The 54,994-nt window shown below is 68.5% G+C and carries 56 protein-coding genes and 1 rRNA gene (1 of these 57 cut by a window edge); 19 read left to right on the top strand and 38 right to left on the bottom strand.

Features of this window, described 5'->3' with window-relative positions; genetic code table 11:
* Positions 1–187, bottom strand: partial view of a YeiH family protein gene (locus tag BLQ50_RS16495; protein WP_093186088.1) — the 5' end (the start) only. The gene continues 887 nt to the left of window position 1, outside the view; the window shows 187 of its 1,074 coding nt (coding positions 1–187); it begins with the start codon at positions 185–187; the stop codon falls past the left edge of the window.
* Positions 188–256: 69 nt separating this feature from the next.
* On the opposite strand from BLQ50_RS16495, the gene BLQ50_RS16490 reads away from it, so the two are divergent.
* On the top strand, positions 257–1,192 hold the full coding sequence (locus tag BLQ50_RS16490; protein ID WP_093186085.1) for a LysR family transcriptional regulator: 936 nt from the start codon (positions 257–259) through the stop codon (positions 1,190–1,192).
* Between the two features lie 37 nt (positions 1,193–1,229).
* Here the strand turns inward: BLQ50_RS16490 and BLQ50_RS16485 are convergent, their stop codons facing one another.
* From BLQ50_RS16485 to BLQ50_RS16470, 4 genes are all read right to left on the bottom strand, one after another.
* A complete protein-coding gene (locus BLQ50_RS16485) occupies positions 1,230–1,979 on the bottom strand; it encodes an HAD family hydrolase (protein WP_175559178.1) in 750 nt (249 codons plus the stop codon).
* A gap of 5 nt (positions 1,980–1,984) precedes the next feature.
* Positions 1,985–3,514, bottom strand: a complete 1,530-nt coding sequence (gltX, locus tag BLQ50_RS16480) for a glutamate--tRNA ligase (RefSeq protein ID WP_245701326.1) — start codon at positions 3,512–3,514, stop codon at positions 1,985–1,987.
* 82 nt (positions 3,515–3,596) lie between these two features.
* Entirely contained in the window at positions 3,597–4,391 is a 795-nt protein-coding gene (locus BLQ50_RS16475; RefSeq protein WP_093186077.1) for a fumarylacetoacetate hydrolase family protein, read from the bottom strand.
* Between the two features lie 37 nt (positions 4,392–4,428).
* Positions 4,429–5,325: a methyltransferase domain-containing protein gene (locus BLQ50_RS16470; protein WP_093186074.1), complete on the bottom strand. Its 897-nt coding sequence runs from the start codon at positions 5,323–5,325 to the stop codon at positions 4,429–4,431.
* A gap of 143 nt (positions 5,326–5,468) precedes the next feature.
* Between BLQ50_RS16470 and BLQ50_RS16465 the strand changes: the two genes are divergently transcribed.
* The 6 genes from BLQ50_RS16465 to BLQ50_RS16440 all read left to right on the top strand — a co-directional run bounded on the left by BLQ50_RS16465 (position 5,469) and on the right by BLQ50_RS16440 (position 9,279).
* A complete protein-coding gene (locus BLQ50_RS16465; protein WP_093186072.1) occupies positions 5,469–5,963 on the top strand; it encodes a MarR family winged helix-turn-helix transcriptional regulator in 495 nt (164 codons plus the stop codon).
* Positions 5,950–6,375, top strand: a complete 426-nt coding sequence (locus BLQ50_RS16460; RefSeq protein WP_093186069.1) for a hypothetical protein — start codon at positions 5,950–5,952, stop codon at positions 6,373–6,375. The genes BLQ50_RS16465 and BLQ50_RS16460 overlap by 14 nt, the downstream gene beginning before the upstream one ends.
* Before the next feature lie 74 nt (positions 6,376–6,449).
* A complete protein-coding gene (locus BLQ50_RS16455) occupies positions 6,450–7,433 on the top strand; it encodes an aldo/keto reductase (RefSeq protein ID WP_093186066.1) in 984 nt (327 codons plus the stop codon).
* Between the two features lie 9 nt (positions 7,434–7,442).
* Positions 7,443–8,348, top strand: a complete 906-nt coding sequence (locus BLQ50_RS16450) for a 3-methyladenine DNA glycosylase (protein WP_093186064.1) — start codon at positions 7,443–7,445, stop codon at positions 8,346–8,348.
* Positions 8,345–8,911 (top strand): EndoU domain-containing protein, encoded by a 567-nt coding sequence (locus BLQ50_RS16445; RefSeq protein ID WP_093186062.1) that lies wholly within the window; start codon positions 8,345–8,347, stop codon positions 8,909–8,911. Before BLQ50_RS16450 ends, BLQ50_RS16445 begins: the two co-directional genes overlap by 4 nt.
* Positions 8,911–9,279 carry a hypothetical protein gene (locus tag BLQ50_RS16440; RefSeq protein WP_093186059.1) on the top strand — a complete coding sequence of 123 codons (369 nt, stop codon included), beginning with the start codon at positions 8,911–8,913 and terminating at the stop codon, positions 9,277–9,279. Before BLQ50_RS16445 ends, BLQ50_RS16440 begins: the two co-directional genes overlap by 1 nt.
* A 10-nt stretch (positions 9,280–9,289) precedes the next feature.
* Here BLQ50_RS16440 and BLQ50_RS16435 read toward each other — a convergent pair whose 3' ends face one another.
* The 10 genes from BLQ50_RS16435 to BLQ50_RS16390 all read right to left on the bottom strand — a co-directional run bounded on the left by BLQ50_RS16435 (position 9,290) and on the right by BLQ50_RS16390 (position 21,514).
* The gene (locus tag BLQ50_RS16435; protein WP_093186057.1) at positions 9,290–10,762 is read right to left on the bottom strand and encodes an alanine/glycine:cation symporter family protein; all 1,473 of its coding nucleotides are present in this window, start codon (positions 10,760–10,762) and stop codon (positions 9,290–9,292) included.
* A gap of 62 nt (positions 10,763–10,824) precedes the next feature.
* A complete protein-coding gene (locus tag BLQ50_RS16430) occupies positions 10,825–11,823 on the bottom strand; it encodes an acetylxylan esterase (RefSeq protein ID WP_093186054.1) in 999 nt (332 codons plus the stop codon).
* A gap of 33 nt (positions 11,824–11,856) precedes the next feature.
* Positions 11,857–13,038 (bottom strand): MFS transporter, encoded by a 1,182-nt coding sequence (locus BLQ50_RS16425; protein ID WP_093186052.1) that lies wholly within the window; start codon positions 13,036–13,038, stop codon positions 11,857–11,859.
* A complete protein-coding gene (locus BLQ50_RS16420) occupies positions 13,038–13,667 on the bottom strand; it encodes a DUF624 domain-containing protein (RefSeq protein ID WP_093186049.1) in 630 nt (209 codons plus the stop codon). Before BLQ50_RS16420 ends, BLQ50_RS16425 begins: the two co-directional genes overlap by 1 nt.
* Positions 13,664–15,625 carry a DUF4962 domain-containing protein gene (locus BLQ50_RS16415; protein WP_093186047.1) on the bottom strand — a complete coding sequence of 654 codons (1,962 nt, stop codon included), beginning with the start codon at positions 15,623–15,625 and terminating at the stop codon, positions 13,664–13,666. Before BLQ50_RS16415 ends, BLQ50_RS16420 begins: the two co-directional genes overlap by 4 nt.
* On the bottom strand, positions 15,622–17,445 hold the full coding sequence (locus tag BLQ50_RS16410; RefSeq protein ID WP_093186044.1) for a heparinase II/III domain-containing protein: 1,824 nt from the start codon (positions 17,443–17,445) through the stop codon (positions 15,622–15,624). The genes BLQ50_RS16415 and BLQ50_RS16410 overlap by 4 nt, the downstream gene beginning before the upstream one ends.
* A complete protein-coding gene (locus BLQ50_RS16405; RefSeq protein ID WP_093186233.1) occupies positions 17,442–18,206 on the bottom strand; it encodes an SDR family NAD(P)-dependent oxidoreductase in 765 nt (254 codons plus the stop codon). The genes BLQ50_RS16410 and BLQ50_RS16405 overlap by 4 nt, the downstream gene beginning before the upstream one ends.
* 41 nt (positions 18,207–18,247) lie before the next feature.
* Entirely contained in the window at positions 18,248–19,186 is a 939-nt protein-coding gene (locus BLQ50_RS16400) for a carbohydrate ABC transporter permease (protein WP_093186041.1), read from the bottom strand.
* A complete protein-coding gene (locus BLQ50_RS16395) occupies positions 19,183–20,013 on the bottom strand; it encodes a carbohydrate ABC transporter permease (RefSeq protein ID WP_245701325.1) in 831 nt (276 codons plus the stop codon). The genes BLQ50_RS16400 and BLQ50_RS16395 overlap by 4 nt, the downstream gene beginning before the upstream one ends.
* Before the next feature lie 205 nt (positions 20,014–20,218).
* Entirely contained in the window at positions 20,219–21,514 is a 1,296-nt protein-coding gene (locus tag BLQ50_RS16390) for an ABC transporter substrate-binding protein (RefSeq protein ID WP_175559174.1), read from the bottom strand.
* A gap of 300 nt (positions 21,515–21,814) precedes the next feature.
* Here BLQ50_RS16390 and BLQ50_RS16385 point away from each other — a divergent pair, with 300 nt between their 5' ends.
* The 4 genes from BLQ50_RS16385 (at position 21,815) to ybaK (ending at position 26,672) form a co-directional block, all read left to right on the top strand.
* Positions 21,815–22,876, top strand: coding sequence for a LacI family DNA-binding transcriptional regulator (locus tag BLQ50_RS16385; protein ID WP_093186033.1), 1,062 nt, complete (start codon positions 21,815–21,817; stop codon positions 22,874–22,876).
* A 137-nt stretch (positions 22,877–23,013) separates the two neighbouring features.
* Entirely contained in the window at positions 23,014–23,490 is a 477-nt protein-coding gene (locus tag BLQ50_RS16380) for a DUF3817 domain-containing protein (protein WP_245701324.1), read from the top strand.
* A gap of 10 nt (positions 23,491–23,500) precedes the next feature.
* The gene (locus tag BLQ50_RS16375) at positions 23,501–26,119 is read left to right on the top strand and encodes a DEAD/DEAH box helicase (protein WP_093186031.1); all 2,619 of its coding nucleotides are present in this window, start codon (positions 23,501–23,503) and stop codon (positions 26,117–26,119) included.
* A gap of 40 nt (positions 26,120–26,159) precedes the next feature.
* On the top strand, positions 26,160–26,672 hold the full coding sequence (ybaK, locus tag BLQ50_RS16370; RefSeq protein ID WP_093186028.1) for a Cys-tRNA(Pro) deacylase: 513 nt from the start codon (positions 26,160–26,162) through the stop codon (positions 26,670–26,672).
* A gap of 42 nt (positions 26,673–26,714) precedes the next feature.
* Here ybaK and BLQ50_RS16365 read toward each other — a convergent pair whose 3' ends face one another.
* Together BLQ50_RS16365 and BLQ50_RS16360 are read right to left on the bottom strand one after the other, a co-directional pair.
* Positions 26,715–27,116, bottom strand: coding sequence for a YccF domain-containing protein (locus tag BLQ50_RS16365; RefSeq protein WP_093186026.1), 402 nt, complete (start codon positions 27,114–27,116; stop codon positions 26,715–26,717).
* A 32-nt stretch (positions 27,117–27,148) separates the two neighbouring features.
* Positions 27,149–28,540 (bottom strand): DUF2079 domain-containing protein, encoded by a 1,392-nt coding sequence (locus BLQ50_RS16360; protein ID WP_175559173.1) that lies wholly within the window; start codon positions 28,538–28,540, stop codon positions 27,149–27,151.
* Positions 28,541–28,583: 43 nt separating this feature from the next.
* On the opposite strand from BLQ50_RS16360, the gene BLQ50_RS16355 reads away from it, so the two are divergent.
* Positions 28,584–29,315 carry a YggS family pyridoxal phosphate-dependent enzyme gene (locus BLQ50_RS16355; RefSeq protein ID WP_093186020.1) on the top strand — a complete coding sequence of 244 codons (732 nt, stop codon included), beginning with the start codon at positions 28,584–28,586 and terminating at the stop codon, positions 29,313–29,315.
* A 12-nt stretch (positions 29,316–29,327) separates the two neighbouring features.
* Here the strand turns inward: BLQ50_RS16355 and BLQ50_RS16350 are convergent, their stop codons facing one another.
* From BLQ50_RS16350 to BLQ50_RS16340, 3 genes are all read right to left on the bottom strand, one after another.
* Positions 29,328–30,143, bottom strand: a complete 816-nt coding sequence (locus BLQ50_RS16350) for an ABC transporter permease (protein ID WP_093186018.1) — start codon at positions 30,141–30,143, stop codon at positions 29,328–29,330.
* Positions 30,140–31,165: an ATP-binding cassette domain-containing protein gene (locus BLQ50_RS16345; protein WP_281181335.1), complete on the bottom strand. Its 1,026-nt coding sequence runs from the start codon at positions 31,163–31,165 to the stop codon at positions 30,140–30,142. The genes BLQ50_RS16350 and BLQ50_RS16345 overlap by 4 nt, the downstream gene beginning before the upstream one ends.
* 68 nt (positions 31,166–31,233) lie before the next feature.
* Positions 31,234–31,965, bottom strand: coding sequence for an MIP/aquaporin family protein (locus BLQ50_RS16340; RefSeq protein WP_093186015.1), 732 nt, complete (start codon positions 31,963–31,965; stop codon positions 31,234–31,236).
* Positions 31,966–32,107: 142 nt separating this feature from the next.
* Between BLQ50_RS16340 and BLQ50_RS16335 the strand changes: the two genes are divergently transcribed.
* Positions 32,108–32,995 (top strand): hypothetical protein, encoded by an 888-nt coding sequence (locus BLQ50_RS16335; protein WP_093186011.1) that lies wholly within the window; start codon positions 32,108–32,110, stop codon positions 32,993–32,995.
* Positions 32,996–33,031: 36 nt separating this feature from the next.
* Here the strand turns inward: BLQ50_RS16335 and BLQ50_RS16330 are convergent, their stop codons facing one another.
* Together BLQ50_RS16330 and BLQ50_RS16325 are read right to left on the bottom strand one after the other, a co-directional pair.
* Positions 33,032–33,301, bottom strand: coding sequence for a type II toxin-antitoxin system RelE family toxin (locus BLQ50_RS16330; protein ID WP_093186009.1), 270 nt, complete (start codon positions 33,299–33,301; stop codon positions 33,032–33,034).
* Positions 33,298–33,570, bottom strand: coding sequence for a type II toxin-antitoxin system Phd/YefM family antitoxin (locus BLQ50_RS16325; RefSeq protein ID WP_093186225.1), 273 nt, complete (start codon positions 33,568–33,570; stop codon positions 33,298–33,300). Before BLQ50_RS16325 ends, BLQ50_RS16330 begins: the two co-directional genes overlap by 4 nt.
* Positions 33,571–33,729: 159 nt before the next feature.
* Between BLQ50_RS16325 and BLQ50_RS16320 the strand changes: the two genes are divergently transcribed.
* The 3 genes from BLQ50_RS16320 to BLQ50_RS16310 are packed head-to-tail and all read left to right on the top strand — an operon-like array spanning position 33,730 to position 35,236.
* Positions 33,730–34,632, top strand: a complete 903-nt coding sequence (locus BLQ50_RS16320; RefSeq protein WP_175559172.1) for a CPBP family intramembrane glutamic endopeptidase — start codon at positions 33,730–33,732, stop codon at positions 34,630–34,632.
* A 3-nt stretch (positions 34,633–34,635) separates the two neighbouring features.
* Positions 34,636–34,827 carry a helix-turn-helix transcriptional regulator gene (locus BLQ50_RS16315; protein ID WP_093186004.1) on the top strand — a complete coding sequence of 64 codons (192 nt, stop codon included), beginning with the start codon at positions 34,636–34,638 and terminating at the stop codon, positions 34,825–34,827.
* On the top strand, positions 34,817–35,236 hold the full coding sequence (locus BLQ50_RS16310) for a hypothetical protein (protein WP_093186001.1): 420 nt from the start codon (positions 34,817–34,819) through the stop codon (positions 35,234–35,236). The genes BLQ50_RS16315 and BLQ50_RS16310 overlap by 11 nt, the downstream gene beginning before the upstream one ends.
* Positions 35,237–35,359: 123 nt before the next feature.
* Here BLQ50_RS16310 and lplAB read toward each other — a convergent pair whose 3' ends face one another.
* The 4 genes from lplAB to BLQ50_RS16290 all read right to left on the bottom strand — a co-directional run bounded on the left by lplAB (position 35,360) and on the right by BLQ50_RS16290 (position 40,826).
* Positions 35,360–36,409: a lipoate-protein ligase LplAB gene (lplAB, locus tag BLQ50_RS16305; protein ID WP_093185999.1), complete on the bottom strand. Its 1,050-nt coding sequence runs from the start codon at positions 36,407–36,409 to the stop codon at positions 35,360–35,362.
* A 102-nt stretch (positions 36,410–36,511) separates the two neighbouring features.
* On the bottom strand, positions 36,512–38,047 hold the full coding sequence (gene cimA / locus BLQ50_RS16300) for a citramalate synthase (RefSeq protein ID WP_245701332.1): 1,536 nt from the start codon (positions 38,045–38,047) through the stop codon (positions 36,512–36,514).
* Between the two features lie 492 nt (positions 38,048–38,539).
* Entirely contained in the window at positions 38,540–39,667 is a 1,128-nt protein-coding gene (locus BLQ50_RS16295; protein ID WP_093185994.1) for a branched-chain amino acid aminotransferase, read from the bottom strand.
* 115 nt (positions 39,668–39,782) lie between these two features.
* Positions 39,783–40,826: a 3-isopropylmalate dehydrogenase gene (locus BLQ50_RS16290; protein WP_093186222.1), complete on the bottom strand. Its 1,044-nt coding sequence runs from the start codon at positions 40,824–40,826 to the stop codon at positions 39,783–39,785.
* 131 nt (positions 40,827–40,957) lie between these two features.
* Between BLQ50_RS16290 and BLQ50_RS16285 the strand changes: the two genes are divergently transcribed.
* Positions 40,958–41,272, top strand: coding sequence for an antibiotic biosynthesis monooxygenase family protein (locus tag BLQ50_RS16285; protein WP_093185993.1), 315 nt, complete (start codon positions 40,958–40,960; stop codon positions 41,270–41,272).
* Between the two features lie 166 nt (positions 41,273–41,438).
* Positions 41,439–42,188, top strand: coding sequence for a TetR/AcrR family transcriptional regulator (locus BLQ50_RS16280; RefSeq protein WP_175559171.1), 750 nt, complete (start codon positions 41,439–41,441; stop codon positions 42,186–42,188).
* A 1-nt stretch (position 42,189) separates the two neighbouring features.
* Here BLQ50_RS16280 and BLQ50_RS16275 read toward each other — a convergent pair whose 3' ends face one another.
* The 6 genes from BLQ50_RS16275 to BLQ50_RS16250 form a co-directional block, all read right to left on the bottom strand.
* A complete protein-coding gene (locus tag BLQ50_RS16275; RefSeq protein ID WP_093185988.1) occupies positions 42,190–42,756 on the bottom strand; it encodes an ASCH domain-containing protein in 567 nt (188 codons plus the stop codon).
* A 65-nt stretch (positions 42,757–42,821) separates the two neighbouring features.
* On the bottom strand, positions 42,822–43,271 hold the full coding sequence (locus tag BLQ50_RS16270; RefSeq protein WP_093185986.1) for a nitroreductase family deazaflavin-dependent oxidoreductase: 450 nt from the start codon (positions 43,269–43,271) through the stop codon (positions 42,822–42,824).
* 81 nt (positions 43,272–43,352) lie between these two features.
* On the bottom strand, positions 43,353–44,381 hold the full coding sequence (gene ilvC / locus BLQ50_RS16265) for a ketol-acid reductoisomerase (protein WP_093185983.1): 1,029 nt from the start codon (positions 44,379–44,381) through the stop codon (positions 43,353–43,355).
* Between the two features lie 48 nt (positions 44,382–44,429).
* Positions 44,430–44,954, bottom strand: coding sequence for an acetolactate synthase small subunit (gene ilvN / locus BLQ50_RS16260; RefSeq protein WP_093185981.1), 525 nt, complete (start codon positions 44,952–44,954; stop codon positions 44,430–44,432).
* A 20-nt stretch (positions 44,955–44,974) separates the two neighbouring features.
* Entirely contained in the window at positions 44,975–46,876 is a 1,902-nt protein-coding gene (locus BLQ50_RS16255; RefSeq protein ID WP_093185978.1) for an acetolactate synthase large subunit, read from the bottom strand.
* A gap of 379 nt (positions 46,877–47,255) precedes the next feature.
* Positions 47,256–47,921, bottom strand: coding sequence for a VOC family protein (locus BLQ50_RS16250; RefSeq protein WP_093185975.1), 666 nt, complete (start codon positions 47,919–47,921; stop codon positions 47,256–47,258).
* Positions 47,922–48,018: 97 nt separating this feature from the next.
* Here BLQ50_RS16250 and BLQ50_RS16245 point away from each other — a divergent pair, with 97 nt between their 5' ends.
* Positions 48,019–48,603 (top strand): hypothetical protein, encoded by a 585-nt coding sequence (locus BLQ50_RS16245; protein ID WP_093185973.1) that lies wholly within the window; start codon positions 48,019–48,021, stop codon positions 48,601–48,603.
* 150 nt (positions 48,604–48,753) lie between these two features.
* Here the strand turns inward: BLQ50_RS16245 and ilvD are convergent, their stop codons facing one another.
* The 6 genes from ilvD to rrf form a co-directional block, all read right to left on the bottom strand.
* Positions 48,754–50,502, bottom strand: a complete 1,749-nt coding sequence (ilvD, locus tag BLQ50_RS16240; protein WP_175559170.1) for a dihydroxy-acid dehydratase — start codon at positions 50,500–50,502, stop codon at positions 48,754–48,756.
* A 92-nt stretch (positions 50,503–50,594) separates the two neighbouring features.
* Positions 50,595–51,179, bottom strand: a complete 585-nt coding sequence (locus BLQ50_RS16235; protein ID WP_093185971.1) for a GNAT family N-acetyltransferase — start codon at positions 51,177–51,179, stop codon at positions 50,595–50,597.
* A gap of 37 nt (positions 51,180–51,216) precedes the next feature.
* Positions 51,217–52,725 carry an Asp-tRNA(Asn)/Glu-tRNA(Gln) amidotransferase subunit GatB gene (gene gatB / locus BLQ50_RS16230; RefSeq protein ID WP_093185969.1) on the bottom strand — a complete coding sequence of 503 codons (1,509 nt, stop codon included), beginning with the start codon at positions 52,723–52,725 and terminating at the stop codon, positions 51,217–51,219.
* Entirely contained in the window at positions 52,722–54,236 is a 1,515-nt protein-coding gene (gene gatA, locus BLQ50_RS16225) for an Asp-tRNA(Asn)/Glu-tRNA(Gln) amidotransferase subunit GatA (protein ID WP_093185966.1), read from the bottom strand. Before gatA ends, gatB begins: the two co-directional genes overlap by 4 nt.
* Complete coding sequence (gene gatC, locus BLQ50_RS16220) at positions 54,233–54,532, bottom strand: Asp-tRNA(Asn)/Glu-tRNA(Gln) amidotransferase subunit GatC (protein ID WP_093185964.1); 300 nt, start codon at positions 54,530–54,532, stop codon at positions 54,233–54,235. The genes gatA and gatC overlap by 4 nt, the downstream gene beginning before the upstream one ends.
* Positions 54,533–54,712: 180 nt before the next feature.
* Positions 54,713–54,829: ribosomal RNA gene (gene rrf / locus BLQ50_RS16215) — 5S ribosomal RNA — on the bottom strand.
* Positions 54,830–54,994: the final 165 nt, after the last annotated feature.

The following is a 54,994-nucleotide window of genomic DNA, read 5'->3' as shown; positions in this document are numbered from 1 at the left end:
AGGCCGTGGCGGGCGCGCGGCGGCTCGACCCGAGAGCTGCGCCAAGGACGAGGGCCACAACGAGCGGTGAGATCGCGGCACCAGAGACCGTCGAGACCACCCAGGACAGTGCGGAGCTGGCCGCGGTGGCCACGAGGGCGAGCGCGAGTCCGGGTGCGAGGGCGGCGATGCGAGCGGTTCTGTTCACGCTTCAAGCCTGGCGCACCTGGGAACCGCGCAGACCCCCCAATCACTTCCGTTGCTATAGTTCTAGGCTATGGCTGATGAGCGGATCAACAAGCGCGCGCAGCGGGCCTCGTTGGCCGCGCTCGAGGTCCTCATCGCGAGCGACACCCATGGCTCGATCAGCGCCGCGGCGCGGGCCCTCGGCCTGTCCCAGCCGAGCGCGTCGGCCACCCTGCGCCGCCTCGAGCGGGACCTCGGGCTCGAGCTGCTCACGCGCGCATCGCGCGGGGCCACCCTGACCGACGCCGGGCGCGCCGTCGCCGCCTGGGCGCAGACGGTGCTCGCCGCCTCCGACCGCTTCGAGCAGGGCGTCGCGGCCCTGCGCACGGCACCCACCCCGCGGGTACGCCTCGCCGCAAGCCTGACCATCGCCGAGCACCTCGTGCCGCGGTGGCTCACTCAGATCGGCGCCGATACCAACCGCCGCCCCGATGTTGAGCTCATCGTGCGCAACTCCCACGACGTGATGGACCTCGTCCTGGCCGACGACGCCGACCTCGGCTTCGTCGAGGGCACGTCGGTGCGGCGCGGGCTGCGCAGCCGGACGATCATGCGCGACACCCTCGTCGTCCTTGTCGGCCCCCAGCACCCGTGGGCCCGCAGGCGCGCGGCGCGCGCCTCCCTCGCCGAGCTCGTCGCGGCCCGGCTCGTCATCCGCGAAGAAGGGTCGGGGACCCGCGACATCCTCGTCCGGGCCCTCGCCGCTGCGGGCGCGCAGCTGCCCGATCACCTGCCGCACCTGGGGTCCACGGCGGCCCTGAAGACCGCCGTGCAGTACTCCGACGCCGTGACTGTGCTCTCGGAGCTCGCGGTCGCCGAGGACCTCGATCGCGGGTCGCTCATCCGGATCGAGGTGCCCGGACTGGCTCTCGACCGTCGGCTGCGCCTGGTCTGGAAGGACGGCGCAGAGCTGAGCGCGCCCGTGCGCGAGATCGCCGCGCTTGTCACGGCGCCGCGGGCCGGCTGACCGGCGGCCAGGGAGTACCCGGCCACCGGCGCAAACCTCAGGCGAACAGCGCGTCCAGCTCAGCCAGCGCAGAGATCACGACGACGCCGTCTGCGGCCGCCGCAGCTGGGTCTTCCTCATGGACACCTCCGCGCCGGGTGCCCGGTCGATCGATCCAGGCACCGTAGAGCCCCGCCGCGATCGCAGCGCGGGCGTCCAGGTCGAGCTCGTCGCCCACGTAGAGGGTGCGGGCGGGGTCCGTGCCCAGCCGCAAGCACGCCTCGAGGAACACCCGCGGGTCGGGCTTGCCGAAGCCGAGGGTGTCCAGGCCCACGAGCATGGGCACGTGCCCCAGGCCCGTCCGGGCGAGCTTGAGCTCTTGGTAACCGGAGTCAGCATTGGACAGCGCGCCGACCGCGAGGCCCCGGTCGCGGGCGGTCGCCACGGCCGGTGCCGCGTCGTCGTGCGCGGCCCAGCCCTGCTGGAAGCCTGCCTCGAAGACCGCGTCCCACGCCTCGAAGTCCGCGTCGCCCAGCGGGCCACCGCCAAACTCGGACTGCAGCTGGTTGGCCCGGATGAGACGCTGCTCGCGCAGGGTCAGCTCACCCCGGGTGTACCGGCGGTAGTTGCCGTCGGAGTCGGAGCGCCACATAGCGAGGACCTCGTCGTAGCGCTCGCGCGGCAGGTCGGTGAGGTACGCCTCGGCGACGGCCGTCATCGCCGCACCGAAGGCCGACCGCGTGTTCACCAGGGTGTCGTCGATGTCGAAGAGCACCCCGTCGATCGGGCCACGGCCGGCAAAGACCACACCGCTCACAGGGTTGCCCGGAGCGTCCGCAGGCGGGTCAGGGTCGCGTCCTTGCCGAGGATCTCCATGGACTCGAACAGCGGCGGGGACACCCGGCGTCCGGTGATCGCCACGCGCAGCGGCGCAAAAGCGAACTTCGGCTTGATCTCCAGCTGGGTGACCAGGACGGCCTTGAGTGCCTCCTGCTGGGCGGCGGGGCCGAAGTCCTCGAGAGCGGCGAGCGTGTCGATCGCGTGGTCGAGGACCGTGGCGGCCTCCTCGCGCAGGGCCGCGCGGGCCTCGTCCTCGACCGCGACGGCGTCGTCGGCCGCAAAGAGGAAGCCGAGCATCCCCGAGGCCTCACCGAGCAGCGTCATGCGCTCCTGGACAAGAGGGGCACCGGCGTCGAGCAGGCGCTGGTGCGCGGAGTCGAGGTCGGCGTAGGAGTCGGCCGGGACCAGGCCGGTCGCGTGCAGGTACGGCACGAGCCGGTTCCGGAAGTCCTCGGGGGCGAGCAGGCGCAGGTGCGTGGCGTTGATCGACTCGGCCTTCTTCAGGTCGAAGCGGGCCGGGTTGGGCAGCACGTCGGCCACGTCGAAGGCTGCCACCATCTCCTCGAGGGAGAAGATGTCGTTGTCGGCCGCGATCGACCAGCCGAGCAGCGCGAGGTAGTTGAGCAGGCCCTCGGGGATGAACCCGCGGTCCTTGTGCAGGAAGAGGTTCGACTCGGGGTCACGCTTGGAGAGCTTCTTGTTGCCCTCGCCCATGACGTAGGGAAGGTGACCGAATGCCGGCATGACCTTCGCGACGCCGAGCTCGAGGAGTGCCTGGTAGAGGACCACCTGGCGCGGGGTCGAGGAGAGGAGGTCCTCACCACGCAGCACGTGGGTGATCTCCATGAGCGCGTCGTCGACCGGGTTGACCAGCGTGTACAGCGGCTGGCCGTTCGCACGGACGATCACGTAGTCGGGGACGGTGCCGACCTTGAAGGTCACGTCGCCGCGCACCAGGTCGGTGAAGGTCACGTCCGCGTCGGGCATGCGCATGCGCAGCACGGGCTCGCGCCCGGCGGCCCGGAAGGCCGCCTTCTGGGCGTCGGTGAGGTCGCGGTCGAAGCCGTCGTAGCCCATGACCTTGGGGCGCCCGGCCGCGACGTTGCGCCCCTCGGTCTCCTCGGGCGTCGTGAAGGACTCGTAGGCGTAGCCGCCCTCGACGAGCTTGGCGATGACATCCTGGTAGATGTCGGCGCGCTGGGACTGGCGGTATGGCTCGTGCGGTCCGCCGACCTCGATGCCCTCGTCCCAGTTCAGCCCGAGCCAGCGCAGTGCCTCCAGGAGCTGCTGGTAGCTCTCCTCGGAGTCGCGCTCGGCATCGGTGTCCTCGATCCGGAACACGAAGGTCCCGCCCACGTGGCGGGCGTATGCCCAGTTGAACAGGGCCGTGCGGATCAGCCCGACGTGCGGGGTCCCGGTCGGTGAGGGGCAGAAGCGGACACGGATGTCGCTGCCGGTCACGGGAGTGGTGCTGAACACAGCGGGGGTGGTCTCTGCAGACACGAACACACCTGGGTTTCGGATCGAGGAACGACGAAGGGGGGCCCGTGAGGGCCCCCCTAAGACTACCCAGTCCGTCCCCGGCTCAGTCCTCGGTGGAGTTGCGGCGCACGACGGGGTTGCTCAGCACCCCGATGCCCTCAACCTCGCACTCGACCCGGTCGCCCGCGACGATCGGCCCGACGCCGGCCGGGGTGCCGGTGAGGATGATGTCGCCGGGTAGCAACGTGAACGCCTCGGAGACGTAGGAGACGAGGAAGGCCACGTCGAAGACCATGTCCCGGGTGTTGCCGTCCTGGCGGGCCTCGCCGTTGACCCGGGAGGTCACGCCCAGCTCGTCGGTCTCCAGGTCGGTGACGATCCACGGACCGATCGGGCAGGAGGAGTCGAAGCCCTTCGCCCGGGCCCACTGGCCGTCGGTGCGCTGGGCGTCCCGGGCCGTGACGTCGTTGGCCACCGTGTAGCCGAGCACGTGCTTGAGCGCGCTCTCGGGGGTGACGTTCTTGGTGACCTTGCCGATGACGATCGCGAGCTCGGCCTCGTAGCTGACCTCGCTCGAGAACTCGGGCAGCACGATGGGGTCGTCGGGACCGATCACCGAGGTGTTCGGCTTGAAGAAGAGCATCGGGCTGCCGGGGACCTCGTTGCCCATCTCCGCGGCGTGGTCGGCGTAGTTACGCCCCACGCCGATGATCTTGGACCGAGGGATGACGGGTGCGAGCAGGCGCACCCCGTCACCGATCTCGATCCGTTCGCCCGTGGGCGTGACGGGCATGTACAGCGGGTCACCGCTGAGCACAGCAAGGAAGTCCTTGCCGTGCTCGGTCTGCACAATGCCATAGCGCGGGTCATTACCGGTGGTGAATCTAGCGATACGCACGGGGCAAGCCTACGGTGTGCTTGCTCGCGGGCGAATCTCAGGCGCGGGCGAGGATCTCGCCGTTGAGCACGGAGAACCATCCGTCGGGCTGCTCGGCCCAGCGCCGCCACTCGTGCGCAAGCTCTTCGAGCGCGACGTCGTCGGCCAGGTTGGACTCCTGGGCCTGGACGGCGAAGTTCGATGCGATGCACCGCTCGGCCCACAGCCCGCCCCACCAGGTGCGCGACTCGGGCGAGGCGTAGCACCACACGCCGGCCGAGGCGGTGAGCGCGTCAGGGGCGAACCCGGCCTCCTGGAACCAGCTGAGCAGACGGCGTCCGGCGTCGGCCTGGTAGCCGTAGGCGGCGGTGACCTCGTGGTACAGGGTGTTCCACTCGGTGAGCCCGGCGGACTCGGGGTACCAGGTCATGGCGCCGTAGTCGGCGTCGCGCGCGGCGACGATGCCGCCCGGCTTGGCGACCCGGCGCATCTCGGTGATCGCCGCGATCGGGTCCGAGAGGTGCTGGAGCAGCTGGTGGGCGTGCACCACGTCGAAGGTGTTGTCCTCGAAGGGGAGCTTGTAGGCGTTGGCGTACTCGAAGCTCACGTTGTCCACCCCGGAGGAGGTGGCCAGCTCACGGGCGGAGTCGAGGATCGCGGTCGCGGCGTCCACCCCGACGACCTTCCCCGGGCCGACAAGGCGGGCAAGGTCGACGGTGACCGTGCCAGGGCCGCAGCCGACGTCGAGCACAGACATGCCTTCACGCAGCAGCGGCACGAGGTGCGCTGCGGAGTTCGCGGCGGTTCGCGACTTGTGCGAGCGCAGCACGGACTCGTGGTGACCGTGGGTGTAGGACTCGGACTCGCGGGACTGTTCGCTGCCGTGGGCTCCTGTGGGGGCCTCGCGCTGCGTGTCGGTCGGCGCGACGGTGCGCGCCGGTGTGGTCGGGTTCATAGGTAAGACCGTATGCGGATCGTGACATAAATGAGACCCCGTTCTCAGATCGTGGGCATCGGGGTGAGATTGCGCTTCCCTCCGGACAGCCCCGCGGCGCACGAGAACCGGCCTCGCCACCAGATAGTTGTTATACTAACTATATGAGCCTCGACCCCCGGTCATCCACCGGCTTCCACCTCTGGGCGGTCGCCCGCGCCTGGCAGCAGCTGCGCCAGCAGTCCCTCCGCGCCCTCGGCATCACCCACTCGGAGTTCGTCACCCTCGTCGGTGTCGTCTGGCTGGAAGCCCAGGGGCAGGCGGTGAATCAGCAATCGGTGTCGGACTACGTCGGCATCGACAAGGGCTCGATCTCCCTCTCGCTCAACTCCCTCGACCGGAAGGGAATGATCGAGCGCAGACCCGATCCCTCAGACCGACGAGCCCGCCGACTGGCCGCGACCCCGCAGGGGCGAGCCATCGCCAGACGCAGCATCGACGAGGCCCTCACGGACAACGCCTCCTTCTTCGCCGGGCTCGACGAGCAGGAAGCCACCCTCAACCAACTTCTCCGACGACTCGAACCCGCCGACATCGCCGCGAACCCGCCGACCGGAGCTCACCCCGAAGGAGAGGACCCCGACCATGACCGCACCTGACGCACTCACCGCATTCCTGGAACGATACGAAGAGCGCAGCAACGCCAACGACGCGAGCGGAACTGCAGCCCTGTTCGCCGCCACCTTCCTCGCTGGATCAGGCAACGGCGCCGTGGCGGTTCCCAACGAAGTGATGGCCGGAGCCCTCACCCGGCGCAGCGACACTCTCGAACAGGCCGGGCTCCGGTCGACCCGCCTCACCGACTGGACGAGCACCCCGCTCGGGGGCGGCTTCAGCCTCCTCCACACGAACTGGCTCATGACATTCGACGAGAACGGCATTGCCCACGCGGAATCCGCCGAATTCCCTTCCACGATGCTCGTGCACGACGACGGGAAGCGAGTCGAGATCTGCTTCTACCTCGCCCACGGCGACATCGACGCCACGATCGCGAGGCGGACCGCCCCCTGAGAGCGAGGGGATGGGAACCTAGATGTCTAACTTCGTCGTCGGGCGCGAGCCCCTCACGCACCTATATTCGGAGCATGCGCACTTCACCTGAACTTCGCCACCTCGGTTCCTCCGGCCTCACCGTCTCCGTCGTCGGGCTGGGTTGCAACAACCTGGGCCGCCCCCTCTGTGCGACCGAGACCCTCGAGGGGAGCCAGCTCGTCGTGGATGCCGCCCTCGACGCGGGGATCACGTTCTTCGACGTCGCCGACTGCTACGGGGCCGTTCCCGGGCTGTCCGAGGAGATCCTCGGCAGGACCCTCGGCGCGCGTCGCGCGGACGTGGTCGTCGCGACGAAGTTCGGCATGGACATGGACGGCGGCAACGGCCCCGACCTCGGCGCGCGCGGCTCGCGGCGCTACATCATCAACTCCGTCGAGGCGTCGCTACGCCGGCTGGGTACGGACTGGATCGACCTCTACCAGTTCCACACCCCGGACGCCGGGACGCCCATCGAGGAGACGCTCAGCGCTCTCGACGCCCTGGTCACGAGCGGCAAGGTCCGCTACATCGGGCACTCCAACCGCGCGGGCTGGCAGATCGCCGAGGCCGAGCTGGTCGCCCGGCAGCTGGGCACCGAGCGATTCGTCTCCGCCCAGAACCACTACAACCTCCTCGACCGCCGCGCCGAGCTCGAGGTGGTGCCGGCCGCGAGCGCCTACGGTCTGGGCCTGCTCCCCTACTTCCCGCTCGCCAACGGGCTGCTGACCGGAAAATACGCGGCGTCGGGCGGCCCGGCCGACGGGCGGATCACCCACTCCAAGCCGGCCCTGCTCGAGTCCGCGCCGTGGGAGGCCCTGGACCGCTTCTCAGCCTTCGCCCGCGAGCGCGACCTGACCGAGGTGGAGGTCGCCTTCTCCTGGCTCGCCGCGCAGCCGGTCGTCGCGTCCGTGATCGCCGGGGCGACCCGTCCCGAGCAGGTCGTGCAGAACGCCGCGGCAGTTCAGCCGCTGACCGCCGCCGACCTTGCCGAGCTCGACACGATCTTCCCTGCCCCCGGGAAGATCGCACTGTTCTAGGCTGAGCCCGTGCCCCACTCCCCTATTCCCTACCCGCAGTGGTCCCTGCGCGAGGCCGCCCACGCCGAGCGCGCCGACGCGGCCACAGCCGGGTGGCGTGCGCGCCGCCTCACGGGCGAGAAGCACGAGATCGACGACTTCCTCTTCACCTACTACAAGACCCGCCCGGGCCCGCTGCGCCGCTGGCACCCCGGCGCTGGCATCTCCCTGCACGACGACGCAGCCTCCCCCGGGCAGATCAGCGACCGCCTCGCCTGGCGCTGGCACACCCGCGCGCCCGACGGCGGCGTGACCGTTGATGTCGAGGCCTTCCTCGCCGAGCGCGGGGGGACCGTCACCTACATCCGCGACCTCGTGGCCGCGACGGCCCGGCGTCCGGCGAATGTGGGCTGCTTCGGCCTGCACGAGTGGGCGATGGTCTACAAGCAGGGCGACGACACCCGCCACACGCTGCCGCTGCGGCTGGGCGCCTCCGGGACCGACGAGGTCGTCGAGGCGCACCAGATCCGCTGCTCGCACTTCGACGCCTTCCGTTTTTTCACCCCCGAGGCCGTCCCGCTCAACCGGCTCCAGCCCACGCGCGACGATCAGCCAGCGCTCGAGCAGCCCGGCTGCCTGCATGCCGGGATGGACCTGTTCAAGTGGACCAACAAGCTGGTCCCGCTGCTGCCGAGCGAGCTCGTGCTCGACTGCTTCGAGCTGGCCCGCGACATCCGGGGGCTGGACATGCAGGCCTCTCCCTACGACGTCTCCCGCTTCGGGGAGGACGCCGTCATGATCGAGACACCTGAGGGCAAAGTGGAATACGCACGCAGGCAGCGTGACTTCGCCGACCGGGCCGCTCCCCTGCGAGAGCGGATCGTTGCGCTGTGCGACCGAGCACTGGCCGACGGCACACCCGGTGGCACGGCATGAGGCGCCTCGCAGGCGCCGTGGCCGCGCTCGTCCTCGCTCTGAGCCTGTCCTCGTGCTCGGTCCTGACGTCGCTCGATGCCTCCCCTGGTGTATCCCCCAGCTCTCCTGTCGAAGCTCCAGCCAACCTCGCGGCCACCCTGGACGAGGCGCTGGACGCCCTGGCCAGCACGGAGACCTTCACGGCCCACGGCACGGAGCATGTCTTGTCCGGGGAGATCAACCGGAAGGGCGCAGCCGTCGGATACCACTCGACCGCCCTCGGGGACCTGGCCGCCGGTCAGATCCTCCCCGGGACGGCGAGCGCCGCGGACGGCCACGGCCTCTACGAGGCGCAGGTCTCGGTCAGCGGCACCAACAAGACGAGCAACGACGGCTACTCCACGTTCTTCCCGGCGTCATGGACCGCCCAGCAGGTCGTCGACGCGATCAACGAGGCCTACGGCTCACGCGTGTCCTCCGGCGACGGCGGGTACGACGGGGTGACCTCGGGCGGGATCACCGTCCACATGTACCTCGACGACTCCGACCTGATCACGACCGCCTACCCGGTGATGGAGAACTAGTGCGCGAGCATCGCTTCGAGGTCGTCGAGCAGCCCTGGCGGACCTTCGTCCACGTCCAGCTCGCCGACCCGTCCGACCGCGCGCTGCAGGTGTTCCTCAACGAGAGTCCGCACCGGCGCACGCTCGGCCTGCTCGACTCCGTCCTCACCGGGCACGTACCCAGCGCGACCGGCGGGGGTGACCGGATGAGCTTCGTGGCCGACGCCGAGCAGGCCGTCATCACCGACCGGCTCGCCGACCTGCTCGAACCGGATGAGGCCGCCGCCGATGTCACCGTCCCTACCCGCGAGCTCCGCGACCTCGTGCAGGCTCTCCTCGACGCGCGCGCAGAATACCGTCGCGAGTCCGCAAGCGAGTCCCCCGCGTAGGCGGACTTCCTCACACAGAGCCGGACACCGCGACCGGCTGCGCGTCACTCGCCCCCGGCACCCAGATGTCCCCCGGCAGGTCACCGGGCAGCAACGGGTTCCCCGCGCCGACGAAGCGGTCGTCCCCCTGCCCCGCCCGCACCTTGCCCTCATAGTCGCGCAGCGCACCGAAGGCCCATCTCCCGAGCAGGGTGATGGCCACCAGGTTGACGATCGCCATGAGCGCCATGGCGATGTCCGCGAGCGCCCAGACCACGTCCAGGCTGAGCAGCGAGCCCACCCCGACCGCCGCCAGGACCAGGGTCCGCAGGGCGGTCAGCCCTCTGCCCCGCACCCCGAGGAAGGACAGGTTGACCTCGGCGTAGGAATAGTTGCCCAGGACCGAGGAGAAGGCGAAGACGAAGAGCAGGACGGTCATGAGCGGCGTCGTCCAGGTGCCCAGCGCCTCGGCGATCGCGGACGTGGTCAGCGACGCGCCGACCACGTCGGTCGTGGCCCCCGGGTCGTAGACGGTGGGACCGGCCACGAGGATCATGAACGCGGTCGCCGAGCACACGACCATGGTGTCCACGAACACCCCGAGGGACTGGATGAGGCCCTGCTTGGCGGGGTGGCTGACCGTCGCGGTCGCGGCGGTATTCGGGGCGCTACCCATGCCGGCCTCATTGGAGAACAGGCCGCGCTTGACGCCGTTGAGCAGCGCAGCGAGGATCCCGCCCGCGGTCCCGGCGACCGCCTGGTCGAGGCCGAAGGCGCCGTTGATGATCGTGGTGATCGCGTGGGGGATCTCGCCCAGGTTGAGCCCGACCACGACGAGGGCGAGCAGCACGTAGGCGCCTGCCATGATCGGCAGCAGCACCCCGGCGACCGAGGCGACCCGGCGGACCCCGCCGAAGAGCACCGGGGCGGCGAGGACCATCAGGCCCACGGCGGTCCAGGACGTGCTCACGCCGTGGCCGGCGAGGGCATCGGAGATGGTGTTGGACTGGACCATGTTGAACGCGAAGCCGAAGGCGAAGATGAGCAGCAGAGCGAAGACCACCGCGAAGGGCCGCGAGCCCAGCCCACGCTGGATGTAGTACGCCGGCCCGCCGCGGTAGCTGCCGTCTTCGTTGCGGACCTTGAACATCTGCCCCAGCGTCGACTCGATGAAGGCGGTCGCCATCCCCAGGAACGCCACGACCCACATCCAGAAGATCGCGCCCGGTCCGCCCAGGGTGAGGGCGATCGCGACGCCGACGATGTTCCCGGTGCCCACCCGCGAGGCGAGCCCGACGCAGAAGGCTTGGAAGGAGGAGATCCCGCCCTCGGAGTGCCCACGGGATCCGGCGATCACCCGCCACATCTGCCGAGCCATGCGCACCTGGACCGCGCGGGTGCGCACCGTGAAGTAGATGCCCGCGCCCACGAGCAGGTAGATGAGCACGTAGGTGTAGAGGAAGTTGCTCACCGGGTCGATGAGCGAGGTCCTGAGCGTGTCCATGGTGTGCCCTTCGACGCGATTGGTTCTCGAAGATTAGGTCCATTGAGTACGCCACGCCCCCCTTAGGCATCCAGTCCGCGAGGCCGGCCTATCGTCTGTGCCAGGACGGTGAACTTGCGGGGCACGTCGTAGAGTCCGCCGCCCTCGTGGCCGTTGTAGGGGAAGACCTCGATCTGGGCGGGACCTGCATAGTGGTTGTAGGCGGCGTAGACCGTGGACGGAGGGCAGATGGTGTCCATGAGCGCGACGGAGAACCAGGCCGGGCAGCTCGCACGCCGGGCGAAGTTCACCCCATCGACGTAGGACAGGGTGCGCATAGCCAACTCGACCTGGTCGCGGTGCCCACTGAGCCAGCGCCGGATCTCGGCGTATGGGCCAGCGTCGGTCACCGTGGACGCGCGCCGGTAGTGGCACATGAAGGGGACGTCGACGATCGCCGCCCGGACGTCGTCGCGCAGGCCGGCGACCGCGAGCGCCAACCCGCCGCCCTGGCTCCCGCCGAGGATCGCCACGCGCTCGGGATCGACGCCGGGGGCCTGCTTGATCGCGTCGACGGCGCGGACGGCATCGGTGATGAGCCTGCGGTAGAAGTGGTTCTCGGGTGACTCGATCCCGTTCGTGAGAAAACCTGGCGCAGACGACCCGTGCCCGGCGGGGTTGATGTCGGCTGTATGAGAGACGGTCTTGCCGCCACCGCCCTGGCCCCGGTTGTCCATGACGAGGTGGGCGTAGCCTGCGGCGCTCCAGGTGAGCCACTCGTAGGGGATGCCGCGACCACCGTTGTAGCCGATGTACTGCACGATCGCGGGCAGCCGCTCCCGCGGTCTTCCAGGCTGCTCCCGGGGCACGAGGAACCATGCCTTGACGGGCTGGCCGGCCCATCCTGTGAAGGTCACGTCGTAGACGGTCACGGTTGCCAAGCCCAGATCGACGGGCTCGAAGGTGGCATCGGTTCGGGGAGACTCTGCAAGGGTCCTGGCCCAGAACGCATCGAAGTCAGGTTGCTCTTCGACCGCTGGCAGGTAGTCGACGAGAGACTCGAGGGATGAGTCGACGAACATGGGTGTTTCCTTTCATGGGTTCCCCATGCATTGTCATCGGACGATGCCGGGGCGGAGGAGGAAGAAGGCGCACGCTGCACCCCAGAGCGCGAAGGCGAGCCAGGGCGTCCAGGCCACCAGACCGGTGCCAGAGGCCAGCGTGTAGAGCAGGCCCCCACCGACGTTGCCGACCACTCCCCCGACGGCCTGGGCGATGCCCTGCACACCGAAGTACGACGCAGTCGCCCCTGGGGTGGCGAAGCCGGCGACCACGGCACTCATGACCGGCTGAGTGAGCATCTGCCCCACGGTGAACAGGCCTATCCCCACCAGCAGCCCAGCAGTCGTCCCCCAAGCGCCCATCGTGCAGATGCCCGCAGCAAGACCGACGGCGCCGCAGGCGAGGATCGGCCCCTTGCCCAGACGCGCAGAGACGAACCGCGTGAGCGGCAGCATCGTGACGACCATGAGGACCGCCGACGCCGAGTACACGACCCCGAGCCCGATCGTGTCCGGGAGGACGCTCGTGGCCCGGAGCGGGACAAGCAGGTAGAGCTGGGAGACGAGCAGCCACACGGCTCCAGCCAGCACGCAGTACCGCACGAATGCCCTGTCGGCCAGGACCGCGCGCATCGACGGGGAGTTGCCCGGTTCCCCGGCCAGTCCACCGGGCAAGCCAACCACGGTCACGACGAAGGCAAGGAGGAACAAGGCCGCGGACGTGAAGCTGACCCACCGGAAGTCGAGCCCGGCGACTGCGCTGCCAACCACCGGACCGACGACAAAACCCAGGTTCGAGAGCAGCTCACGGGTGGCGTAGACGCGCACCGTGTCGAGCCCCTCAGTGAGAGCTGCGTAGGCCGCGTAGCTCGCAGGGTGGAACAGAGACCCGCCGAGCCCGGTGAGCACCGAGGCGACGACGAGGCCGGTGACCGAGTCCGCCGAGCCGAGCAGCGCAAAACCTACCGCTCGCACGAGCACACCGGCGCTGATCGCCCACCGGAAGTCGATCCGGTCCGCGATCCACCCTGAGACCGGCATGAGACCGTGCTGGCAGAAGGACCGTACGGCCGCCAGCACCCCGACGAGGGCGACGGAGAGCCCGAGGTTGTCGAGGAAGTGGATGGCCAGCAGCGGGATGAGCATGTAGAAGCCGACAGCCATCGTGAAGGTGTCGGTGTACAGGACCCACAGGGCGGGCGGGGTCCGGGCCCATGGCAGCTGCGGTTCCGGCACTACGGCAGCTCGTTCACAGGGCCATGACCGAAGGTGACGAGGGCGAGGTAGACCGGGATGGAGATCCCCACGAAGGGGACGAGCGTCGGCAGCAGGTAGAAGGTCGCGGCGACGGCGACGACGATGCCAAGGAGGATCACCGATCGCAACGGTCGCCGCGCGACGAGGTAGGCGGACTCGATGAGCCAGCTGCGGCGGTCGCCGTCCGGGCTGCGCGTCGTGGCGACGGGCAGAGCGAGCAGCACGAGCGCACCCGCGCAGCCGAGCACAGCTGTCGCTGCACCGAGCAGGAGGGCTGGCCCGTCAGCTCCAGAGCCCGCGCGGCCCCACAAGAACACGGTGTTGGCAGAGAGCACCAGCACGATGACCACCGAGGCGACCCCGAGGGGAAGACTACGCCGCCAGGTGGCTGCGAACTCCTTGAAGGTCGTCGTGAACACGGCGTCCTCACCGTCCCGCAGCCAGAGGCTCATCGCGCGGCTCGCCGCGATGGCAGCGGGCAGTGCGGTGACGACCCCAAGAGAGAGGATCGCCGCGGCGACGCCCGCGAACATGAGGTTCGCCGGGTAGCTCAAGATGGTGAGCAGCTTGTGCTCCCAACGACGTCGGGGTGCTGTCACGACGCTCATGCCCCTACCGCCTGGCGCGTCCCGGCTGTCTGGCCGAAGAACCCTTCCCCGTCGACGTCACCGTCCAGAAGCACGGTGACCTCCTCGCGGAGACCACCGTGCTCGACCACAACGGCGACCCCGGTCTCGGTGAGCTCGACCTCCGCGCTCGGGAGGACGTCGTCGTCCCACGACGCGGGGACGAGAACGCTCACGAACTGGGCGGTCCGGCTCGGTTCGGTCGTGCGTCGGACGGTGTGCTGGATCTTCTCGATCGCCAGGCTGGGCGTCGACGACGTCGGGTTGGCGTGAACAGCCGTGCGGACCACGTCGTCGGTGGTACCGCTGGGTGCTAGGCCGAGCACGTGCAGCTGTCCCGTCCCTGCCGGGGCGAGCCATCGCCCTGCGCCTCTCGGCTCGGCCGGGTTGTCCGTCTGCAGCAACCAGGTCCAGCTCCGCGGCTGCGCCGCCCGCAGGTCGTCGACGACGACAAGGACTCCGCTCGGAGTCATCGTCAGGTGTCGCCTGACCTGCTCGACGCCGAGGTCGGGGTGGTACATGGCCCCCGACTCGCTCACCGCATGGACCCAGCCGTCACGGATCGTGTGGGTGAGGATCTGCGCGGTCCGTTCCACGGGGAGGTCTTCGAAGACGTGGTAGCGATCTTCGTTGGCGAAGCCCAAGCCGTCCACGAGGATCGTGCTGTGATGCTCAGTCCTCTTGCGTGAGGCATATCCGTCGTCGACCGCGAGGTAGGACCCGTGACCCAGCAGCACGAAGCTGCCCGAGTCGGGATGGTGGTGACCAGCGTTGAGGGTCACCCACCCGGACCGCGAGCGCTCCTCGTGCGAGATGCGCCATGCCTTGTGCCCACCTCCCGGGGACGCCTTGAAGGAGACCGCCACGGCGTCGGGCGCCCAAGAGGTGCGTGCGGAGACGAGTCCGAGATCGGGGAAGAACCTGGCAGTCGGAACCGCGCGGAGGTCCTCCTCAGGGACGGTCGGGTCGTGCCAGAGCAGCTCCTGGTAGGCCTCGGCGCGCACTCCGGGCTTGACGCCGCTCTCGTAGGCCTCGCGCCAGAAAAAGTCGGTCGCGACGGTACGCGCGAGCCACTGTGCCTGCGGGATGCGGTACTCGGCGGCAAGCTTGGAGTAGAGGGCGACGCTGTGGCCGCTGCGCCTGTCGTGGCAGTCGCCGTGGTCGATGATCCGCTCGAGGTCGGGCGCTGACTGGTACAGGCGGAACCAGAAGGTCTCTCGCAGATAGCTGCTCCGCGGATACCAGTCGATGCCCTCGGCCGCGCGCAGCACATCCAGGTAGCTGACGATCCACGGCACGCCATAGCGCCAGTAGACGACGCCCTCATTGTTCGAGCCGTCCTCAGGAAGCATGTCGAGGACGGTCGAGAAGTTCTCCTTGGCGCGATCGGTCCACGCCTTGGCCTCGGGGTGCTCTTCGGTGAGGACGTACCCGGCGGTGGCCAGGCCTGCGTAGCAGATCCAGTTGTGGTTCTGCCAGAACGACGACGACCACCACCGCCCCTGAGAGGTGACGGCAAAGTCGTACAACCGGGTGCCTTGCAGGACGAGCTTGTCTCGCAGGGCCGCGCGCTCGTCGTCGGGCAGCGCGGAGCCCGCCCAGGAGTATGCAAGTGCGAGGCCGTGCAGGAGCCAGCCGGCGTCGAGGTCGTGGTCGGGCAGGTTGGCCTTGCCCCAGTGGGGGAAGTCCACTGCGGTCTTCACCCAGCGGCGCAGCTCGGCGAGGTACTGGGCCTGGCCTGTGAGGCGGAAGGCGAGCGCGAGGTTGGCGGCCGCCGGGCCGAGGTAGGTGATCGACGCGAGCGGGTGCTCGGTGGGCAGCTCGACGCTGCGGTAGCGCTCGCACTCGTCGAGCAGCCGGCGCAGCTGCGGGGCGCGGACGTCGGCCAGCTCACGGCGGAGCTGGTCCTCACGACCGTCGAGAAGAAGGGGGGAGCTCATCTGCTGACCTCATGTTCTGTCGTCGTACCGTCGAGGTGGTGTACCCGTACGGCCGCCAGGCCTGTTGTCTCTGCCACGAGCTCAAGATGACGGAGCCGCGGCTGGGAACCTTGGTGGTAGACCGAGACCCAGCTCACGCAAGCAGCACGTGCGGTCCACTCCCCGAGGGCGAGGAGGCGGGCCGGGTCGTTCGAGGGGCCGCGTCCAGGGGTGAGCTCGATGGCGGACGGGACCGAGGCGGCATGCAGACCGTGCAGGTCGGTGCGTGCCGAGCCTGTCCAACGGCTCACCCATCCCTCGCCCTGCGCAGTGATCTCGAGCGGGACGGCCGGGCGCAGCCCGAGGGTCATCGTGCGTTCGGTCTCCGCCTCGGCTGTGACGACGTCGAGGAGGTAGTCGGCCGTCATGACGACCTCACGGCTGAGCCGGACACCGGGGTATGAGGAGTCCGCACGAGCCATCACCCGGGTTGTCGTCCCGTCCGTGTCCCACGTCGTCAGAGCACCGGTTGACTCGGTCTGGTCCGCGTCGTCGACGCGCACGGTCGGATGGGCCACGGTTCGGGCGTAGTAGCCGTGGCGCAGCCTGCTGGCGTACGGCGGCACCCCGGGGGCGGGCTGCCAGGGCGCAGCGGCTCCGTAGAGGTAGAGGCCGAGCTTGTCCAGGTGACCGTGCGAGCCGCCGTGCGGTCCGGCGTCGAGCACTGCCTGCCAGGTGTCATCGCAGTCTCGCAGGACCGCATACCCCACCTGGTCGAAGGTGCGCGAGGCCCGCGAGGTGGTGATGGCCATGAGGGGCGGGCCGTCGAACCATCCGTCCAGCAGGTCTTCGAGCCCGTCGTAGCCTCCGGCGCTTGTGGCCAGCTGCGCCCGAGCATGGGCCTCGACCGTACCGAGCCCGGTAGTTGCCCACATCTGGCGGGCGAGCATGCAGATCTCGAGGACCTCGAGGTGCACTTCGCGCCGGTCGTAGGGACCGTCGTGGAGCGCGGGAAGCGAACCGTCGGGTGCCGCGATCTCCGCGAGCGCACGGACCATCGAGGCGAGCCGGTCGAGCGTGCCCGCCTCGATGGTGTCCGGTCGGATGCCGCGGTGAGTGAGCAGGTAGGCCCGCAGGACGAAGAGGTGATAGTACGTCGATCCCTCCCACTCCCACCCGTCGGCTCCGACCGCGAGCTTGGCGTGCTCCCAGGAACGCTCGACCCACCGGGTGGCAGTGGCTGGCAGGCCTGGGGTCGAGCCGAGCGTGGATCGCGCACGACTGAGCATGTGCCCGGCGGCGTCGAGCCATGCGGTGTAGTTGCTCTGCGGGTTCCCCTGCTCGACGACGAGCACGTGCCGTGCTGCTTCAACAGTCGCCAGCAACCCGTCGAGCATGGCTGGGACCTCAGGGGTGAGGGCCTCCCGGGACTTTTCGTCGTCTGCGAGAACCACGATCACGTCAGCGAGCTGGGTCGCCCAGATCGCCTCGGTGAGCGCCTGCGAGAACAGCTTGCCGCGCAGCATCCACGGCTCGCTCGTCTCGCTCCAGCTGGTGGCCAGGGTCTGGTAGAGATCGGCGAACTCGCAGACGATCCCTACAGCCTGCGCCTTGTCTGACGATGATCCGGAGACCGCGCCCTGCCGGGCAAGCAGCCTCGCGCGGCGAGCACGCCTCTGGTGGTCGAGAACCGTCCAGGCACCGGCCAGCCGCTCGTCGGAGAGCCGGCACCCGTAACGGCAGGGGAAGACGCCATCGACAGGTTCGTCAAGCTCAGTGCCGTGGGTGGGGCACACGTAGTCGTGCCACCACCCACCGCGTGCCTGAGTGATCACCGTCACCGGAAGTTCGCTCCGCCGTTGATGTCGACGACCTGACCGGTGATGAACGAGGCAAGGTCCGAGGCAAGGAAGACGGCCGTGCCGGCCACATCTTCGACCGTGCCGGCCCGCTGCAACGGGATGCCGCTCACGATGGCGGCCTGCGCGCCTGTCGGGGTGAAGGTGTTGTGGAACGGAGTGTCTCCTATGAACCCCGGGGCCAACGCATTGACTGTCACCTGCGAGCCCGCGAGCTCCTTGGCGAGACCTCGCCCGAACCCGACGACCGCGGCCTTGGCCGCCGCATACGCCACCGAACCGGCTCCTCCACCGTTCTCGGAGGCGAGCGAGGACATGAGAATCACGCGCCCACGCCCCGACACCTCCAGATGCTTGACCGCCGCGCGGCAGACGAAGAACGTGCTCGACACGTTGACGCCCATGACGGCCGCCCAGTGCTCGTCGCTCATCTCCCCGACGGTGGCGCGGCCCACGAGGTGGCCGGCATTGTTGACGAGGATGTCGAGACCGCCGAGCCCCTCGACTGCTGCCAGGACGACGGCATCAGCCTGGGCAGGGTCGGTGAGGTCTCCCCCGACGACGACCGCACGACGCCCAGCGGCTTCGACGTCGCGAGCGACGGCACGGGCGCCCTCCGCGTTGTGGCCGTAGTGCACGGCGACGTCGGCTCCGGCGGCCGCAAGGGCGCGGGCGATGGCAGCTCCGATGCCGGTGCCGCCACCTGTGACGAGGGCGGTGCGTCCAGTGAGATCGATCTGCATGTCAGGTCCTTCGGTCGGTGTGGGTGGGTCGAGACGGATGGTCATTTGATTCCTGCGTTGGCGAAGCCCTGCACGAAGTACCTCTGGCAGAACAGGAAGAGCAGCACCATCGGCAGCGTGGCCAGGGTGGTCCCTGCCATGAGGTAGTTCCAGGAGGTCCCGTCGAGCTGGCGGAACACCGCCAGGCCGACCTGGATCACTCGCAGGTCGTCGCGGGTCGTGACCAGCAACGGCCACAGGAAGTTGTTCCAGCTCTCCTGGAAGGTCAGCAGTCCCACCGTGGCCAGCGCTGGCTTGATCAGCGGGGTATAGATCTGGGCGAAGATGCGGAACTCTCCGAGCCCGTCGAGGCGCGCGGCCTCCTCGAGCTCCTTGGGCAGCGAGAGGTAGAACTGCCGGAAGAGAAAGATCGCCGACGCGCTGAGCCCACCGGGGATGATGAGCGCCCACCAGGTGTTGAGCCACCCGGTGCCGCCCTGTCCGAACACGTCGTTCCCGCCGAAGAACGGCATGAACTTCACGAGGAGGAACTGCGGGACGATCTTGGTGTAGGTGGGGATCATGAGCATGGCCACGAAGGACATGAAGACGATCTCCCGGCCACGGAACGGGATTCTTGCGAGCGAGTAGCCGGCCATCGCGCCCAGCGCCAGGGTGATCATCGTGTGCCCCGCAGAGATGATGAAGCTGTTCCGGAAGTAGATGTGGAACGGGGCAGCCTTGAGCGCCTCGGGGTAGTTGCTCCATACCCAGTCCTTGGGGAGCAGGGACGGCGGGAACTGGGCGAGGTCAGCCGGGCTCTTGAGCGAGGTGACGATCATCCACAGGAACGGGATGATCATGGTCAGTGCGCCGATCGACAGGGCGATGTTGAGGGCGATGTGCGTCGACCGTCTGCGGGCTGCCCGGCCGCGGGCGGCCTTGTCAGGTGTCACGGGGACCTCCCCTGGCTGGGTGGTCTTGACTGCTTCGGCGCTCATCCGTCTTCACCTCGGGTCAGTCGTCGGCTGGCCAGGGTCATGACGAGCAGGAAGGCGAACAGGAAGACCGACTGCGCCGAGGCCATGCCCATCCGGAAGTTCTGGAAGGCGGAGCGGTAGACCTCGTAAGTCATCATCGTCGTGGCGTTCGCTGGCCCGCCGTCGGTGAGCACGTACACCTGGTCGAAGACCTGGAAGGCGCCGATGACCGAGATGACGAACACGAAGAAGGTCGCTGGCTTGAGCATCGGCAACGTGATCGAGAAGAACTTGCGGATCGACGACGCGCCATCGATCGACGCCGCCTCATAGAGGCTCTCGTCGATGTTCTGCAGAGCGGCGATGTAGATGAGCATCTTCATGCCGATCCCCTGCCACACCCCGACCAGGATCACGGCCCACAGTGCCCAGTCCGGGTCGGCGAGCCATGACTTGCCGGGGATCCCCACGACGGACAGTGCCGCATTGAGAAGCCCTTGCTGCGGGTTGAAGATCCACAGCCACACCATCGCGATCGCGACGGTCGCGGTCACCTGCGGCAAGAAGAACGCCGCCCGGTACCAGGTCTGGAACCGCATCTTCTGGTTGAGCATGACGGCGATGACCACGGCGATCGCCATCGACACCGGAACGGTCCAGAAGGTGTAGACGACCGTGTTCCACGTGGCTTTGCGGAATGTCGGGTCATTCCAGACCTCGATGTAGTTCTCGAAACCGATCCACCGTGGGGCATCGAACACGTTGTAGTTGGTGAAGCTCAGCACGAAGGTTGCGATCACCGGCAACGCCGTCCATAGCCCGATGTGCAGGATGGAGGGAGTCACCATGAGCCAGCCAGCGCGGCGCAGCTTCTTGTTGCCCTGGGGATGTTGCTTCGAGCGGGCCGGTGTGGGTTTGCGGGGTGATTCCTTCGCAGCAGCGCCCGCAGTGCGCAAGCCTGCTGCTGGTTTTGTCGTCGTCATAGTTCCCTCACAGCATGGGTCCGGAGTGCGGGACGAGTGGCGCGGGACCACGCGCCCCGTGCACCACGAGTCACTTGCGGTCGATCGCCGTCTGCGCACTCTTCGCGAGGCCATCGAGCGCTTCCTGGGGGGTCTGCTGTCCCAGCAGCGCAGCCTCGATCGCGGGCTTGAAGGTGCCACGGATCTCGAGCCACTGGGCCGGTCCGCCCTCGCGGCGGGCGACATCAAGGTTCTCCATGGCGAACTGGACGAGTGGGTTGCCTTGCACGTAGTCGCTGTCGAGGAGCTCGGTCAGCGCGGGCACGTTGCCGCGCTGCTCGTTCGCGGCGAGCGCCGGCCCGGGGCTCGCGAGAAACTCCATGAGCGCCTGCGCGGCCTCAGGGTGCTTTGACTTGGCTGAGACCGTGGCAAGCGTCCCTCCGAAGAACATCCCCGACGCCTCGCCCTGGATGACGAAGGGCTGAAGCTCGCCGAGCAGCTCCGGCGCAGCCTTCTCGAACTGACTCCACACGTTGTTGTGGGCGATGGCCATCGCTGCACGGCCGTTGACAAGGGGGTTCGGGTCTGCGCTCGCTGAGGAGAAGCCGATGTCCTCGACCTTGTCCACGTGAATGAGGTCGGAGACGAACTCGAGCGCATCGACGCCCGCCGGTGAGTTGAACGCCGGGGCGGTCAGGTCCTCGGTGAACAGGTCGCCGCCTGCGGAGAAGAGCATGGTCATGAACATCTGGCGGGGGTCCATCGATTGGACGTCGAACCCGGTGCGCTGGAGGGTGCCGTCCTCGGAGCGCACGGTGAGAGCCTTGGACATCTCGGTGAGCTCATCCCATGTCTTCGGCGGGGCGTCGTAGCCAGCCTCGCGCAGCAGATCCATGCGGGCCACGCCGAATCGCGTGTCCAACATGATCGGCAGCGCGTAGACGCTGTCTTCCCACATGCCCGCTTCGACGATCTCCTTGGTGTAGGACTCCTCGAGCTTCTCCTGGGTGAGGCCTGTCTCACTGAGGTTGGCGAGCACTCCACGGTCGGCGAAGCTCTCGACCCAGCCCACGCCCATCATCATGACGTCGGGGACGAGCCCGGAGGCCACCGCTGTGGTGAGCTTCTCGTTGAGCTGGTTGTAGGTGGTGTAGTCCACCGTGACCTTGACGTCGGGATACTTCGCATAGAACTGCGGGAGGAGTTCGTCCTCAAGAAGTCGCTGCCCTTCGCTCCCCTCGAAGATCGGGGAGAGCAAGGTAATGTCCCCGCTGACGGTCCCGTCCCCGGCACTGGTGCCACCGTCGGCGCTGCTGCATGCACTCAGGGTCAGGGCTGCGGTGGCGGCAAAGGCCACGGCAGCTGCGTGCGTTCGTATCATCCTCATGCGAAGTGCTCCCTTCGCCGGGCGGGAACGGTACGGCCCGAGGCCTCGCGCTCCTGTGCCGACGTCATCGTCGTGGTCGTCCCACCAACCAGGTCCGGCGCCTTCGCCGACTGGTGTTGTCTGGTGCAACGTTACACCGACCGTAGGCGGCATTCCCTGGAGCGTCAAGAGAAGAGTGCCGTTCACCCCCTCTCCAACAGCCAGAACATGTGAAAAGTCCTGTACCATTCTGATGTATCGATGCATCAATTTTGCCCCTCACCGACGAGCAGGCAGTGCGATGAGTGAACGGACAGCACAGTGGGACAAGTAACCATCCAGGAGGTCGCCCGCGCAGCGGGCGTATCTCCTAGCACGGTCTCGAACCTGCTCAACGGCAGGGCCGAACGCATGCTCCCCGAGACACAGGAACGCGTCTCGGCCGCGATCGCTCGCCTGGGCTACCGCCCTAATCGCGCAGCGCGCCAGCTCCGCACCGGCCGCACCCGCACGATCGGGCTCATCGTCCCCTCGGTCGGCAACCCCTTCTGGGGAGCGTTCGCGCGCGAACTTGAGGCGGCCGCCCTCGCCCAGGGATTCAACGTCCTGCTCTGCAACTCCGAGCGCGACCCAGAGCGCGAGCGCGACTACGTCGAAGAGCTCTGGGACGACGGCATCCGAGGCATGGTTCTATGCACCTCACTCCCCTCACTCGGTCACCTCGTCCCGATCATCGAGCGCGGGCTCGAGCTCGTCACCTTCGACCGCCCAGCCCAGCCCGACGACCCCGCGAGTGTCGTGTCCATCAGCATCAACAACGTCATGGGCGGTCACCTGGCCACCCAGCACCTCATCGACCTGGGCCACGAGCGGCTCACCTTCGTCTCCGGATCACTGGGATCGGTGAACCGCACGGGCCGCTACCGAGGATTCTGCACGGCCCTCGAGTCCGCAGGCCTCGACGTCGGCGACGCCCGCAGCTGGTCCGGCCTGGACCAGGCACCCTTCGGCGACGTCGAGGCCGCCGAGGTCGGCCGGCGCGCGGCGCACGAGATCTTCTCCCAGCCCACCCCTCCGACCGCAGTCGTCGCGATCAACGACATGACCGCTCTGGGTGTGTGCCGGGGACTGCGCGACCTGGGCCTGACGGTCGGAAGAGACGTATCCGTGGTCGGCTTCGACGACATCATCCTCGCTGACCTCTACGACCCACCGTTGACGACCGTGCGCCAGCCGATCGCCCAGATGGCCCGTCTCGCGATCGAAGAGATCCTCGCGCACGGGACGCGTCCCGAGACCGAGCCAGGACGCTCCGTCCTGTTGCGACCCGAGCTTGTCGTCCGCGCGTCGACGGCGCCACCGAGGACCGCGGAAGAGAGCTGAGCCGCGGGGGCCACTGATCGTCGGCCGGGTCGCACCACACCCGGCACGGCACGCCTCCATCCTTCGGTTGATCTCCAGGACCCGACGCCGCGAGAGAATGGGCACCTCATAGAATTCATCCCACCATCGGAGTGCTTGTGCCCCGCAGCCTGACCCCACGCATTTTCTTCCGCGTCGTCGCCATCGCCGAGGCTGTGACATGGACCCTGCTCATCGCCGGGATGATCGCCAAGTACGGCTTCGACGCCGGGCCGGTGCCGGTCAAGATCGGCGGCGGGGTGCACGGATTCGTCTTCATCGTCTACGTGCTCACCGCGATCGTCGTCGGGCTCAACCAGCGCTGGCCCGCCCGGCTCACCGCGCTCGCGGTGGTCTCCGCCGTCGTGCCTTACGCGACCATCCCCTTCGACCTCGCGGTCGACCGCAAGGGCCTGCTCGACGGCGGATGGCGCACCACCGCCTCCGACGACCCGCGTGACCGGGGCCGGGTGGACACGCTGCTGCGCTGGATGCTGGGGCACCCGGCAACCTTCGTGGGCATCTTCGTCGCCGGCGCCATCATCATCATGTCCGTCCTGCTCACCCTCGGCCCGCCTGGGACGTGGGGCCGGTAAACCTGGGAGAATGGTCCGGGTGACCACCCCCGCACCTGCCTCGATCAGCCTCCTCAGCCACATCCCGCCCGCCGTCGACGGCAAGGCGCCGGACCCTGACGAGCTGTACGAGGGCTTCACCTCCTGGGCCAACGATCGTGGGCTGGACCTCTACCCCGCGCAGTCCGAGGCGCTCATCGAGCTGGTCTCCGGCTCGCACGTCATCCTCAGCACCCCGACCGGGTCGGGGAAGTCTCTCGTGGCGATCGGGGCGCACTACGTCGCCCTCGCCGAGGGCAAGCGGTCGTTCTACACCGCGCCGCTCAAGGCCCTGGTGAGCGAGAAGTTCTTCGCCCTCGTCGACGCCTTCGGCTCGGAGAACGTCGGCATGATGACGGGCGACTCCTCGGTCAACCCGACGGCCCCGATCATCTGCTGCACGGCGGAGATCCTCGCCAACATCGCGCTGCGCACGGGCGGCGTCGAGGCGGAGGACCCCGGCGTCGACCAGGTCGTCATGGACGAGTTCCACTTCTACGCCGACCCCCAGCGCGGCTGGGCCTGGCAGGTGCCACTCCTGGAGCTTCCGCAGGCGCAGTTCCTGCTCATGTCCGCCACCCTCGGTGACACCGACATGTTCGAGAAGGACCTCGAGGAGCGCACCGGTCGTTCGGTCGCGGTGGTCACGAGCGCCGATCGCCCCGTGCCGCTGAACTTCAACTACGTCATCGAACCGCTCGTCGAGGTCATCGAAGACCTCGTGCACACCCACCGCTCCCCGGTCTACGTCGTGCACTTCACCCAGAAGGACGCCGTCGACCGCGCGCAGTCGCTCATGAGCATGAACGTGGCCAGCCGCGCCGAGAAGGACGCGATCGTCGAAGAGCTGGGCGATTTCCGATTCACCTCCGGCTTCGGAAAGTCGCTCAGCAAGTACCTGCGCCAGGGCATCGGCGTCCACCACGCCGGGATGCTGCCCAAGTACCGCCGCGTCGTCGAACGCCTCACCCAGAAGGGCCTGCTCAAGGTCGTCTGCGGAACCGACACCCTCGGCGTCGGCATCAACGTCCCGATCCGCACGGTTCTGCTCACCTCCCTGGTCAAGTTCGACGGCGAGCGCATGCGCCACCTCTCCGCGCGTGAGTTCCACCAGATCTCCGGGCGGGCCGGGCGGGCCGGCTACGACACCGTCGGCGACGTCCTGGTCATGGCCCCCGAGCACGTCATCGAGAACCGCAAGCTCCTCGAGCGAGCCGGCGACGACCCGAAGAAGATCAAGAAGATCGTCCGCAAGAAGGCCCCGGCCGGGGCCGTCAACTGGACGGACAAGACCTTCGAGCGCCTGCGTGACGCCGATCCCGAGCCGCTCACCAGCCACTTCACGGTCAGCCATGCCATGGTCCTCAACGTCCTGGCGCGCAGCACCGCGACGAGCGGCGATCCGATCGACGCCATGCGTCACCTGCTCACCACCAACCACGACACCGAGCCGCAGAAGGCCGCGCACGTGCGCCAGGTGTTCCGGATCTACCGCTCCCTGCGCCAGGCCGGCATCGTGGAGAAGGTGCGCAACCCCGGCGGTAGCTACACCGTGCGGCTCATGGTCGACCTGCCCCGCGACTTCGCGCTCAACCAGCCGCTGTCGCCCTTCGCCCTCGCGGCCCTGGACCTGCTCGAGCCGACGTCGCCCACCCACGCCCTCGACGTCGTCTCCGTCATCGAGGCGACCCTGGACGACCCACGTCAGGTGCTCTACGGCCAGCAGCGCGCCGCCCGCGGCGAGGCGATCGGCGCCATGAAGGCCGAGGGCTACGACTACGACGAGCGGATGGCCGCGCTCGAGGACGTGCTGTGGCCCAAGCCGCTCGAGGAGATGCTCCAGGCAGCCTTCGCCACGTACAAGAAGTCGAACCCGTGGATCGCCGATCAGGAACTCTCCCCCAAGTCCGTGGTCCGGGACATGGTCGAGCGGGCGCAGACCTTCAACGAGTTCGTCTCCAAGTACCAGCTCGACCGCACCGAGGGCGTGGTGCTGCGCTACCTCGCCGACGCCTACCGGACGCTACGTCAGACCGTCTCGGCCGAGCACCGCACCGAGGAGGTCGAGGAGATCATCGAGTGGCTCGGTGAGCTCGTGCGCGGCGTCGACTCGAGCCTGCTCGACGAGTGGGAGCGCCTGGCCAACCCCGTCGACGACGACGCCGACTCCCTCACCGGCGACTCCCCGCTCAACGGGACCGGCACCGAGGCCCCGGCCCGCCCGGTCACCGGGAACGTCCGGTCCTTCCGGGTGCTGCTGCGCAACGCCCTGTTCAAGCGGGTCGAGCTCGCCGCCCGCGAGGCCTACTCCACGCTCGGCTCCCTCGACGGCAAGGACGGCTGGGACGCCGACGCCTGGGCCGATGCCCTCGACCCGATGTTCGACCACTACGGCGACGACGCGATCGGCATCGACCCCGCGGCCCGCTCCCCCAAGCTCGTGACCATCACCGAGGGCGTGGACGGCAACCCGCGGCTGTGGACCGTCCGTCAGGTCCTCGACGACCCCGACGGCGACCACGACTGGGCGATCACCGTGATCGTCGACCTCGACGCGAGCGACGAGGCCGGGGAGGCCGTGCTCCGGGTGACCGGTGTCGCGCCGATGTAGGTCCTGGGTGGGCGGTGCGGGCAGCGGCTAGCGTAGGGCCATGTCGAAGAACGCGAAGAAGGTAGCGAAGAGTCCACACGGCGCGACCCCGGCGATCGTCGCCCTCGAGAAAGCGGGGATCGCCCATACTGTGCACCCCTACGAGCACGATCCGCTGAGCGATCTCGGCTACGGCCTCGAGGCTGCCCAGGCGATCGGCATCGAGCCCCCACGGGTGTTCAAGACCCTCATGGCCGCGGTCGATGCCCACCTCGTGGTCGCCGTCGTGCCGGTGGACCGCACGCTTGACCTCAAGGCGCTCGCGCACGCCGCCGGCGGCAAGAAGGCGGTCATGGCCGAGCAAGCCGACGCCGAGCGCGCGACCGGCTACGTCGTCGGCGGCATCTCCCCGCTCGGCCAGCGCACCGCGCACACGACGATCATCGACGACTCCGCCCTCGGCTTCGACACGGTGTACGTCTCGGGCGGGCGCCGCGGGCTCGACGTCGGGCTCGCGCCGTCGGACCTGGTCGCGGCCACCCGCGCGACGACGGCGCCGATCGCCCGGGACTAGCCTCGCGGGCGCCTGCGCCCCGGCCCGTCGACCCGGCGCCGGTCAGGCGTGCTGGTAGCCGGGATAGGGCTGGTTGCTCGGCACGATCTGCTTGCCGAGCGGCAGGAGCGAGATCGGGATCATCTTGAAGCTGGCGATGCCCAGCGGGATGCCGATGATCGTCACGCACATGGCGATGCCCGTGGCGAGGTGCCCGAGGGCGAGCCACCACCCGGCGACGATGAGCCACACGATGTTGCCCAGGGTCGACCAGGCGCCGGCCTGCGGGTGGTCGACGACGACTCGGCCGAAGGGCCACAGCACGTAGTTCGCCATCCGGAAGGACGCGATCCCGAAGGGGATCGTGACGATGAGGATGCAGCAGATGATCCCGGCGAAGGCGTATCCGATCGCCAGCCAGAACCCCGACAGCACGAGCCAGATGATGTTCAGCAGCGTCTTCATGCCTCGACCGTAGGTGCATGGGGCACAGAGCGCTAGCCGGCCACCCGCGCCACGACGGCGTAGTCCCACTCGTCGAAGACCACGCGGTACGTGGTCCCCGGGAAGAGCCCCTCGACGTAGGCGACGACGTCGCCAGGCGGGTCGGCGCCCCAGGTCTGCAGGTCGAAGACCACGTAGTCGGGCCGCACCGAGGGGTCCGTGGAGATCCAGAACACCTCGTGATCGGTCGCCAGCTGCACGATCAACCCGCGGTCGCTGGCCACGCTCGCCCCGACCGGGACGGCGTCGACCGCGCGCTGGGCGACCGCGATCCGGTCGCCGCGCTCGTAGGTCTGCGGGTCCCACAAGTCTCTCAGCGGGTACTGGAACGTGAGCACGACGGCGATGATCACCATGAGCGCGGGCGCCACCATCGCGTAACCGCGCAGCAGGCGTGCCCGCGAGGCGCGCAGCAGCCGCAGCCCGTCGATCGCGGCCGCGAACATGACCGGCATGAGGATGACCGAATAGTGCCAAGTCGTCCCCCAGTAGAACTCCGTCGATCCGGCGAAGCGCCACACCATGGTCGGGACGATCACCAGCGCAAGCGGTGAGCGCAGCGCGACGAAGGCCGTGATGACAAGGAGCAGCAGGATCGTGTGGAGCTTGATCGACGGGCTGAAGAAGCCCGTGACCAGGTGGCCCATGCCGGCGAGCAGGCTCGCCTGCTCCCTGGAGCCCCCGCCGAGCTTGCCCCAGTAGTCGTAGCGGCCGTTCGGATTGAACGCCGGGATGATCACACCGACGATGAGCGCCATGCCGACGACGCCCACTCCGGCCACGATCGCTCCCAGACGGCGTTGCCCGCGCAGCCAGAGCACTGCCCCGAAGGCCGCGACCGTCAGCCCGAGGTCTTCCTTGACCCCGAGCAGCAGCACGATCCAGAGGGCGCTCGCCCGCCACCGCTCGTTGAGGAATGCCGCCATCCCGAAGGCCAGCAGCGGGACCGCGAGCGCGTACTCGTGGAACTGGACGTCGATCGCGGACTGGATCCCCCAGGCGAAGGCGTAGGCAAACCCCATACCCAGCCCCTGCCACGATCCGAGGATCCGGCGCGCGGTCACCGTGATCGGGATGATCGAGACGGCGACGAGGACGCACTGGGCCACGAGCAGGGTGACCGGTGACGGGAAGAGCCGGTAGAACGGAGCCAGAACCACCAGGAGCGGTGAAAAATGGTCACCGAGCTGGTTGAAGTCGGGTCCCTTGATACTCACGATCGGCGCGCTCAGGTGTGCGTAGCCCTTGACTGCCTGCTCGAAGATCGCCAGGTCCCACGACGGATTGGCCCATCGGTGCCACCGCGCGAGGGACAGCACGAGGTAGACGAGGAATGCGACGAGAGTGAGCAGGCCCACCGGCCAGTGGGTACGGAGGTGTCTCACGCAAACAGTCTGGCGCATCCGCGGGCCAACTACGATGCTGTCCATGCCAGCCACCGTTGCTCACGCCCTCGCGCGCGTCCAGGAGCGTATCGACGACACCTGCCACGCGGTGGGCCGGGACCGGGCCACCGTCCGGCTGCTGCTGGCCACCAAGACCCGATCGGCCGACGTCGTGCGGGAGGCTCTGCGCAGCGCGCCGGCCGGCGCGCTGCTCATCGGGGAGAACCGCGTGCAAGAGCTCGTGGAGAAGGCACCCGCGCTCGCGGACCTGCAGGTCACGGCGCACCTGATCGGTCCGCTGCAGTCCAACAAGATCAACCACGCGCTGCGGGCCCTCGCGCTGCACGGCCACGCGTGCGTGGAGACGATCGATTCCCTCGAGCTCGCCGCGAAGCTGTCGGCACGCGTGGGTGCGGGCAGTCCACTGGTCCCCCTCGACGTCATGATCCAGGTCAATGTCTCAGGTGAGGAGTCCAAGGCCGGGGTCGCTCCCGACCGCGCGGTCGACCTCGCCCACGAGGTCGCGGACCTGCCGGGCCTGGCACTGCAGGGATTCATGACTATCGCGTCGCCCACCCTGGACGAGCGCGTGGCCCGGGCGGAGTTTGAGCTGCTACGCAGCGTCCGCGACCGCGTCACCGGGTCGGGCGCCGCAGCCACGGCGCTCGCTCAGGAGCTGTCGATGGGGATGAGCCGCGACCTCGAGTGGGCGGTCGCAGAGGGTGCCACGATCGTGCGGGTCGGCTCGGCTGTGTTCGGCGCACGCCCGTCGTGACGGGAGGCCGGATCAGCGGCTCGTCGACCTGCGGTACTGCGCATTGGCGATCGGGATGAACACCGCGAGCGTCACGACCGTCCAGATGAGCGTGTACACCTCGGGATGGAGCAGCGGCCAGGCGGTGGGCGCGGGCGTTCCGGGCGGGATGTTGCCGAAGAGCTCACGGGCGGCCTGGGTCACCGCGGAGACGGGGTTCCACTCGGCGAAGGGCTGCAGGGCCGCAGGGAGCGTCTCGAGCGGCACGAAGGTGTTGGCGACGAAGGTGAGCGGGAAGATGACGATGAAAGACGCGTTGTTGACGACCTCGGGGCTCGGCACGAGCATGCCGATCCACGCCATGATCCACGAGATCGCGTAGGCGAAGACGAGCAGCAGACCGTATCCTGCCGCGGCTTCCCAGAACGTCCCGTGGATGCGCCAGCCGACGAGCAACCCGGTGAGCGACATGACCACGAGCACGATGATGTTGTTCACGACGTCGGAGAGCGTCCGCCCGGTGAGCACGGCAGACGGGGCCATGGGCAAGGACCGGAAGCGATCGATCACACCCTTCTTCACATCCTCGGCCAGGCCCGCGCCGGTGATCGTCGCACCGAAGATCACCGTCTGGGCGAAGATCCCGGCGATGAGGAACTCTCGGTATGCCTGGCTGCTCGCAGCCGAGCCGCCGACGTTGATGGCCCCGCCGAACACGTACGCGAAGAGCAGCACAAACATGATCGGCGACAGCGTGGTGAAGACGAGGAGGTCAGGGACGCGCTTGATCTTGATGATGTTTCGCTTGGCCACGACCGCGGCGTCGGCCAGCACGTAGGGGACCTTCATCGCTCGACCTGTCCCTTGGTTCCCGTCGCGTCTTTCGCTGCGTCGATCTCCTCGGTCGTGCGCCCGGTGAGTGCCAGGAATGCGTCGTCGAGCGTGGGGCGGCGCAGCCCGACGTCGTCCAGCTCGATCCCGGCATCTTCGAAGGCGTGCAGCGCCGCGGAGAGAGTGGCGACGCCGTCGGCCGAGACGGCGAGGATCCGTCGCTCGAGGTCGTTCTGGGGACTGCTGCCCAGGCCGGCCATCAGTTGCTCCGCGTCGGTGAGCCGGGCCCGATCGCGGATGGTCACCTCGAGGCGCTCCCCGCCCACCTGGAGCTTGAGCTGGTCCGCAGTGCCCCGGGCGATCGCCTTGCCGTGGTCGATCACGACGATCTCGTCCGCGAGGATGTCCGCCTCCTCGAGGTACTGGGTGGTCAGCAGCAGCGTCACGCCCTCCGCGACGAGGGTGCGGATCACCTCCCACATCTGGATGCGCCCGCGCGGGTCGAGGCCGGTCGTCGGTTCGTCGAGGAAGAGCACCGGCGGGTGGGCGACGAGCGCGCCGGCGAGGTCGAGCCGGCGACGCATGCCCCCCGAATACGTGCGCGTGGGGCGGTCGCCGGCATCCTCGAGATCGAACTGCGCGAGGAGCTCGCGCGCCCGGTTCCGGCTGTGCTTGCGCCCCAGGTGGTAGAGGCGTCCGATCATGTCGAGGTTCTCGAAGCCGGTGAGGTACTCGTCGACAGCCGCGTACTGCCCGGACAGGCCGATGTGGCGGCGCACCTCGCGCGGGTCGTCGCGGACGTCGATCCCGGCAACGGTCGCCATTCCCTCGTCGGCCTTGAGCAGGGTGGCCAGGATCCGCACGATCGTCGTCTTGCCGGCTCCGTTGGGGCCGAGCAGCCCGAGGACGGTCCCGGCCGGGACGTCGAGGTCGACGCCGTCGAGCGCTACGACCTTCCCGTAGCGCTTGGCGAGGCCGCGGGCTTGGATGACCGGAGGGGCCCCGACCTCCTGCCGAGACGCGCCTGTGGCGTAGATCACATTTCCACCCTACGACTCGGCCCGGCTGGGTGCGAGCCTTGGCCGCGATGCGCGGCCGCGTCGCCGGGCTAGCCGAGCAGGGCCGTGTACCCGGCCACGCCGACGATCGCGCCGGTGATCGGCGCGGCGACCGGGACCCAGGAGTAGCCCCAGTCCGACGTGCCCTTGTTCTTGAGCGGCAGCAGCGCGTGCAGGATGCGCGGGCCGAGGTCGCGCGCGGGGTTGAGCGCGGGCCCGGTCGGCCCGCCGAGCCCGACGACGAGCGCCCACACGAGGAACCCGACGCCGAGCGCGGCCGCTCCGGGCTCCCCGGCGAAGGTCGGAGAGTTGAGGATCCCCAGCGCGCAGGAGGTCAGCACCATGGTGCCGAGGAACTCATTGGCGAAGCCGTTGACGCGACTCTGGGCCGCGTTGATCGTCGAGAACGTCGCGAGGATGTCCTCGGGGTCTTCGGTGCGGTCGTAGTACGGCTTGTGCGTGATGACGATCGCCATCTGCCCCGCCATCGCCCCGAGCAGCTGGGCGAGGATGAACCACGGCACGACGTCCCAGCCCTGGTGCCCGTTGATCGCCAGGGCCAGGGTCATCGCGGGGTTGATCTGGGCGCCGGAGATACCGGCGAACATCATCACCGGGATCATCACGCCGAAGCCGTAGCCCATCGCGATGAGGCTCCATCCGCCGTGGTAGCCCTTGCTGCCCTTGAGGTGGACGTTGGCGACCGTCCCGTTGCCGATGATGATGAGGATCGCGGTCCCGATGAACTCGCACAGGACCTTCAGGGTCAGGGAATACTCCATCGCTTCGCTCGCTCTCTTCGGTCGTTCCGTGTGATTGCGCCGGCCCTGACCCAGGTCAGGGAGCCGGCGGGGGTCTGCGGAGCAACCTAGCCTGAACGGCTCGGATTTGCTCCTGCGTATCGGATAGGCGATTGTCAATCACATGAAGATGCCGTTCTCCCGCAAGGTCCGTGCCGCGTACATCCCCGAGGGCGTCACGGAGACGTGGTCCGCAGAGGAGAACAGCGTCGTTGTGCACGTCCCTATCGACGCCTCCAGCCCGGATACGAGCGTGACCGCAGACCGCCTCTCCGAGCTGGTCATCGCCACGGTCGGCGCCGTCCAGGCGGGGCTGTTCGGCCACTCCATCCCCGACGGTGCCAGCGGCGCCGGGGTCCGGATCCAGGTGGACACCGGGACGGACCCGCTCCCCCCGCTCGCCGAGCACGGCGTCGAGATCCTGCGCGAGCACCTCGGGCAGTCGATCCCGCTCTCGGTCGTGACCGCGAAGCCCGCGCCGGTGGCCAAGGCACCGAAGGGCAAGCGGAAGAAGGCGGGGCAGGCCGCTGGCACCCCAGCGACCGCCGGGGTCTCGCTCGCCAAGGACGAGGCGACCTCGTCCGACGACTCGGACGACGAGCTGGACGAAGAGGCCACCGTCGTGGCCCCGCCCGCCGTTGTCGAGCCTCCGGCCCGGCCCGGCCTTGAGCCCGCCGCCTACACCTGGGACTCCGAGAACGAGCGCCTGCGCGCAGAGATCGTCTACCTCGGCGCCGCCGACTCCGACGCACAGACCCAGGTCGACGTGCGCACCCTCGTCGAGATCACCATCGCAGCCCTGGCCTCCCCCGCGACCCGTGCCCAGATCCCCGCCGAGGCACCCGCCAGTCACCCGGTGTGGCTCACGGTGGTTGTCAACGAGGACGCGGTGGGCCCCCTCACCGAGAAGATGTTCGAGAACGGCGAAGACCAGTTCGAGGGCACCCGCGTCGACTTCGTCGTCGTGACCGAGCCGCGCGAGGTTGTGGTGGGGATGCTCGCTGGGCGGTGACGTCTACCCGCACGCGCATCGACCTCCCGCTGCTGGCTACTGCGGCCGATACACATTCCGCCTGTGCGCGATCGACAGCACGTAGACCGTCACCACGCGAGCGTTGATCGTGTAGATCACGCGGTACTCCCCACGCCGCGCAGACCACTTCCCCTTGAGCTCATTGCGCAGCGACTTACCCACCCGAAACGGATCCTCGGCGAGCGGCCCCGCGAGGAACTCCAGGACGGCCGCAGCAACGGCGGGCGTCAACTCTGAAGCGATGGCATGACGGGCAGGCGGGGCGAGGGAGACTTCGTAGGTCACGCGTCGCGGCGCAGTTGCTGACGCCACTCGCTCAGCGGCACAAGGTCCCCGGCGGCGACTGCAGCCTCGGCCTCACGGATGTCACCCATGAGGTGCGCATCGGACAGCACCGCGATGGTCTCCTCCAACGACGCCAGGTCGTCAGGGGACATCAGGACTGCGGCCGGCTCACCGTTGCGCGTGATGGTGACGCGCTCGTGTGTGTCGTGGACGGACGTGACGTACTGGGATAGATGCGCCTTGACGTTTGCGAGCGACGTGGTAGTCATGACCCGAATCATAGTCTCGATCGTGCGGCGAGAGGAGGGGAGGATGCTGCGGGCCTGCTCGCCGAGAAGACGTTCGAGAACTTCAAAGACCTGTTCGAGTGTCAAGGAGTCTTGACAACCCGTTCAGGGTCAAGCATGCTTGACATCAGTCAAGGAGCCTTGACAGTCGGATCCCCGGGAGACCTCATGCCTAGTCACCTGTCCCACCTGCAGAATCTCAGCCCCGCGCCGCTCGTGGTCGCTGCGCTGGTCGCCGTCGTCGTCGCGCTGGTCATCCACGAGCCAGTCTCCGGCAAGCGGAGCTTCGCTGCCTTCCTGCGCGCCGAGAAGGTCGACGGCGAGCCGGCCCGGCTGCGGTTCTACCGTTCGTGGATCCTCCAAGGCTGCGCGACGGCGGCCCTCGCGATCGGCCTCGTCCTCGCCCTCCCGGGGGTGAGCCTGGCAGACATCGGCTTCCGCGCCACGGACCTGAACGGGCTGGACCGGTTGGGCCTGTCCGAGGCCGGCATCGGTGCGAGTGAGATCGCCGGGATGATCACCGGAGCCGCGGTCGCAGCCATCGCCCTGTCGCTCCTCGCACGCCGCCGGGCCAAGTCCGGCAACACGAGCATCCCGGCGCAGATGGTCGCCGTCCAGCCGATGCTGCCGCGCACCGGACGCGGCCGGTGGGGATGGGCCGCGCTGTCGCTCAGCGCGGGCGTCACCGAGGAGATCACCTACCGCGGCCTGCTGGTCCTCGCCCTCGCCGTCGCACTCCCAGCCCGGACCCCGACCGCCGTGATCGTCGTCGTCGCCGCAGTCCTCTTCGGCGCCGCGCACTGGTACCAGGGGCGCGCCGGGATGCTCGCGACCGGAGTCGCCGGGGCGGCCCTGACCATGCTCTACCTCGGGACCGGCAGCCTTCTCGTGCCGATCATCCTGCACACCCTCATGGACCTGCGCGCGCTGCTGCTCCCGGCCGGCGCGCGCGCCCAGGAACCGGAGACGGCCGCGGAGCGAGCTGCGGCGTCGGGCATGATTGTCCCTGCCCAGACCGCCCGCGAGACTGCCCAAGGAGCCTGAACCGTGCTCAATGACGTTCGCGTGCTGCGCGAAGCGACAGGACTCTCCCAGGGGGCGCTCGGAGCCCTGCTCGGGGTCTCCCGCCAGACCATCAACTCGATCGAGACCGGCAAGTACGACCCGTCCCTGCCGCTCGCCATCGCCATCGCCCGCCACTTCACCACAACCGTCGAGGAGATCTTCCATGTCGACTGAACGCCGCCCGATCGTCAAGGCAGCCTTCGGGCTCGTCGCCGGGATCGCCGTCCTTGTCCCCCTCGTCGTGCTCCTGGTCAACAAGGCGCCCGGCAACATGGGGGCCGGAGCGGCCTTCGGCGGTGGCTTTGTGCTCATCGCCTTCACCATCGCCGCGTGGCGCACGGCCCGCCGTCCGGACAAGACGACGACGTTCGAGCGGTCGGTCACCGGCTCCGCGGACGAGCGCGACCGGCTCGTCGCGACGAAGGCTGCCGCCGTCCTCGGCGTCGCCTCCCTGCCGATCACCGGGATCGCGACGTCGGCCGTGGCGATGGGAGCCCCCGCGACGGCGACCCTCGGGATCACGCTCTACACCCTGCTGGCCATCGCCGTCGTGAGCTTCATCGTCGTCTCCCGCCGCACCTGACCCGCTCTCCCATCCAAACCCCGCAATCTCCCGCTGAGTGCTGGGTCTTACACGCGACACGCCGGGGCAAAGTCATAATTCCCAGCACTCAGCGGAGGATGGCGGAGTTGGGGGCTGGGTGGTTCAGGGGACTCGGGCGGTCCACTCCGGAGTGCTGAACTTCGTCTCCGCGAGGTCGCGGGCTCGGGTCCACTCAGCCTCGGTGACTGTGCCTTCGACCGTGGCGTAGCGGGCGCAGAAGTGGGCCTTGAACGCCTCGATGACGTCGGCGCGGGACATGCCGGTCTGCGACCGGACCGGGTCGACGCGCTTGTTGGCGCTCTTGGTGCCCTTGTCGCTCATCTTCTCCCGGCCGATGCGTAGCACCTCGAGCATCTTGTCCGCGTCGATGTCGTAGGCCATGGTCACGTGGTGCAGCACCGCCCCGCCCACGAATCGCTTCTGCGCGGCGCCGGCGATCTTGCCGGCCGGGGACGCGATGTCGTTGAGCGGCTGGTAGGTCGCGTTGACGCCGACGTCGGCCAGCGCGCCGAGCACCCAGTCATCGAGGAAGGCGTAGGACTTCTCGAAGCTCAGGCCCTCCACGAGGGAGCTGGGCACGGTGAGGGAGTACGTGATCGTGTTGCCCGGCTCGATGAACATCGCGCCGCCGCCGGAGATCCGGCGCACGACGGTAATGCCGTGCTTGGCGGCGCCCTCGGGGTCCACCTCGTTCTTGAGGGACTGGAAGGAGCCGATCACCACGGCCGGCGCACCCCACTCCCAGATCCGCAGTGTCGGCGGGCGCAGGCCAGCATCGACCGACTCCGAGATCGCCTGATCGAGCGCCATGTGCATGGCCGGGCTCTGCGGGCCGTCGTGGATCACCTCGAAGGTGTGGTCGTGCCAGCCCGTCGCATGCCCGAGCGCGCGGCGCGCCGCGATCGCCACGGCCTCGGGGCTGAAGCCGACAAGCGTGGCCCCGGGGTCGAGGGCACGGGTGATCGCCTCGGCGAGCACCGCCACAGGAGCCGTCGTGGGCATGCCGACGAGGGCCGCGTTGATGTCGAGCAGGGCGTCGTCGGGCTCGAGGAAGAAGTCGCCGCTGACGGCCACCTCTGCCAACCGGTCGCCGTCGACCTCCAGATCGATCGCCACGAGCTTGCCGCCAGGAACTTTATATTCGCCTCTCACGGCTACAGCCTAGACGCGACCGGGCACGACGGCGGTGTGCGGTTGCTCACCCGCCCGTCCGCAGCTCCTCGAGTGCGAGGGAGCGCAGACCCGCCGGTGGCGTCAGCGCGGCGCAACCCCTGCGTGGATGAGCCCGTAGATCGCCGAGTCGGTCAGCGCCTCCCACGACGCCTCGAGCAGGTTGGGGCCCACGCCGACCGTCGACCAGCTCCTGTGCCCGTCTGTCGTCTCGATGAGCACGCGGGTGATCGCGTCGGTCCCCTGCATCTGGTCGAGGATGCGTACCTTGAAGTCGATCAGCTCGAAGGCTGAGATCTCCGGGTACACCGTGGTCAGGGCGAGGCGCAGCGCGTGGTCGAGCGCGTTGACCGGACCGTTTCCCTCGCCGGTCACCACGACCCGCTCCCCGCCCGCCATGAGCTTGACGGTGGCCTCGGCCGTCGCGTCGGTCCCGCGGTGCCCCGTTCGCTCGACGATCGTCCGCCAGCTCTCGACCGCGAAGTACGGCGGTCGCTCACCGTTCACCTCTTCGATGAGCAGCAGCTCGAAGGAGGCGTCGGCCGCGTCGAAGGTGTACCCGTTGGCCTCGGACGTCTTGACCCGGTTGGTGATCCGGGTGAGCAGCTCGCCCTGCCCGGACAGGTCAAAGCCGAGCTCCTTGCCCTTGAGCTCGATCGAAGCGCGCCCGGCCATGTCGGAGATGAGCATGCGCATGTCGTTGCCCACCCGGGTGGGATCGATGTGCTGGTAGAGGTCGGGGTCGACCTTGATGGCGCTCGCATGCAGGCCAGCCTTGTGGGCGAAGGCGCTCGCGCCGACGTAAGGCTGGCGCGCGTACGGGGAGATGTTCGTGATCTCGCTGATCGCGTGGGCGATCCGGCTCGACTCCTCGAGGCCGTTGCCGGCCAGGAGCGTGCGACCGCCCTTGAGCTCGAGGTTCGCCACGACCGTGATGAGGTCGGCGTTGCCGGTCCGCTCCCCGTAGCCGTTGACTGTGCCCTGCACGTGGGAACAGCCGGCCTCGACTGCGGCGAGGGAGTTGGCGACTGCGCACCCGGTGTCGTTGTGCGCGTGCATCCCCAGGATCGGCTCCGGCCCGACGTCGGCCCGCACCTGGGCGACGATCTCACCGACCCAGTTCGGCAGCATGCCGCCGTTCGTGTCGCACAGCGCCACGACCTCGGCCCCGGCCTCGAAGGCGGCCAGGACGGCAGCGCGGGAGTAGGCGGGGTCGAAGCGGTAACCGTCGAAGAAGTGCTCGGCGTCGATGACGACCCGGCGTCCCTCCCCCGTGAGGAAGGCGACCGTGTCGGTGATCATCGCGAGGTTCTCCTCCGCGGTGGTGCGCAGCGCGCGCTCCACGTGGCGGATGTCGGACTTGGCGACGAGGGTGATGACCGGCGCGCCGGAGTTGAGCAGCGCGAGGACCTGGGGGTCCTCGCTCGCTCGCTGTCCGACCTTGCGGGTCGCACCGAAGGCCGCCAGGACAGCGTTCTTGAGGTTGAGCTCTTTGGCCGCGCGCGAGAAGAAGTCGGTATCCTTGGGCACCGCGCCGGGCCAGCCGCCCTCGATGAAGCCGACGCCGAGCTCGTCGAGCAGGGGCGCGATCGCAAGCTTGTCCGCGACAGAGAGGTTCATGCCCTCTTGCTGTGCGCCGTCGCGCAGGGTGGTGTCGTAGACGTGGAAAGTCACTCGACTGCTCTTCTCTCGGGAGATCTGGGGCGGGCGGGCGCGGCCAGGAACAAGGCTCGCATCCCCAGAGCATTGTGCTAGATAACGCCGGGTGGCGGCGTTGGCGTCCAGCACAAGAAACGCTCGGGGCGATGGTGGAAGCGGCCAGCCTCGCCGTCTGCGCTGCGGCTCCGGCGGGGGTGTGCCGGGCAACAAAAAAACCCCCCGGGTACGGGAGGTTTGCGCGTCCGGCGAGCTGACCGGACGCGCTACATGATAAGGAGCGCAGAGCTGACGGTGTGTGTCATGTCACACATCATTGCACACGTCCCACCGCTGGCACCACCACCGCCCCCGCCGAACTCGTGAGCGGGCCGCCGAACTCGTGAGCGAGCCAGGTCCTGAGGCCAGGAACGGGCCTGGCTCACGAGTTCGGCGGGGGGCGGCGGCGCCGACGGGTCAGACGAGCTGGGTCAGCCAGCTGTGGCGGTCGGGCGTGCGTCCGTTCTGGATGTCGGTGAGCTCGGTGCGCACCGACATGGTGACCTCACCGGCGTCGCCACCCGCGATAGTCAGGTCGAAGCCCTCACCGGCCAGACGGCCGATCGGGGTGACCACGGCGGCCGTGCCACAGGCGAAGACCTCGGTGATGGACCCGTTGCGCAAGCCCTCCTGGACCTCGGTGAGCAGTATCCGGCGCTCCACGATCGTGTGCCCGCGGTCGGTCAGCAGCTGCAGGATCGAGGACCGGGTGACCCCCTCGAGGATCGAGCCGGACAGCTCCGGCGTCTCGACCGTGCCGTCGGCCCGGACGAAGAAGACGTTCATGCCGCCGAGCTCTTCGATCGCGGTGTTCGTCGAGGCGTCGAGGAAGCAGACCTGCTCGCAGCCCATCTCGTAGGCGTGCATCTGCGGGAGCAGACTCGCAGCGTAGTTGCCGCCGCACTTGGCAGCCCCCGTTCCGCCAGCTCCGGCGCGGTGGTAATCCTCTGCGACCCAGATCGAGACCGGCTTGACGCCCCCGGAGAAGTACGGGCCAACCGGTGAGGCGATGACAAGGAACTCCGCCTCGAGCGTGGGACGCACGCCCAGGAATGCCTCGGAGGCGTACATGAAGGGGCGCAGGTACAGGCTCGCCTCGTCCCCGGACGACACCCATTCGACGTCGGTGCGCACGAGCGCGGCGATCGCGCCGATGAAGTCACCGGTGGGAAGCTCGGGCAGGGCGAGGCGACGGGCCGACTTCTGGAAGCGCACGGCGTTGGCCTCGGGGCGGAAGGTCCAGATCGACCCGTCGGCGTGACGGTAGGCCTTGAGACCTTCAAAGACCTCCTGGCCGTAGTGCAGCACGGCGCTGGCAGGGTCGAGCAACAACGGACCGTACTTCACGACCCGGCGGTTCCCCCACCCGGTCGCCGACGTCCAGGTCACCCGGGCCATGTGATCGGTGAACACGGTGCCGAACTTGGGGGCGGCAAGAGCGGCCTCCCGGTCGGTCTCGGGGAGCGGGGCGTCGGACAACGTGACCTCGAAGAGGGCCGCGGCGTCATCGACGGTCTGAGACAAGTTTTCGAGAGCGGAGCTCATGATCAAGGCCTTTCACCTGGCGACCATTCATTTTCCCACGTCGCGCCCGAGGATCGGGCGCGACGTGAGGAACGGTCTTTTGGAAGAGTTACCGGTGAAGACGACCAGGGGTGGTTCAGCCGCGCACGCGGTCAGCGAGCGCGGTACCAACCTCGGTCGTCGACCGTACTCGGCCACCCCGCTCGACGAGGTCAGCGGCGACTGCCGCCTCGACTCGTGCGGCTTCGACGGGCAGGCCAAGGTGATCGAGCATCATGGCGACCGAGAGGACGGTCGCGGTGGGGTCGGCCTTGCCCTGTCCGGCGATGTCGGGGGCGGAACCGTGAACCGGTTCGAACATGGAGGGTGCCGTACGGTCCGGGTTGATGTTCGCCGAGGCCGCGAGCCCGATACCACCGGTGATCGCGGCGGCCTGGTCGGTCAGGATGTCACCGAAGAGGTTGTCGGTGACGATGACGTCGAAACGAGATGGGTTCGTCGTCAGGAAGATGGTGGCTGCGTCCACGTGCAGGTAGTCGCTCGTGACATCAGGGAAGTCCGCGTTGACAGCCTCGACCGTCCGGCGCCATAGGTGACCGGCGTGCACGAGCACGTTGTGCTTGTGCACGAGCGTGAGGTGCTTGCGCGGGCGGGCCTGGGCGCGGGCGAAAGCGTCACGCACGACACGCTCGACGCCGAAGGCCGTGTTGACGGACACCTCGTTGGCGACCTCGTGCGGCGTGCCGACGCGGATCGCGCCGCCGTTGCCGACGTAGGGGCCCTCGGTGCCTTCACGCACGACGACGAAGTCGATCTCGCCGGGCTCGGCCAGCGGTGACTTCACGCCGGGGTACAGCTTGCCCGGGCGGAGGTTGACGTAGTGGTCGAGGGCGAAGCGGAGCTTGAGCAGCAGCCCACGCTCGAGCACGCCCGACGGGACGCTCGGGTCGCCGATCGCTCCGAGGAGGATCGCGTCGTGGGTGCGGATCGCGGCGAGGTCGTCGTCTGTGAGGGTCTCACCGGTCGCGTGCCAGCGCTGGGCGCCCAAGTTGAAGGGCGTCGTCGTCACCGTGACGTCCGTCGTCGCAAGGGCCGCGTCGAGCACGGCGAGCCCCTGCTCGACAACCTCGATCCCGATGCCGTCGCCTGCCACCACTGCCAGTTCGATGTTCCTCGTCATGACCGGCATGTTACCCCCGGGTCCCAGTGGTCGGGACGCGCATCTCACGCGTCGACCCGTGTATTTGACAGCGTGGCGCCAGGGGCTCGCTCGGATTTGGATTGCGCGCTGGTGCGGACCAGGCTGGGGCGATGACCATCGTGAAGATCAATGCCATCGACGTCCCTGAAGGCGCCGGCGTCGAGCTCGAGAAGCGCTTCGCCGCTCGCAAGGGAGCGGTCGAGAACTCTCCCGGCTTCCTCGGCTTCGAGCTGCTGCGCCCGGTCGCCGGCGAGACCCGCTACTTCGTCTACACCAAGTGGGAGACCGAGGAGGACTACCAGGCGTGGGCGAACGGATCGGCTCGCGCCGCCCACGCCGGTTCCGGTTCCGGCGACCGGCCCGCGCCCGTGTCCACCGGCGCGAACCTGCTCGAGTTCGAGGTCGTCCTCAGCGTCGGGTCCTGACGAGCTCAGTTCCTGATAGGCGCTCAGTTCCACAGGAGTCTCCTTGGCGTACGATGCAATCGGCGTTCACTTGAGTGAATGTCGTTTACTTTTGCCAAGGCCCGTTACGCCGCTGTCCGATCCGTGGACCATGGACCTCGACGGGCCCTTCGCGCCGGGAGGCTCCATGACCGTCCAGACACGTCGGCGTGAGATGCAGCGCATGGCGACCGAGCTGGAGATCAAAGCCGTCGCCCGCAACCAGCTCTCCCACGACGGTGCGCAGAATGTCACGCTGCGCGGGATTGCGCGGGACATGGGCATGACGGCGCCCGCCCTCTACCGGTACTTCCCGAGCCTGGACGACCTCGTCGTCTCGATGTGCGAGGACTTCTTCGAGGAGGTCACCGAGGCCATCTCGCTCGCCATCACGCAGGCGCCGGACAGCCCCGGGCACGGAATGCACGCCGCCACGCGCACGTTCCGGGACTGGGCAGTCGGGCACAAGGGCGAGTTCGCGCTCATGTTCCGCAAGGGAGAGTCACCGATCGCGGGGGGCGGCGCGGGAATCGGTACCGGGCGGTTCGCCGCGGTGTTCTTCAAGCTCTACGTCCGGATGTGGCACGCCCATACCTTCGCGGTGCCGGAGCTCACCGAGGCGTCGGCGGCAACCTGCGCGGACCTGGCCACCTTCTCCGCGCAGTGCCTGACGCTGCCAGACGCACCCCCCGGCGAGTCCTGCACCGCCCCGGCGGACCTGCCGCCCGGGGCGCTCTTCGTCTTCGCCCGGACCTGGGTCCGCCTCTACGGGGTCATCAGCATGGAGGTCTTCGGCCAGCTGACACTCATGTTCGACGACGTCGCGCCGTACTTCGAGAGCGAGCTTGAGGACGCGGTGGCGGCCCTGGGCATCCCCTACGTCCCGCGAGACGCCTGAGTCAACGCGCGGGGTAGAGGAGCTCGAAGCGCTCGGTGACGAGCTGGAAGTCCTCTGGCAGCGCGTCGACGCCGAGGGTCCGCAGGAAGTACGTCGTGTGCTCGGCGCGCCAAGACTCCAGGGACCGGTCGTCCTCGCCCTCGGCCGCGGCGAAGCCCGCGTCGACGTCCTCGAAGGCCACGACCTCGACCTCGGTCGTGCGGATGAGCGCGGCCGGGTGGCCCCTGCCGTCGAGAATGATCGACAGCTCCCCGACGACCGGCTGCGGAGAGTCCTCAGCGTCGAAGTCCGAGAGTGCGGACGAGGTGCCCGTCTTGGTCCCGGCGAGGACAAGCGCGAGCAGCTCGTCGGCGATCACCTGGTTGTCACCGAAGGCCCAGGCAACCGGCGGAATCCCCGCAGAGACCGTGAGCCCACCGACGACCGCGATCTTCCCGAGGCCCGCGTGCACCCTCGCAACCTCCCAGAAGCTCGAGATCTCGTCGTCGAGCTCGGTCTCCTGCTCGATCTCCTGCTGAACGCCCTCGGCTGCGGCGTAGGGGAAGTCGGTCTCTTCGGCGCTGGTCATGGGTAGATCATCGCGCATCCTCGGTCGCGCCGGTATTCCGCCGCGCCCAGATCACGCGGCACCAGTCACGCGTCGTCGGGCTCAATCGCGGTGAGCACGAACACCGGGATCTCCCGGTCGGTCGATCGCTGGTAGTCGGCGTACGGCGGGTAGGCAGCGACCGCGCGGTCCCACCACAGGGCGCGCTCGTCTCCGGTGACCTCCCGGGCCACCATCTCCCAGCTCTGCGTACCGTCGCGCAGCTCGACGCGGGGGTTGGCGACGACGTTGTAGTACCAGAACGGGTTCTTCGGCGCCCCACCGAGGGAGGCGACGACCGCGTACTCCCCCGCGTGCTCGACGCGCATGAGCGGGGTCTTGCGCAGCTTGCCGGACCGCGCGCCCACGGTGGTGAGGATGACGACGGGCAGGCCGCCCAACGTCGTGCCCTCGGTCCCGCCCGAGCTCTCGTAGAGCTCCACCTGCTCACGTGACCGGTTGACCGGGCTGGGTTCATAAACTCCGTCGAGTGGCATCGCACCAGTACAGCAGAAAGCCGCACCCCGCACGACCTGGAGGTCGTGCAAGGTGCGGCTTTCTCAGGAGCCGCTAGGCGATCAACGCCCTGCGGAACCCTCGACGTAGTCAGTGTCGGTCGGCTTGACCCACGCGAAGAGCTTGCGCAGCTCGCGGCCGGTGGCCTCGATCGGGTGCGACTCGCCCTTGGCACGGAGCTCCTTGAACTCGGGAGCGCCGTTGTCCTGGTCGTTGATGAAACGCTCGGCGAAGGCGCCGTTCTGGATGTCCGCGAGGACAGCCTTCATGTTCTCCTTCACCTCAGGGGTGATGACGCGCGGGCCGGAGACGTAGTCGCCGTACTCCGCCGTGTCGGAGACGGACCAACGCTGCTTGGCGATGCCACCTTCCCACATGAGGTCGACGATGAGCTTGAGCTCGTGCAGCACCTCGAAGTAGGCAACCTCGGGCTGGTAGCCGGCCTCGGTGAGAACCTCGAAGCCGTACATGACGAGCTGCGAGGCGCCTCCGCAGAGAACAGCCTGCTCGCCGAAGAGGTCGGTCTCGGTCTCTTCGGTGAAGGTCGTCTTGATACCGGCGGCGCGCAGGCCACCGATCGCCTTGGCGTAGGACAGGGCGAGCTCCCAGGCGGAGCCCGATGCGTCCTGCTCGACCGCGACGATCACGGGCACGCCGCGGCCGTCGAGGAACTCGCGGCGCACGAGGTGCCCCGGTCCCTTGGGTGCGATCATGACGATGTCGTGACCGGGCTCGGGCTTGATGTAGCCGAAGCGGATGTTGAACCCGTGACCGAAGACGAGAGCAGCGCCCTCGTTGAGGTTCGGGGCGATCTCCTGGGTGTAGACGTGACGCTGCACCTGGTCGGGCGCGAGGATGACGACCACGTCGGCTTCCTTGACGGCCTCGGCGACGGTCACGACGCGCAGGCCTTCGTTCTCCGCCTTCACGCGAGAGGCAGAGCCTTCGCGCAGGCCGACGCGGACGTCGACTCCGGAGTCGCGCAGGTTCAGCGCGTGGGCGTGCCCCTGGCTGCCGTAGCCGATGACGGCAACCTTGCGGCCGGCAATGATGGACAGATCAGCGTCGTCGTCGTAGAACAGCTCAGCCACCGTGGATCTCCTTGGTTTCTTTGATGTGATTCATTCGAGGTAAGTGTCTCAGGCCGAGCGCGTCGTGCGCTCGAGCGCCCGATCGGTGATCGACCGGGCTCCGCGCCCGATCCCGACCGTGCCGGACTTGACGATCTCCCGGATGCCGAAGGGCTCGAGGGCTCCGAGGAGCGCCGCCAGCTTCTCCGGGTTGCCGGTCGCCTCGATGGTGACGGCGTCGGGGACGACGTCGACCACGTGGGCGCGGAACAGCTCGACGACCTCAAGCACGTGCGTGCGGTTGGTGAGGTCGGCCCGAACCTTCACGAGCATGAGTTCTCGTTGCACCGCCGCTGCCGGGTCCAGCTCGACGATCTTGATGACGTTGATCAGCTTGTTCAGCTGCTTGGTCACCTGTTCCAGCGGGAGGCCGTCGACGTCGACGACGACGGTGACCCGCGAGAGCTCCTCGTGCTCAGTCGGTCCGACTGCGAGGGAGTGGATGTTGAACGATCTCCGGGCGAACAGTCCGGCGATGCGCGCGAGCACGGCGGGCTTGTTCTCCACAAGAACCGAGAGGGTATGACGAGTCATGTCCTTTATTGCCTTCCCTGTCAGTCTTCGCGGTCCCACGCGGGCGAGATGCCGCGTGCGTATTGGATGTCGTCGTTGCTCACGCCGGTCGCAACCATCGGCCACACCATGGCGTCGCGCGAGACGTTGAAGTCGATCACGACCGGCTGGTCGTTGATCTCCTCGGCGCGCTTGATCGCGGCGTCGACCTCGTTGGCGTGCTCCACCCGGATCCCGACGCAGCCATAGGCGTCGGCCAGCTTGACGAAGTCCGGCACCCGGATGGTGCCGTGCCCGGTGTTGAGGTCGGTGTTGGAGTAGCGGGACTCGTAGAACAGGGTCTGCCACTGGCGGACCATGCCCAACGAAGAGTTGTTGATGAGCGCGACCTTGATCGGGATGTCGTTGATCGTGCAGGTCGCGAGCTCCTGGTTGGTCATCTGGAAGCACCCGTCGCCGTCGATCGCCCAGACCGTGCGGTCGGGCTGGCCGACCTTGGCGCCCATGGCGGCGGGGATCGCATAGCCCATCGTGCCCAGACCACCCGAGTTCAGCCAGGTGTTGGGGCGCTCGTACTTGATGAACTGCGCGGCCCACATCTGGTGCTGGCCGACGCCGGCCACATAGATCGTGTCCGGTCCGGAGATCTCACCGAGGCGGCTGATGACGTGCTGGGGGGCGAGGTGACCGTCGTCGGGCTCGGAGAAGCCCAGCGGGTAGGTCTCGCGCCAGCTGTCGATCTGACGCCACCAGGCCTCGACATCCGGCTTGCCGTGCTGGGCGTGCTCGCGGGCGAGCTCGGGCAGCAGGTCGGCGATGACCTCCTTGAGGTCACCGACGATCGGGACGTCGGCCACGCGGTTCTTGCCGATCTCGGCCGGGTCGATGTCCGCGTGGATGATCGTCGCGTGCGGGGCGAAGCTCGAGAGCTTGCCGGTCACCCGGTCGTCGAAGCGCGCGCCGAGGGCGAAGACCAGGTCGGCCTTCTGCAACGCCGAGACGGCCGGGACCGTCCCGTGCATGCCGGGCATGCCGAGGTTCTGCGGGTGGGAGTCGGGCAGTGCGCCGCGCGCCATGAGGGTCGTGACAGCAGCGGCCCCGGACAGGTCGACGAGCTTGCGCAGCTCCGCAGCCGCGCCGGAACGGATCGCACCACCACCGATGTAGAGGACCGGACGACGCGCGGTCGCGAGCAGGCGGGCCGCCTCGCGGATCTGCTTGCTGTGCGGCTTGGTGACCGGGTGGTACCCGGGGAGGTTGAGCTCGGTCGGCCAGCTGAACATCGTCCGAGACTGCATCGCGGACTTGGCGATGTCGACCAGGACTGGGCCTGGGCGCCCGCTCGAGGCGATGTGGAACGCCTCGGCGATGACTCGCGGGATGTCGTCAGGGTTGGTCACGAGGAAGTTGTGCTTGGTCACCGGGAGGGTGATGCCGACGATGTCGGCCTCCTGGAAGGCGTCGGTCCCGATCAGGGACGCGCCGACCTGGCCGGTGATGGCGACCATGGGGATCGAGTCCATGTTCGCGTCGGCGATCGGGGTGACGAGGTTGGTCGCACCGGGACCCGAGGTCGCCATCGTGACGCCGACCCGGCCGGTCGCGTGGGCGTAGCCGGATGCGGCGTGCCCTCCGCCCTGCTCGTGGCGGACGAGGATGTGGCGGACCTTCTTGGAGTCCATCAACGGGTCGTAGGTGGGCAGGATCGCCCCGCCCGGGATACCGAAGACGACCTCGACACCGGCCTCCTCGAGCGAGCGGACGATCGACTGCGCGCCCGTCATCTCCTCAGAGGTGACGTGCGCTCGGGGGGTGGGGCGCCTAGCGGCTTCCGGCTTCGGCGCGCTGGGCGACGGGGCGACGCTCGAGGCGGACTGTGCCGCTGCGGAGGCATCGGCCGGCGTCGTGCTGCGCGGCGGTGCTGGGGTGGGGCCCTGGACCATCGGGTTCTCCTAAGTGCTGAAAAACAGATATGGGAGGTGCTACCGGTCAGGCTGGTCGAGCTCGTCGGATGGTGCGGGCCGGGGGCCTTGAGCCCCCGGCCTGATGTGCACAGTGGCGCGGAGCCTTGTGAGCTGCTGGCCGGATTTCACTGTGGTGACATGAAAAAACCCCTCGCAGCCGGGTGGGCTCTTCGAGGGGTAAGCGCGCTGACGAGACCTAAGTGCTTGGCCTCAGCCGGCGCGCCCAGGAAGTACTACGAGAATGATTGTCTGCACATCAAGCACAGTACGCCTCGACGTCGACAATGTCACCTGCCGTCCACCTCGTCTCAGTGGGTGGGACCTCAACGGGGCCAGCCGGTCGTGCCGGCCGGCCTGCTCAGTCCCGGCCCTGCGGGGTGCAGATGCAGACCTCGTTGCCCTCGGGGTCGGCCAGCACCCAGAACCGGGGCGCTGCGTGGTCGGAGAGCAGGCTGCCACCCGCCGCGACGATCTCCTCGATCCGCCCGGGTGCGTCGGCGAAGGCCACCGTGAGGTCGAAGTGGATCCGGTTGCGGTCGGTGCGCGGGGCGTCCATCTGCTGGAACCACACCATCGGTCCGCGCCCGCGCGGATCGCTCAGCCGGGCATCACCGTCGAGGTCGTCACCGTAGGTGTCGGTGTAGCCCAGGGCCGCCTTCCAAAACGGACGGACCACGGGGATGTCGATCGCGTCGACGGCGATCTCAAGGACCTGCGGGGAGCCCGGCGCGGCCTGCAGGCCGAGGTCCGCGGCGATCGCGGAGACCTGCGCGGCCATCGCGAGGTCATGTTCGGTCACCGCGGAGACGTCGTGGCTGACCAGGACCACGGCGACGTAGCCGTACCGCAGGTCGACGTCGGGGTGGTGGTTGGCGGCGTCGGCCGCCTCGCCGATCCGGCGCACGAACTCGACCCCGCGGGCGAAGTCGCCCGTGTCGAAGTGCGCGTGCAGGCTCCCCACGAAGAGGTGCCACTCGGTTCCCGACAGCCGTTGCTTGATCTCAGCATTTCCCAGTGTGCCCATAGATCTATGGTGGCACCTAGAGTGTGAGGGCACCATGCCACCGTCCGGGAGGCGAAACAGCGAGAGCCCAGAGCGGCGGAAACGAGGTCTACCCAGCGTGCAGACGGCACACCAGGCAGGTCGCGGCCGCACGACCCTCCTCGGGCTGGCGCTGGCCGGCGCGATAGCCCTGACCGGCTGCGGACCCGTCGACCTTGTCCCCGCGGACTCGACCGACGCCAGCGCGTTGCGCCACCGGGAGGTCGGCGCCACTGCCCATGACGAGACCATCGGGCGCTCCGCCACGATCAACGCCGTCGTCACGAACTTCCCCGTCCCCACCGGCTTTGAGGCCGCCGACGGCGCACCCTCCCCCGACGTGTTCGTCGTAGTCGACCTGAGCGTCGTGGCCGGAGACGTGTACCCCTCCGTCGTCCAACCGTCGAACTTCCTCCTGCGCTCGGCGGCCGGGGACGTCGTCGAGCCGGTCACCACGATCGACACGGCCCTGACCGACGCGACGCTGTGGCCGCTCGGGGAGATCACCTCCGGCCACACCCAGCGCGGGTGGGTCGCCTACCCGGTCACGTGGGACACGGTGGTCGGCGCCGAGCTGGTCATGACCCGTCCAGACAACATCACCGACGAGAACGGCGACAAGCTCCCCGCCGAGCAGTTCGTCGTCCCTCTCGGCCTGGAGTAGATCGAGGCTTCACAGACGACACTCTTACCGAAGACGCAGGGCCGCTGATCCGTGAGGATCAGCGGCCCTGCGTCATTTCGTGCGCGTCATCATTCCATGCGCGTCATTTCGTGCGCCTGTCGGCCAATGGTTCGCGAGAACCGTCAGGGCTCAGTACAGGACGGCGCCCTGCGACGCGGAGTGCACCAGCTTGGCGTACTTGGCCAGCACCCCACGGGTGTACTTGTGCGGGACCGGCTCCCAGCCGATCTTGCGCGCCTCGATCTCGGCAGGGTCGACCAGCAGGTTGAGCGTCGCGTTGGAGACGTCGAGACTGATCCGGTCGCCGTCCTTGATGAAGGCGATCGGCCCGGCGTCGACGGCCTCGGGGGCGACGTGGCCCACACACAGCCCGGTCGTCCCGCCGGAGAACCGGCCGTCCGTGAGCAGCAGCACGTCCTTGCCCAGGCCGGCACCCTTGATCGCACCGGTGATGGCGAGCATCTCGCGCATGCCCGGTCCGCCCTTGGGGCCCTCGTAGCGGATGACGACGACGTCGCCCGCGACGATCGTTCCGTCCTCGAGGGCGTCGAGCGCTGCACGCTCGCGCTCGAACACGCGCGCGGTGCCCTCGAACACGTCGGAGTCGAAGCCAGCAGACTTCACGACCGCACCCTCGGGGGCGAGCGACCCGTGCAGGATCGTGATGCCACCGGTCTTGTGGATCGGGTTGGACAGCGCACGCAAGATCTTGCCGTCCGGGTCCGGCGGGTTGATGTCGGCGAGGTTCTCCGCGACGGTCTTGCCGGTCACGGTGAGGCAGTCGCCGTGCAGCAGCCCGGCGTCGAGCAGCGCCTTCATGACGACGGGGACGCCGCCGGTCTTGTCGATGTCGGCCATCACGTACCGGCCGAAGGGCTTGAGGTCACCCAGGTGCGGGACCTTCTCGGCGATCCGCGTGAAGTCGGCCAGCGTGAGCTCGACCTCGGCCTCATACGCGATCGCGAGCAGGTGCAGCACGGCGTTGGTCGAGCCACCGAAGGCCATGACGACGGCGATCGCGTTCTCGAAGGCCTTCTTCGTCATGATCTGACGGGCGGTGATGCCCTTCCGGAGCAGCTCGACGACGGCCTCGCCGGACTTGTGCGCGAAGGCGTCGCGGCGGCGGTCGGCCGAAGGCGGCGCGGCCGAGCCGGGCAGAGACATGCCCATCGCCTCGGCGACGGAGGCCATCGTGTTCGCGGTGTACATGCCACCGCAGGCGCCCTCACCCGGGCAGACGGCGCGCTCGATCGTGTCGCGGTCCTTCTCGCTCATCAGGCCCTTGGCGCACGCACCCACGGCCTCGAAGGCGTCGATCAGCGTGACGTCCTTCTCGGTGCCGTCCTCGAGCTTGACCCAGCCCGGCATGATCGTCCCGGCGTAGAGGAAGACCGAGGACAGGTCGAGGCGCGCGGCGGCCATGAGCATGCCCGGGAGCGACTTGTCGCAACCGGCGAGCAGGACGGAGCCGTCGAGGCGCTCGGCCTCCATGACGGTCTCGACCGAGTCGGCGATGATGTCACGGGAGACGAGGGAGAAGTGCATGCCCTCGTGGCCCATGGAGATTCCGTCCGAGACGGAGATGGTGCCGAACTCGAGCGGATATCCGCCGGCGGCATGCACACCCTGCTTGACGGCCTTGGCCAACCGGTCCAGGGACAGGTTGCACGGGGTGATCTCGTTCCACGAGCTGGCGACACCGATCTGGGGCTTGGCGAAGTCCTCATCACCGAGCCCGACGCCGCGGAGCATCCCGCGGGAGGCCGTGGCCTCGATCCCATCGGTGACCTTGCGGGAACGGGGCTTGATGTCGACGCCGGGTGTGGAGGACTCGTCTCCGGCAGGGGTCTCGTTGACATTCTGAGTCGTTGCGGTCATGTCACTGAGTGTATGACTGCGCTGGTGCGAGGTGGTCCACAGGGTCATTCCTCGGACGGGGGTCCCTCTCCCCCTTCGGGGCAGCACGCAGGTCAGCCCTGCGCTGCCAGCCCTCGGAACTCGTCCTCGAGGATCGCCATCACGATCGCGTCGGAATAAAGGTCGCCGTCGAGGTAGACGTCGCGTAGACGCCCCTCGACCTGGAAGCCCAGCGACTCGTAGAGCATCTGCGCCCGAGGGTTGATGCTCAGCACGTCGAGGGAGACCCGGTGCAGGTCGAGTCCGTCCGCGCCTTGCGTGAATGCCCACTGCAGGACCGCGAAGATCGCGTCCCGCCCATAGCCGCGTCCACGATAGTTCGGCAACAGGATGAGACGGATGTTGGCCGAGCGTGCGTGCTCGTCGATCTCGTTGAGGACGATCTCGCCGATCATCTCGTCGCTGACCTGGTGGCCGTCGCGCACGGCGGCCGAGGTGATCGCCCAGTCGTAGCGCCCCGGACGGTCAGAGACCGTCCGGGCCCATTCCCCGATCTGCTCGCGGGTGAAGTCCGCGGTAGTCCCGGTGAGCCGCAGGGCCTCCGGGTCTTGCACGGACTCCCACATGCGATCGGCGTCGGTCGCAATGATCGGTCGCAACCGGACGAGCTCACCGTGCAGCTCCGGGCCGCGGGTCATCGTGTGACCCGCGGCCCGACGCCGGACGCGTCGACTGTCATCCGATGCGTTCGATCACGAGCTCACGCACCCGGCCAGCGTCGGCCTGGCCACGGGTGGCCTTCATGACCGCACCGATGACCGCGCCGATCGGACCGAGGTTCCCGGAGCGGATCTTCTCCGCGATGTCCGGCTGCGCAGCGAGGACGGAGTCGATCGCCTCGAGCAGGGGGCCGTCGTCGGACACGACCTCAAGGCCGCGGGCCACGACGATCTCCTCCGGGGAGCCTTCTCCGGCGAGCACGCCCTCAAGCACTCCACGGGCCATCTTGTCGTTGATCCGGCCGGAGTCGACGAGGCCCTGCAGCTGGCCGATCTGCTCGGGGGTGACCGGCAGGTCGGCAAGCTCGACCTCGCTCGTCTTGGCGGCCCGGGCCAGCTCGCCCATCCACCACTTGCGGGCGGCGGCAGGGCTGGACCCGGCGGCGATGGTCGTCTCGATGAGCTCGACCGCGCCGGCGTTGACGACGTCGCGCATCTCCGGGTCGGAGAAGCCCCAGTCGCCCTGCAGGCGCCGACGGCGGTCGGCAGGCATCTCCGGGAGGGTCGCCCGGATCTCTTCGACCCAGGCTCGGCTCGGCTCGACCGGGACCAGGTCAGGCTCGGGGAAGTAGCGGTAGTCCTCCGCGTCGGACTTCACACGGCCGGACGTCGTGGTGGAGGTGTCCTCGTGCCAGTGGCGCGTCTCCTGGATCACCGTGCCACCGGCGTCGAGCACCGCGGCCTGGCGGGAGACCTCGTAGCGCACGGCCCGCTCGATCGACCGGAAGGAGTTGACGTTCTTGGTCTCGGTCCGGGTGCCCAGCGGGGACTCGGGGGTGGCGCGCAGGGAGAGGTTGACGTCGGCGCGCACGTTGCCGCGCTCCATCCGTGCCTCGGAGACCTCAAGTGCGCGGAAGATGTCCCGCAGCGTCTGGACATAGGCGCGCGCGACCTCGGGGGCGCGGGTGCCGGCGCCCTCGATCGGGCGGGTGACGACCTCGACGAGGGGGATCCCAGCGCGGTTGTAGTCGACGAGGGAGTAGTCGGCGCCGTGGATCCGGCCGCCGCTGCCACCGACGTGGGTGTTCTTGCCGGCGTCCTCCTCCATGTGCGCGCGCTCGATCTGCACCCGGAAGATCTCGCCGTCGTCGAGCTCGACGTCGAGGTACCCGTCGAAGGCGATCGGCTCGTCGTACTGCGACGTCTGGAAGTTCTTGGGGACGTCGGGGTAGAAGTAGTTCTTGCGCGCGAAGCGGCAGGACGTCGCGATCTGGCAGTTCAGTGCGAGCCCGATCTTGATGGCGAACTCGACGGCCTTGCCGTTGACGACCGGGAGGGCGCCGGGCAGGCCGAGGGAGACCGGCGTGACCTGGGTGTTCGGCGCTCCGCCGAACTCGACCTCTGCGGCGCAGAACATCTTGGTCAGGGTGCCGAGCTCGACGTGGACCTCGATGCCGATGACCGGGTCGAAGCGAGCAAGGGCCTCGTCGTAGTCGACCAGGTCGACGTCTGCTGCGTGACTCATCGGGCAATCTCCAGTTCAGGGGCCTGGGCGAGGATCGGTCCGCCCCAGAGGTTCTCGAGGGCGGCTTCGAGCGCGGCGCCCACGCGGTACAGGCGAGCGTCGGCGCGGGCCGGCGCCAGGATCTGGAAGCCGACGGGCAGGCCGTCGTCGGAGACACCGTTGGGCAGGGACATGCCGGGGATCCCGGCGAGGTTCGCCGGGATCGTCGCGACGTCGTTGAGGTACATGGCCAGCGGGTCGTCGAGCTTCTCGCCGAACTTGAACGCGGTGGTCGGCGCGGTCGGGGAGACGAGGACGTCCGCCTGGGCGAAGGCCGCGTCGAAGTCACGTTGGATGAGCGTGCGGACCTTCTGCGCGCTGCCGTAGTAGGCGTCGTAGTACCCGGCCGAGAGCGCATAGGTGCCCAGGATGATCCGGCGCTTGACCTCGTCGCCGAATCCGGCGCCGCGGGTTGCCGCCATCACGCGCTCGGCGGTGACGGGTCCCTCCTCGGGGACGACGCGCAGCCCGAAGCGCATGCCGTCGAACTTTGCGAGGTTGCTCGAGGCCTCCGAGGGCATGATCAGGTAGTAGGCGGACAGCGCGTACTTGAAGTTGGGGCAGGAGACCTCGACGATCTCGGCCCCGGCGGACCTGAGCAGCTCGAGCGACTCGGCGAAGCGCGCCGAGACGCCTTCCTGATATCCGTCGCCGCTGAGCTCGGTCACCACGCCGACGCGGACGCCAGTCAGGTCACCGAGTGCACCCTGACGGGCCGCGTCGACGAGGTTGGGGACCGACTCGTTGAGCGACGTGGAGTCGCGCGGGTCGTGACCACCGATGAGCTCGTGCAACAGGGCCGAGTCCAGGACGGTACGGGTGACCGGGCCGGCCTGGTCCAGGGAGGAGGCCATCGCGATGAGCCCGTATCGGGACACCCCGCCGTAGGTCGGCTTGACGCCGACCGTCCCGGTCACGGCGCCCGGCTGACGGATTGAACCGCCGGTGTCGGTGCCGATCGCGAGGGGTGCCTCGAAGGCGGCGACCGCGGCGGCCGAGCCACCGCCGGACCCGCCGGGAATCCGGTCGAGGTCCCAGGGGTTGTGGGTGTTGCCGTAGGCGGAGTGCTCGGTGCTCGAGCCCATCGCGAACTCGTCCATGTTCGTCTTGCCGAGGATCGGCAGACCTGCAGCCTTGATCTTCTCGATCAGGGTCGCGTCGTAGGGCGGGATCCAACCCTCGAGGATCTTCGAGCCGGCCGTCGTGGGCAGCCCCTTCGTGACGACGACGTCCTTGATCGCGATCGGGACGCCCGCCAGCGGATGCAGGTCCTCCCCCGCGGCGCGGCGCGCGTCGATGTCGCGCGCGGTCGCGAGGGCCTCATCCGTCGAGACGTGCAGGAACGCGTGGATGGCGCCGTCGACGTCGCCGATGCGGTCGAGGTGCGCCTGGGTGGCCTCGACGCTCGAGACCTCGCCGGAGGTGAGGTGGGCAGCCAGCTGGGCTGCGGACATGCGGGTCAGGTCGCTCATGAGTCCTCCCCGAGGATCTGCGGGACGAGGAACCGTCCGTCTTCGCTGGCCGGTGCGGCCGCCATGACGTCGTCGACGTCGAGCGGGGCGACAGGCACGTCGTCGCGGAACACGTTCGACAGCGGGAGCGGGTGGCTCGTCGCCGGGATGTCCGGCGTGGCCACGGCGCTGACCTCAGCGATGGCGTCAACGATCACAACGAGCTCACCGGCAAGCCGATCGAGCTCTTCGGGGCGTAGGTCGATTCGCGCAAGCGCAGCAACGCGCGCGACTTCGTCACGGGAGAGTGTGGACATGCCCCCAGTCTAGAGCCTGCCCCACCCCTCCCCCACCCCGCTGAGTGCTGGGTTTTACACGCGACACGCCGGTCCGGGGCGTGTAAAACCCAGCACCCAGCGGGCGTTCGGGGGGTTTTGGGGGTGGGGCGGGTACGACGAAAGCCCACCCCCGAGGGGGTGGGCTTTCGTTGAATGGTTGTCCGGCAGCGACCTACTCTCCCACACAGTCTCCCGTGCAGTACCATCGGCGCAGTGGGGCTTAGCTTCCGGGTTCGGAATGGGACCGGGCGTTTCCCCCACGCTATGACTGCCGTAACTCTATTAGGTTATACAGACCGGATAAGACACGGCCGTACCCTAAGAACCGCACAGTGGACGCGTAGCACACAAAATTTGAGTGTTATCAAGTTATCGGCTTATTAGTACCGGTCAGCTCCGAAGGTCTTTCGTCCCTTCTTCCACATCCGGCCTATCTACCCA

Origin of the sequence: Sanguibacter gelidistatuariae (genome assembly GCF_900096585.1) — a bacterium.
Taxonomy (GTDB): Bacteria; Actinomycetota; Actinomycetes; order Actinomycetales; family Cellulomonadaceae; genus Sanguibacter; species Sanguibacter gelidistatuariae.
The sequence above is the reverse complement of the archived record's forward strand: the minus strand, read 5'-3'. Positions and strand labels throughout refer to the sequence as shown.

Excerpts from the sequence above, each read along its gene's own strand:
- BLQ50_RS16490 (WP_093186085.1), top strand. The coding sequence starts at position 257 with ATGGCTGATGAGCGGATCAACAAGCGCGCGCAGCGGGCCTCGTTGGCC.
- BLQ50_RS16340 (WP_093186015.1), bottom strand. The coding sequence starts at position 31,965 with ATGGAGTATTCCCTGACCCTGAAGGTCCTGTGCGAGTTCATCGGGACC.
- BLQ50_RS16460 (WP_093186069.1), top strand. The coding sequence starts at position 5,950 with ATGACCGCACCTGACGCACTCACCGCATTCCTGGAACGATACGAAGAG.
- gatC (WP_093185964.1), bottom strand. The coding sequence starts at position 54,532 with ATGTCCACACTCTCCCGTGACGAAGTCGCGCGCGTTGCTGCGCTTGCG.
- BLQ50_RS16395 (WP_245701325.1), bottom strand. The coding sequence starts at position 20,013 with ATGGTGACTCCCTCCATCCTGCACATCGGGCTATGGACGGCGTTGCCG.
- BLQ50_RS16285 (WP_093185993.1), top strand. The coding sequence starts at position 40,958 with ATGACCATCGTGAAGATCAATGCCATCGACGTCCCTGAAGGCGCCGGC.
- BLQ50_RS16420 (WP_093186049.1), bottom strand. The coding sequence starts at position 13,667 with ATGAGCGTCGTGACAGCACCCCGACGTCGTTGGGAGCACAAGCTGCTC.
- BLQ50_RS16415 (WP_093186047.1), bottom strand. The coding sequence starts at position 15,625 with ATGAGCTCCCCCCTTCTTCTCGACGGTCGTGAGGACCAGCTCCGCCGT.
- gatB (WP_093185969.1), bottom strand. The coding sequence starts at position 52,725 with ATGAGTCACGCAGCAGACGTCGACCTGGTCGACTACGACGAGGCCCTT.
- ybaK (WP_093186028.1), top strand. The coding sequence starts at position 26,160 with ATGTCGAAGAACGCGAAGAAGGTAGCGAAGAGTCCACACGGCGCGACC.
- BLQ50_RS16235 (WP_093185971.1), bottom strand. The coding sequence starts at position 51,179 with ATGACCCGCGGCCCGGAGCTGCACGGTGAGCTCGTCCGGTTGCGACCG.
- BLQ50_RS16465 (WP_093186072.1), top strand. The coding sequence starts at position 5,469 with ATGAGCCTCGACCCCCGGTCATCCACCGGCTTCCACCTCTGGGCGGTC.
- BLQ50_RS16295 (WP_093185994.1), bottom strand. The coding sequence starts at position 39,667 with ATGAGCTCCGCTCTCGAAAACTTGTCTCAGACCGTCGATGACGCCGCG.
- BLQ50_RS16470 (WP_093186074.1), bottom strand. The coding sequence starts at position 5,325 with ATGAACCCGACCACACCGGCGCGCACCGTCGCGCCGACCGACACGCAG.
- BLQ50_RS16390 (WP_175559174.1), bottom strand. The coding sequence starts at position 21,514 with ATGAGGATGATACGAACGCACGCAGCTGCCGTGGCCTTTGCCGCCACC.
- BLQ50_RS16455 (WP_093186066.1), top strand. The coding sequence starts at position 6,450 with ATGCGCACTTCACCTGAACTTCGCCACCTCGGTTCCTCCGGCCTCACC.
- BLQ50_RS16255 (WP_093185978.1), bottom strand. The coding sequence starts at position 46,876 with ATGGTCCAGGGCCCCACCCCAGCACCGCCGCGCAGCACGACGCCGGCC.
- BLQ50_RS16250 (WP_093185975.1), bottom strand. The coding sequence starts at position 47,921 with ATGGGCACACTGGGAAATGCTGAGATCAAGCAACGGCTGTCGGGAACC.
- cimA (WP_245701332.1), bottom strand. The coding sequence starts at position 38,047 with ATGAACCTCTCTGTCGCGGACAAGCTTGCGATCGCGCCCCTGCTCGAC.
- BLQ50_RS16375 (WP_093186031.1), top strand. The coding sequence starts at position 23,501 with ATGGTCCGGGTGACCACCCCCGCACCTGCCTCGATCAGCCTCCTCAGC.
- BLQ50_RS16430 (WP_093186054.1), bottom strand. The coding sequence starts at position 11,823 with ATGTTCGTCGACTCATCCCTCGAGTCTCTCGTCGACTACCTGCCAGCG.
- BLQ50_RS16365 (WP_093186026.1), bottom strand. The coding sequence starts at position 27,116 with ATGAAGACGCTGCTGAACATCATCTGGCTCGTGCTGTCGGGGTTCTGG.
- BLQ50_RS16400 (WP_093186041.1), bottom strand. The coding sequence starts at position 19,186 with ATGAGCGCCGAAGCAGTCAAGACCACCCAGCCAGGGGAGGTCCCCGTG.
- gatA (WP_093185966.1), bottom strand. The coding sequence starts at position 54,236 with ATGAGCGACCTGACCCGCATGTCCGCAGCCCAGCTGGCTGCCCACCTC.
- BLQ50_RS16350 (WP_093186018.1), bottom strand. The coding sequence starts at position 30,143 with ATGAAGGTCCCCTACGTGCTGGCCGACGCCGCGGTCGTGGCCAAGCGA.
- BLQ50_RS16435 (WP_093186057.1), bottom strand. The coding sequence starts at position 10,762 with ATGGACACGCTCAGGACCTCGCTCATCGACCCGGTGAGCAACTTCCTC.
- BLQ50_RS16325 (WP_093186225.1), bottom strand. The coding sequence starts at position 33,570 with ATGACTACCACGTCGCTCGCAAACGTCAAGGCGCATCTATCCCAGTAC.
- BLQ50_RS16275 (WP_093185988.1), bottom strand. The coding sequence starts at position 42,756 with ATGACCAGCGCCGAAGAGACCGACTTCCCCTACGCCGCAGCCGAGGGC.
- BLQ50_RS16280 (WP_175559171.1), top strand. The coding sequence starts at position 41,439 with ATGACCGTCCAGACACGTCGGCGTGAGATGCAGCGCATGGCGACCGAG.
- BLQ50_RS16310 (WP_093186001.1), top strand. The coding sequence starts at position 34,817 with ATGTCGACTGAACGCCGCCCGATCGTCAAGGCAGCCTTCGGGCTCGTC.
- BLQ50_RS16355 (WP_093186020.1), top strand. The coding sequence starts at position 28,584 with ATGCCAGCCACCGTTGCTCACGCCCTCGCGCGCGTCCAGGAGCGTATC.
- BLQ50_RS16270 (WP_093185986.1), bottom strand. The coding sequence starts at position 43,271 with ATGCCACTCGACGGAGTTTATGAACCCAGCCCGGTCAACCGGTCACGT.
- BLQ50_RS16335 (WP_093186011.1), top strand. The coding sequence starts at position 32,108 with ATGAAGATGCCGTTCTCCCGCAAGGTCCGTGCCGCGTACATCCCCGAG.
- BLQ50_RS16405 (WP_093186233.1), bottom strand. The coding sequence starts at position 18,206 with ATGCAGATCGATCTCACTGGACGCACCGCCCTCGTCACAGGTGGCGGC.
- ilvD (WP_175559170.1), bottom strand. The coding sequence starts at position 50,502 with ATGACCGCAACGACTCAGAATGTCAACGAGACCCCTGCCGGAGACGAG.
- ilvN (WP_093185981.1), bottom strand. The coding sequence starts at position 44,954 with ATGACTCGTCATACCCTCTCGGTTCTTGTGGAGAACAAGCCCGCCGTG.
- BLQ50_RS16290 (WP_093186222.1), bottom strand. The coding sequence starts at position 40,826 with ATGACGAGGAACATCGAACTGGCAGTGGTGGCAGGCGACGGCATCGGG.
- BLQ50_RS16445 (WP_093186062.1), top strand. The coding sequence starts at position 8,345 with ATGAGGCGCCTCGCAGGCGCCGTGGCCGCGCTCGTCCTCGCTCTGAGC.